General features: G+C 36.5%; 57 protein-coding genes (2 of these 57 cut by a window edge). 18 read left to right on the top strand and 39 right to left on the bottom strand.

Going from position 1 to position 57671, the window contains the following annotated elements:
* From fabF to FSZ17_RS08150, 6 genes are all read right to left on the bottom strand, one after another.
* Positions 1-914, bottom strand: partial view of a beta-ketoacyl-ACP synthase II gene (gene fabF, locus FSZ17_RS08175; protein ID WP_057774226.1) — the 5' portion only. Its footprint begins 325 nt before the window's first position; 914 of the gene's 1239 nt are visible here — the first part of the coding sequence; the start codon lies at positions 912-914; its stop codon lies off the left edge, out of view.
* 61 nt (positions 915-975) lie between these two features.
* On the bottom strand, positions 976-1908 hold the full coding sequence (locus FSZ17_RS08170; protein WP_057774229.1) for a beta-ketoacyl-ACP synthase III: 933 nt from the start codon (positions 1906-1908) through the stop codon (positions 976-978).
* Positions 1909-2092: 184 nt separating this feature from the next.
* On the bottom strand, positions 2093-2287 hold the full coding sequence (locus tag FSZ17_RS08165) for a ComZ family protein (RefSeq protein ID WP_057774231.1): 195 nt from the start codon (positions 2285-2287) through the stop codon (positions 2093-2095).
* A 26-nt stretch (positions 2288-2313) separates the two neighbouring features.
* Positions 2314-3273 carry a BMP family ABC transporter substrate-binding protein gene (locus FSZ17_RS08160; RefSeq protein WP_057774232.1) on the bottom strand — a complete coding sequence of 320 codons (960 nt, stop codon included), beginning with the start codon at positions 3271-3273 and terminating at the stop codon, positions 2314-2316.
* Between the two features lie 119 nt (positions 3274-3392).
* Positions 3393-4217: a Rossmann-fold NAD(P)-binding domain-containing protein gene (locus tag FSZ17_RS08155; RefSeq protein WP_057774235.1), complete on the bottom strand. Its 825-nt coding sequence runs from the start codon at positions 4215-4217 to the stop codon at positions 3393-3395.
* An 88-nt stretch (positions 4218-4305) separates the two neighbouring features.
* Positions 4306-5046: a hypothetical protein gene (locus FSZ17_RS08150; RefSeq protein ID WP_057774238.1), complete on the bottom strand. Its 741-nt coding sequence runs from the start codon at positions 5044-5046 to the stop codon at positions 4306-4308.
* A gap of 175 nt (positions 5047-5221) precedes the next feature.
* Here FSZ17_RS08150 and FSZ17_RS08145 point away from each other — a divergent pair, with 175 nt between their 5' ends.
* Entirely contained in the window at positions 5222-5413 is a 192-nt protein-coding gene (locus FSZ17_RS08145) for a DUF2929 family protein (RefSeq protein ID WP_057774241.1), read from the top strand.
* Positions 5414-5917: 504 nt separating this feature from the next.
* Here FSZ17_RS08145 and clpB read toward each other — a convergent pair.
* The 9 genes from clpB to argC form a co-directional block, all read right to left on the bottom strand.
* The gene (clpB, locus tag FSZ17_RS08140) at positions 5918-8515 is read right to left on the bottom strand and encodes an ATP-dependent chaperone ClpB (RefSeq protein ID WP_057774244.1); all 2598 of its coding nucleotides are present in this window, start codon (positions 8513-8515) and stop codon (positions 5918-5920) included.
* Between the two features lie 375 nt (positions 8516-8890).
* Complete coding sequence (locus FSZ17_RS08135) at positions 8891-9070, bottom strand: YjzC family protein (RefSeq protein WP_057774248.1); 180 nt, start codon at positions 9068-9070, stop codon at positions 8891-8893.
* A gap of 104 nt (positions 9071-9174) precedes the next feature.
* A complete protein-coding gene (gene argF, locus FSZ17_RS08130; protein WP_057774252.1) occupies positions 9175-10131 on the bottom strand; it encodes an ornithine carbamoyltransferase in 957 nt (318 codons plus the stop codon).
* A gap of 16 nt (positions 10132-10147) precedes the next feature.
* The gene (locus FSZ17_RS08125) at positions 10148-13255 is read right to left on the bottom strand and encodes a carbamoyl-phosphate synthase (glutamine-hydrolyzing) large subunit (RefSeq protein WP_057774255.1); all 3108 of its coding nucleotides are present in this window, start codon (positions 13253-13255) and stop codon (positions 10148-10150) included.
* The gene (locus tag FSZ17_RS08120; RefSeq protein WP_057774258.1) at positions 13248-13697 is read right to left on the bottom strand and encodes a carbamoyl-phosphate synthase domain-containing protein; all 450 of its coding nucleotides are present in this window, start codon (positions 13695-13697) and stop codon (positions 13248-13250) included. The genes FSZ17_RS08125 and FSZ17_RS08120 overlap by 8 nt, the downstream gene beginning before the upstream one ends.
* A 72-nt stretch (positions 13698-13769) precedes the next feature.
* Positions 13770-14927 carry an acetylornithine transaminase gene (locus tag FSZ17_RS08115; RefSeq protein WP_057774261.1) on the bottom strand — a complete coding sequence of 386 codons (1158 nt, stop codon included), beginning with the start codon at positions 14925-14927 and terminating at the stop codon, positions 13770-13772.
* On the bottom strand, positions 14924-15697 hold the full coding sequence (gene argB, locus FSZ17_RS08110) for an acetylglutamate kinase (protein WP_057774265.1): 774 nt from the start codon (positions 15695-15697) through the stop codon (positions 14924-14926). The genes FSZ17_RS08115 and argB overlap by 4 nt, the downstream gene beginning before the upstream one ends.
* A gap of 12 nt (positions 15698-15709) precedes the next feature.
* Positions 15710-16942 (bottom strand): bifunctional ornithine acetyltransferase/N-acetylglutamate synthase, encoded by a 1233-nt coding sequence (gene argJ / locus FSZ17_RS08105; RefSeq protein ID WP_057774269.1) that lies wholly within the window; start codon positions 16940-16942, stop codon positions 15710-15712.
* Positions 16943-16955: 13 nt separating this feature from the next.
* Positions 16956-17987 carry an N-acetyl-gamma-glutamyl-phosphate reductase gene (gene argC / locus FSZ17_RS08100; RefSeq protein WP_057774841.1) on the bottom strand — a complete coding sequence of 344 codons (1032 nt, stop codon included), beginning with the start codon at positions 17985-17987 and terminating at the stop codon, positions 16956-16958.
* 239 nt (positions 17988-18226) lie between these two features.
* On the opposite strand from argC, the gene FSZ17_RS08095 reads away from it, so the two are divergent.
* On the top strand, positions 18227-18919 hold the full coding sequence (locus FSZ17_RS08095) for a Crp/Fnr family transcriptional regulator (protein ID WP_082625322.1): 693 nt from the start codon (positions 18227-18229) through the stop codon (positions 18917-18919).
* Between the two features lie 184 nt (positions 18920-19103).
* Here the strand turns inward: FSZ17_RS08095 and FSZ17_RS08090 are convergent, their stop codons facing one another.
* The 3 genes from FSZ17_RS08090 to FSZ17_RS08080 form a co-directional block, all read right to left on the bottom strand.
* Complete coding sequence (locus tag FSZ17_RS08090; RefSeq protein WP_057774272.1) at positions 19104-19820, bottom strand: YwiC-like family protein; 717 nt, start codon at positions 19818-19820, stop codon at positions 19104-19106.
* 118 nt (positions 19821-19938) lie between these two features.
* Positions 19939-20469: a molybdopterin-guanine dinucleotide biosynthesis protein B gene (gene mobB, locus FSZ17_RS08085; protein WP_057774278.1), complete on the bottom strand. Its 531-nt coding sequence runs from the start codon at positions 20467-20469 to the stop codon at positions 19939-19941.
* Positions 20463-21728 (bottom strand): molybdopterin molybdotransferase MoeA, encoded by a 1266-nt coding sequence (locus tag FSZ17_RS08080; RefSeq protein ID WP_057774281.1) that lies wholly within the window; start codon positions 21726-21728, stop codon positions 20463-20465. The genes mobB and FSZ17_RS08080 overlap by 7 nt, the downstream gene beginning before the upstream one ends.
* A 206-nt stretch (positions 21729-21934) precedes the next feature.
* Between FSZ17_RS08080 and ric the strand changes: the two genes are divergently transcribed.
* Entirely contained in the window at positions 21935-22630 is a 696-nt protein-coding gene (ric, locus tag FSZ17_RS08075) for an iron-sulfur cluster repair di-iron protein (RefSeq protein ID WP_057774284.1), read from the top strand.
* 165 nt (positions 22631-22795) lie between these two features.
* On the opposite strand, the gene moaA is transcribed toward ric, so the two are convergent.
* The 5 genes from moaA to FSZ17_RS08050 all read right to left on the bottom strand — a co-directional run bounded on the left by moaA (position 22796) and on the right by FSZ17_RS08050 (position 27038).
* Entirely contained in the window at positions 22796-23812 is a 1017-nt protein-coding gene (moaA, locus tag FSZ17_RS08070) for a GTP 3',8-cyclase MoaA (protein WP_057774286.1), read from the bottom strand.
* Positions 23813-23923: 111 nt separating this feature from the next.
* Positions 23924-25048 carry a TIGR04053 family radical SAM/SPASM domain-containing protein gene (locus tag FSZ17_RS08065; RefSeq protein WP_057774289.1) on the bottom strand — a complete coding sequence of 375 codons (1125 nt, stop codon included), beginning with the start codon at positions 25046-25048 and terminating at the stop codon, positions 23924-23926.
* A gap of 188 nt (positions 25049-25236) precedes the next feature.
* Positions 25237-25575, bottom strand: a complete 339-nt coding sequence (locus FSZ17_RS08060) for a DsrE family protein (protein ID WP_057774292.1) — start codon at positions 25573-25575, stop codon at positions 25237-25239.
* A gap of 13 nt (positions 25576-25588) precedes the next feature.
* Positions 25589-25897, bottom strand: a complete 309-nt coding sequence (locus FSZ17_RS08055; RefSeq protein ID WP_057774295.1) for a metal-sulfur cluster assembly factor — start codon at positions 25895-25897, stop codon at positions 25589-25591.
* Between the two features lie 373 nt (positions 25898-26270).
* Positions 26271-27038 carry an alpha/beta fold hydrolase gene (locus tag FSZ17_RS08050; RefSeq protein ID WP_057774298.1) on the bottom strand — a complete coding sequence of 256 codons (768 nt, stop codon included), beginning with the start codon at positions 27036-27038 and terminating at the stop codon, positions 26271-26273.
* Positions 27039-27282: 244 nt separating this feature from the next.
* Here FSZ17_RS08050 and FSZ17_RS08045 point away from each other — a divergent pair, with 244 nt between their 5' ends.
* From FSZ17_RS08045 to FSZ17_RS08040, 3 genes are all read left to right on the top strand, one after another.
* The gene (locus tag FSZ17_RS08045; protein WP_057774301.1) at positions 27283-28101 is read left to right on the top strand and encodes a Cof-type HAD-IIB family hydrolase; all 819 of its coding nucleotides are present in this window, start codon (positions 27283-27285) and stop codon (positions 28099-28101) included.
* Positions 28102-28219: 118 nt separating this feature from the next.
* The gene (locus FSZ17_RS23325) at positions 28220-28372 is read left to right on the top strand and encodes a hypothetical protein (protein WP_185150679.1); all 153 of its coding nucleotides are present in this window, start codon (positions 28220-28222) and stop codon (positions 28370-28372) included.
* A gap of 1 nt (position 28373) precedes the next feature.
* A complete protein-coding gene (locus FSZ17_RS08040; RefSeq protein ID WP_057774304.1) occupies positions 28374-28568 on the top strand; it encodes a DUF3813 domain-containing protein in 195 nt (64 codons plus the stop codon).
* Between the two features lie 40 nt (positions 28569-28608).
* On the opposite strand, the gene FSZ17_RS08035 is transcribed toward FSZ17_RS08040, so the two are convergent.
* Positions 28609-29010, bottom strand: coding sequence for a hypothetical protein (locus tag FSZ17_RS08035; RefSeq protein ID WP_057774307.1), 402 nt, complete (start codon positions 29008-29010; stop codon positions 28609-28611).
* Positions 29011-29029: 19 nt separating this feature from the next.
* A complete protein-coding gene (locus FSZ17_RS08030) occupies positions 29030-29860 on the bottom strand; it encodes a YitT family protein (RefSeq protein WP_057774310.1) in 831 nt (276 codons plus the stop codon).
* A gap of 116 nt (positions 29861-29976) precedes the next feature.
* Here FSZ17_RS08030 and FSZ17_RS08025 point away from each other — a divergent pair, with 116 nt between their 5' ends.
* Entirely contained in the window at positions 29977-30837 is an 861-nt protein-coding gene (locus FSZ17_RS08025) for a DegV family protein (RefSeq protein WP_057774312.1), read from the top strand.
* A 106-nt stretch (positions 30838-30943) separates the two neighbouring features.
* Entirely contained in the window at positions 30944-31075 is a 132-nt protein-coding gene (locus tag FSZ17_RS08020) for a DUF3941 domain-containing protein (RefSeq protein WP_082625323.1), read from the top strand.
* 256 nt (positions 31076-31331) lie between these two features.
* On the opposite strand, the gene FSZ17_RS08015 is transcribed toward FSZ17_RS08020, so the two are convergent.
* On the bottom strand, positions 31332-32189 hold the full coding sequence (locus FSZ17_RS08015; RefSeq protein ID WP_146846422.1) for a CvfB family protein: 858 nt from the start codon (positions 32187-32189) through the stop codon (positions 31332-31334).
* Positions 32190-32356: 167 nt separating this feature from the next.
* On the opposite strand from FSZ17_RS08015, the gene FSZ17_RS08010 reads away from it, so the two are divergent.
* The gene (locus FSZ17_RS08010; RefSeq protein ID WP_057774318.1) at positions 32357-32848 is read left to right on the top strand and encodes a YajQ family cyclic di-GMP-binding protein; all 492 of its coding nucleotides are present in this window, start codon (positions 32357-32359) and stop codon (positions 32846-32848) included.
* Between the two features lie 254 nt (positions 32849-33102).
* Here the strand turns inward: FSZ17_RS08010 and FSZ17_RS08005 are convergent, their stop codons facing one another.
* Positions 33103-34647 (bottom strand): alpha-amylase family glycosyl hydrolase, encoded by a 1545-nt coding sequence (locus tag FSZ17_RS08005; RefSeq protein ID WP_057774321.1) that lies wholly within the window; start codon positions 34645-34647, stop codon positions 33103-33105.
* Between the two features lie 325 nt (positions 34648-34972).
* Here FSZ17_RS08005 and FSZ17_RS08000 point away from each other — a divergent pair, with 325 nt between their 5' ends.
* Complete coding sequence (locus FSZ17_RS08000) at positions 34973-35536, top strand: DUF2777 domain-containing protein (protein ID WP_057774323.1); 564 nt, start codon at positions 34973-34975, stop codon at positions 35534-35536.
* 44 nt (positions 35537-35580) lie between these two features.
* Here FSZ17_RS08000 and FSZ17_RS07995 read toward each other — a convergent pair whose 3' ends face one another.
* The 4 genes from FSZ17_RS07995 to FSZ17_RS07980 form a co-directional block, all read right to left on the bottom strand.
* Entirely contained in the window at positions 35581-38499 is a 2919-nt protein-coding gene (locus FSZ17_RS07995; protein WP_057774325.1) for a bifunctional diguanylate cyclase/phosphodiesterase, read from the bottom strand.
* A gap of 138 nt (positions 38500-38637) precedes the next feature.
* Positions 38638-38994: a YisL family protein gene (locus FSZ17_RS07990; protein WP_057774328.1), complete on the bottom strand. Its 357-nt coding sequence runs from the start codon at positions 38992-38994 to the stop codon at positions 38638-38640.
* Between the two features lie 140 nt (positions 38995-39134).
* Positions 39135-40034, bottom strand: a complete 900-nt coding sequence (locus FSZ17_RS07985) for a fumarylacetoacetate hydrolase family protein (RefSeq protein ID WP_057774331.1) — start codon at positions 40032-40034, stop codon at positions 39135-39137.
* A 376-nt stretch (positions 40035-40410) separates the two neighbouring features.
* Positions 40411-42006 carry a long-chain-fatty-acid--CoA ligase gene (locus FSZ17_RS07980; protein WP_057774334.1) on the bottom strand — a complete coding sequence of 532 codons (1596 nt, stop codon included), beginning with the start codon at positions 42004-42006 and terminating at the stop codon, positions 40411-40413.
* 192 nt (positions 42007-42198) lie between these two features.
* Between FSZ17_RS07980 and FSZ17_RS07975 the strand changes: the two genes are divergently transcribed.
* The 6 genes from FSZ17_RS07975 to FSZ17_RS07950 all read left to right on the top strand — a co-directional run bounded on the left by FSZ17_RS07975 (position 42199) and on the right by FSZ17_RS07950 (position 44179).
* The gene (locus FSZ17_RS07975) at positions 42199-42420 is read left to right on the top strand and encodes a spore germination protein (RefSeq protein WP_057774337.1); all 222 of its coding nucleotides are present in this window, start codon (positions 42199-42201) and stop codon (positions 42418-42420) included.
* Between the two features lie 15 nt (positions 42421-42435).
* Entirely contained in the window at positions 42436-42630 is a 195-nt protein-coding gene (locus FSZ17_RS07970; RefSeq protein ID WP_057774340.1) for a spore germination protein GerPB, read from the top strand.
* Between the two features lie 63 nt (positions 42631-42693).
* Positions 42694-43317, top strand: a complete 624-nt coding sequence (gerPC, locus tag FSZ17_RS07965; RefSeq protein ID WP_057774344.1) for a spore germination protein GerPC — start codon at positions 42694-42696, stop codon at positions 43315-43317.
* Complete coding sequence (locus FSZ17_RS07960; protein WP_057774347.1) at positions 43314-43490, top strand: hypothetical protein; 177 nt, start codon at positions 43314-43316, stop codon at positions 43488-43490. The genes gerPC and FSZ17_RS07960 overlap by 4 nt, the downstream gene beginning before the upstream one ends.
* 2 nt (positions 43491-43492) lie before the next feature.
* A complete protein-coding gene (locus tag FSZ17_RS07955; RefSeq protein ID WP_057774349.1) occupies positions 43493-43885 on the top strand; it encodes a spore germination protein GerPE in 393 nt (130 codons plus the stop codon).
* 75 nt (positions 43886-43960) lie between these two features.
* Positions 43961-44179, top strand: coding sequence for a spore germination protein (locus FSZ17_RS07950; protein WP_057774352.1), 219 nt, complete (start codon positions 43961-43963; stop codon positions 44177-44179).
* A gap of 36 nt (positions 44180-44215) precedes the next feature.
* Here FSZ17_RS07950 and addA read toward each other — a convergent pair whose 3' ends face one another.
* Both addA and addB read right to left on the bottom strand, forming a co-directional pair.
* The gene (gene addA / locus FSZ17_RS07945; protein ID WP_057774355.1) at positions 44216-47974 is read right to left on the bottom strand and encodes a helicase-exonuclease AddAB subunit AddA; all 3759 of its coding nucleotides are present in this window, start codon (positions 47972-47974) and stop codon (positions 44216-44218) included.
* Positions 47952-51467, bottom strand: a complete 3516-nt coding sequence (addB, locus tag FSZ17_RS07940) for a helicase-exonuclease AddAB subunit AddB (RefSeq protein WP_057774358.1) — start codon at positions 51465-51467, stop codon at positions 47952-47954. The genes addA and addB overlap by 23 nt, the downstream gene beginning before the upstream one ends.
* A gap of 391 nt (positions 51468-51858) precedes the next feature.
* Here addB and FSZ17_RS07935 point away from each other — a divergent pair, with 391 nt between their 5' ends.
* A complete protein-coding gene (locus FSZ17_RS07935) occupies positions 51859-52290 on the top strand; it encodes a GNAT family N-acetyltransferase (RefSeq protein ID WP_057774362.1) in 432 nt (143 codons plus the stop codon).
* Positions 52291-52339: 49 nt separating this feature from the next.
* Positions 52340-52531 (top strand): hypothetical protein, encoded by a 192-nt coding sequence (locus FSZ17_RS07930; RefSeq protein ID WP_057774365.1) that lies wholly within the window; start codon positions 52340-52342, stop codon positions 52529-52531.
* Positions 52532-52559: 28 nt separating this feature from the next.
* On the opposite strand, the gene FSZ17_RS07925 is transcribed toward FSZ17_RS07930, so the two are convergent.
* The 6 genes from FSZ17_RS07925 to FSZ17_RS07905 form a co-directional block, all read right to left on the bottom strand.
* Positions 52560-54071 carry an acyl-CoA synthetase gene (locus tag FSZ17_RS07925; RefSeq protein ID WP_057774368.1) on the bottom strand — a complete coding sequence of 504 codons (1512 nt, stop codon included), beginning with the start codon at positions 54069-54071 and terminating at the stop codon, positions 52560-52562.
* 223 nt (positions 54072-54294) lie between these two features.
* Complete coding sequence (gene fabG, locus FSZ17_RS07920; protein WP_057774371.1) at positions 54295-55035, bottom strand: 3-oxoacyl-ACP reductase FabG; 741 nt, start codon at positions 55033-55035, stop codon at positions 54295-54297.
* A gap of 13 nt (positions 55036-55048) precedes the next feature.
* Complete coding sequence (gene phaZ, locus FSZ17_RS07915) at positions 55049-55945, bottom strand: intracellular short-chain-length polyhydroxyalkanoate depolymerase (RefSeq protein ID WP_057774374.1); 897 nt, start codon at positions 55943-55945, stop codon at positions 55049-55051.
* Positions 55942-56961: a 3-oxoacyl-ACP synthase gene (locus FSZ17_RS07910; RefSeq protein WP_057774848.1), complete on the bottom strand. Its 1020-nt coding sequence runs from the start codon at positions 56959-56961 to the stop codon at positions 55942-55944. The genes phaZ and FSZ17_RS07910 overlap by 4 nt, the downstream gene beginning before the upstream one ends.
* Before the next feature lie 245 nt (positions 56962-57206).
* Positions 57207-57383, bottom strand: a complete 177-nt coding sequence (locus FSZ17_RS23320; protein ID WP_156416255.1) for a hypothetical protein — start codon at positions 57381-57383, stop codon at positions 57207-57209.
* An 11-nt stretch (positions 57384-57394) separates the two neighbouring features.
* Positions 57395-57671, bottom strand: the 3' portion of a protein-coding gene (locus FSZ17_RS07905; protein WP_228460304.1) for a branched-chain amino acid ABC transporter permease. 710 nt of this gene lie beyond the right edge of the window; the window shows 277 of its 987 coding nt (coding positions 711-987); the start codon falls outside the window, past its right edge — the gene reads right to left on this strand; it ends in the stop codon at positions 57395-57397.

Below are 57671 nucleotides of genomic sequence, written 5' to 3'. Positions count from 1 at the left end.
GTTCCATGGGCATTCACATAGTCGATATCCTCTGGCTTTAGCCCACCATCGTGAATAGCCATTTTCATTGCTCTTGCACCGCCTTCTCCTGCAGGAGCTGGTGCAGTAATATGGTAGGCATCCCCTGTTGCACCGTAACCGACAATTTCAGCATAAATTTTTGCACCTCGTGCAAGAGCATGCTCTAGTTCTTCTAGAATCACGATTCCTGCACCTTCTCCAATGACAAATCCATCCCTATTTTTATCAAATGGACGGCTAGCCGTTTTCGGATCAGGATTTGTAGAAAGGGCTGTGTTTGCACAGAAACCTGCAACCGACATTTTCGTAATCGGTGCTTCGGCCCCTCCTGTAACCATCGCATCTGCATCCCCACGCTGGATTACCTTAAATGCATCGCCAATTGAATTTGTTCCTGTTGCACATGCAGTAACTGTACAAGAGTTAAATCCCTTAGCTCCTAACATAATAGACACTTGCCCTGTTGCCATATCAGGAATCATCATTGGAACAAAGAACGGACTCACCCTTCTATATCCTCGATTTAGAAATGTTTCATATTGATTTTCAAATGTTTCCATGCCACCGATCCCAGAACCAATCCATACCCCGATGCGATGTGCGTTTTCTTCATTAATCGATAAATTTGCATCTTTCACTGCCATTAATGATGCAGCAACTGCATAATGAGTAAAGCGGTCCATCTTTCTAGCATCTTTTTTATCGATAAATACTTCAGCATTAAAATCCTTTACCTCAGCAGCTACTTTAGCAGGATATTCATCTGCATTCAAACGTGTTAATGGACCGACTCCACTTACTCCACCTAAAGCATTTTTCCATGTTGTTTCAGCGTCATTTCCAAGTGGTGTTACAGCTCCAATACCTGTCACGACGACTCTTCTTTTATTCATGCTCATAATATCTCCTTTATTATCTTAGTTATTAATCGTTCATTTTTCATGAATAAGATGATTATCTTCCCCATCGTAAGGCAATAGCTCCCCATGTCAAACCGCCGCCGAAGCCTACCATTACGATTATATCATCATCCTTTACTTTACCAGCTTCCAACTCCTCAACGAGTGCAATTGGGATTGAAGCCGAGGAAGTATTTCCATACTTATGGACTGTCTTTGACATTTTCTCCACTGGCAACTCAAGCCGTTGTCTAGCTGCTTCCATAATGCGAATATTCGCCTGATGAGGGATGAGTAAATCAACATCCTCTTTTGAAAGGCCAGCTTTTTCTAAAACATGGATACAGCTTTCTCCCATTTGTCGGACTGCGAATTTAAAAACTTCACGACCATTCATGATGATGTATTCATCCTGATATAAATGCTTTGCTCCTGTTCCATCTGCACCAAGTTCAAAAGAAAGAATTCCTCTTCCTTCCGAAACAGGACCAATAACCGCTGCCCCTGCACCATCCCCAAATAAAACAGCTGTATTTCGGTCTTCCCAATCCGTAATTTTTGAAAGCTTTTCGACACCCACAACTAAGATATGTTTATAAGCTCCTGTTTCAATAAATTGTTTTGCTGTTATCATACCATACATGAAGCCTGCACATGCAGCACTAATGTCCATTGCTGCAGCATTAATTGCTCCTAACCTTTCCTGAAGGAAGCACGCTACGGATGGAAACGGATGATCTGGTGTTACAGTTGCAACCAAGATTAAATCAATATCTTCTGGAGAAATATTTGCGTTAGCTAAAGCGTTTTTTGCAGCTTCATATGCAAGATCAGATGTATCTGTGTCATCATCTGCAATTCGTCTTTCTTCGATACCTGTCCTCGTCTTAATCCATTCATCTGATGTTTCAACCATTTTTTCTAGATCTTCATTAGTGAGAATTTTCTCAGGCAAACATCTGCCCATCCCTATAATTCCTGCATTCATGGAGCCACTCCCTTTTCCTTATTCTCATTCCTGCTCTAGACAAGCTATTTTCATGAAATTTCATTAAGAATTTTACTTTTTATTTTTATTATCAATTATTATGACTTGGTACTAATTTTATCAAATTAATAGGTTAGTTCGCAACAATAAAAAACCGGCCTTCCTCGAAAAGACCGGTTCGTTTCTATTCCTTTTCGGCAAGAGCTTCTGCTTTGCCCATTTCATAGGCCTCGTTCATAACCTTAGTAAAAAGGTTCATGAAGGGCTGAATCATATCAAATGATAATTCGACACCTGCATTTTCTAATTGTTGTTTTGCTTCAGGTAAATATTTCATCGCAATTTGCATAAATTCCATTGTTTTATCTGTTGATTGCATAGTATTTTGCCTCCTCAAAAGTTGCATTATTCGTTAGGTAGTTTTCCCGTTTTTTTATAGTCTTCAATTGCTTTATTTATTTTATCAATAAACTCTTGATCCACGTCAGAACTAAATTTCCCTAAAGTGATGACATCATCTTGAAAATCGAATGAAAGATTTCCGGATTTTAGTTCCCCTTTATCAAACATATCTGCCACTAATTCATATAGAACATCCACATGCTGAACCGTACTTGTCAATACAGCAGATTCTCCAAGATCTGATTGGTCTGATATATACCCAATGGCATAGTGTCCTTCTTCTTTGACCTTTTCAATTACGGGAACATTATAGCCATCCCCTGCAGGGTAAACAACATCCACACCTTTTGCAAATACTTTATCCAAAAGTTCAATTGCCTTTTTATCATTATCCCAATTTCCGACATATTCAATTATGACATTAACGTCTTTGTTCTCAAAATTTGCCCCTTCATAAAAGCCTTCGATTTCTGGCTGCCACTCATAAGCAGCAATGATTCCAACGGTATCTGTTTTTGTCATATGTCCAGCGATCATTCCGCCAAAAAAGCCCATTGCATATGCTTCAAAATTTAAACTTGTTGTATTCGAGTTTTCAGCATTTCCGTTGAAGCTAACAAAATGAATATTTGGATACTTTGGAGATATTTCATTAAAATATTCCGCATATTCATTTCCATGACCGAAAATGATGTTAACACCCTTTTGGTCAAATTCTTTAACAGCACGTTCCACAACCAATTGTGAATTCATGCCCTCTTTATAATATACATCTATATTATGGTGGGATTGAATCTTTAACATTCCTTTATAGCCCTTCGTTCCCCACACTTGATCATTTATAGTATCAGGGATTAGTAAGCCTGCTTTCTTAAGATTACCTGAGGACATTGCTTGTCCACAGGAGGTCAATAAAAGAAGGCTTAAAAGAAGAATCCCAAATTGTGCAAATAATTTTTGCATCTCCCTTTGATCCGCCTCTCCGAAATAGCCGAATAATATTTTTTATTTCACCATATTCACCCAACTCTATTTATTCTACCCTTTATAAGCAAAATTTGAAAAGACTTTTTTCCTATCCCTCATATTCGTCCTTCTTGCAACAGCTTTAAATGCCGTTTTTGATTTTCTATTCCTTCTGAAAAAAGGAGATGACTTTTAACTATTATTATATTTATATGAGTGGTATTAAGTGTCCCCTGAAGATGATTAAGTTTATCTTCTTCAACGGGAATGGAAAGGTAATCCGCACATTTTCTCCAATGATTTGGATCCTCACTTTTCAAAATACTAGAAGCTGATTTTTTTTCAGCCAACATTAATATTGGATCTACAATATCTTCAATGTATAGTAAATCGTGAAACCATTCACGATCATTTATGGAAATCCTTGTTTCAGGACTCATGCTTTTTAATAGGTATTGCTGAAATAAAAATGCGCTTGATTGCCATGGACCATATATGGAAGGGAGATAGATACAGTGACTAATAGATGCTTTTTGAAGGATATGATCGATTTTGTCATTCTTTTGATGATGCCATTGAATAGGCAGAAGGGATACAACTCGAGAATTTGTTTCTTTAATATTTTTTTTGTTATTTATTAAATAGGCATCAAGTAAATGTAGTTTTTCGAAAAAATCAGTATGGTGATTGATGAAATAGTCGTAAAAATCTATAAGGACTAATGTTTGTTCACTTATGCTATCAGAGATTAGCCAGTCTGAAAATGATTCTTCTTTAAAATTTGCATTCCTTCCTATTTCCAAGCGCTTTTCTATTAAAATTGCATTATCTACATCATTATCTAAATGAACACCTTTTACTTCGTATCCTCTCTCTAATAAAGCATGACAAAAATGAAATCCTAAAAATTCGAAAGATCCAATGATCACTGCACTGTCCAAAATAAATCCCCCCAAAACCATTCTAAAGAGTATCCTATGTTTCATCACATACAATTATTTCTTTTTTGATTACAGCATATGAGAATGATTATAATGTCATTTCATTTTTTTTCATAAAATGAACGATTTGGGAACCTATGGATTGCTTTTTTTCAGGCAATAAAAAGCAAATTGATACAGGAGGCTCTTTTTCCTTCCATTTTTCTAAGAGACCCTTTATATGATTGGATTGGTTAAATGTCCTTGCATCTGACATAATATGAATAATTCTTACTGGTATGTTTCCTGTATCTTCAAAACCTTCCTTTTTGATTTTTATTTCATTTTCAACTTGCAGTAAATCGATTTGAAATGCGTTGGCAATTTCTTTTAATAATTTTTTATAGAAAAATTTATGCTCTTTTTCCATTTCCAAATGGTCCTTAAGAGATAAGATTGGGTTTATAAAAACACATGTACGAATAAGTCCAGGACCCATTTCACCCATTAATTTTAATGCAATTAGAGCCCCCATTCCTTCTGCAAGCAAATGAATTTTTCCATTTAATATTTCCGAGCGTATCACATGCTCATACAATCTTCTTGATAATCTTACTGCCTTCTCGTTTCCCCAATTCTTTCTATACAAATTGGAATAAAAGATCGTATAGCCCGATTCTTTAAATTTTTGTAAAAGCTCTAATTTCCCCTCATTCTGTGTCCAAAAACTCCCTTTATCCGTTACAAAGTGCTTTTCATCACCAATTATTAGGATACCGAAACCATTTGGCTTATTAGGATAATGGATCATATTCCACTCGGTATCCAATATAAAGTTCCGGCTTTCCATTTTTATTTACCCCTTTACGCCTTAGTTCATAATAATGTATGAAGGTTCACATAAAATGAACGGGGATTTGCCTAAATTTTCTTAGAAACTAAATATCAATTTCAGTATAGACGTTTATTAATTATGCACCATATGGTAATATGATAAGGGATTTTAAAATGTTGAGGTGAGAAAGATGAGATTCTTTTGGACATTTTTCTGGACTTTTCTACTTGTTCAAATGGTAACTTACGTTGTTAGTTCAATGATTGGTGTTTCTTATGATTTTAAAACTGGTTCCATACTAGGAGTAGCATTAACAATATTAATTTTTGTCGTATCTTCCATAATTCCTGCAGGACCAGCTGAAAAAGAGAGTTTACATTAAGAAATGCGAAATCACCTTTGCAACAATCAAATTACAGATTGTTCCGAAGGCGCTGGATTTAAACAATGAAAAGTGCTAGCTCCTTTTGAAGCTAGTTAGTCAAAAAAGTCATCCTGATTCTCAGGATGACTTTTTTTCAGCTAATCGGAAAGTTTAAGTCTATTAACGTACTAAAGTAATATGCGTCTTTAATAAAAGGTTGTTTTCGTAAAGTTTGTTGTTTTTATTGCAATTTTTATTTAACTATCTGAGTTGATTGGAGCGGAGGGCACTTGACTCCTGCGGGAATGGAGGGAAGCGTGAGACCCCACAGGCGCAAGCGCCGAGGAGGCTCACGTCTCTCCCCGCGGAAAGCAAGTGACCGCAGTGGAAATCAACGGGCAAAATTTGAAGGCATAAGCAACAATATATGCGAAAAGAGCCTAATAAAATAACTGCTAAGAAGATCGTCTAAGAAAAACTAAGGCCTTCACCAAACAAAGACTTGGTGAAGACCAAGTTATTCTAATGTATATTCAAAGCGATTTCACCGTTATCGATTGATATATTAACCTCAGAATAATCTTTAATTAGCCCTGCAATGATTTTTTTAGCCAAAATCGTTTCGACATTTCTTTGAATATAGCGTTTTAACGGTCTTGCACCATAGATTGGATCAAATCCATTTTCAGCCATAAAAACTTTAGCATCATCTGTAATATTTAATTGAATATGCTGATCAGATAATCGAGCTTGGAGCTGATCGATAAGCTTAGCAACAATCTCTTTAATATTATTTATTGAAAGAGGCTTGAATAAAATAATCTCATCTACTCTATTTAAAAACTCTGGACGGAAGTGACTTCTTAATTGCCCCATCACTTTATTCCGAGTTTCTTCATTTATATACACTTCCCCACTAACGCGTTCAAGCAGGAATTGCGACCCAATATTAGAGGTCATGATAATGACTGTATTTTTAAAATCTACGGTTCTTCCTTGTGAATCCGTAATTCTACCATCATCAAGCATTTGTAGGAGAATATTAAAAACCTCAGGATGAGCCTTTTCAATTTCATCCAGCAAAATAACCGAATATGGCTTCCTGCGTACTGCTTCAGTCAACTGTCCGCCCTCTTCGTATCCAACATATCCTGGGGGAGCACCTATCAATCTTGAAACTGCATGCTTCTCCATGTATTCAGACATATCGATGCGAATCATTTGTTCTTCACTATCAAACAAGCTTTGTGCTAAAGCTTTTGCAAGCTCCGTCTTCCCTACACCAGTTGGGCCAAGAAAAATGAATGAACCGATTGGACGGTTTGGATCTTTGATTCCCGCTCTTGCACGAAGGACAGCATCAGAAACAAGCTGAACCGCTTCATCCTGCCCAATAACACGTTCATGCAAGATGCTTTCTAACCGTAGAAGCTTATCTCGTTCACCTTCCACAAGCTTAACAACGGGAATTCCTGTCCATCTTGCGACGATATTAGCAATTTCTTCTTCCGTTACTTCTTCTTTTAATAGTCTTTCCCCTTCATTCTCATTCACTTCTTGCTCAAGTTGTTTTAATTCCTTTTCTAGTGCAGGAATTTTTCCATGACGAAGCTCTGCAGCTTTGTTTAAATTATATTCATTTTCTGCTTCTTCCAGTTCTCGGCGCATTTTTTCAAGTACTTCTCTTTTTTCTTGTACCTTTTGAATACCTTCTTTTTCAAGCTGCCATTTCGCCTTCATTGTATAAGCTTTTTCCTTTTGTTCTGCCAATTCTTTTTGTAAGGATATCAGCCTTGATTTACTTGCCGCATCGCTTTCTTTTCTTAATGCAGCTTCTTCAATTTCAAGCTGCATAACTCTTCTCGTCACTTCATCAAGCTCTGAAGGCATTGAATCAATTTCCGTTCTGATCATTGCACATGCTTCGTCAACTAAATCAATGGCCTTATCTGGAAGAAATCGATCTGAAATGTATCTGTCAGATAATGTAACTGCGGCAACTAATGCCCGATCATGAATATTTACTCCATGATGGATTTCATATCTTTCTTTTAATCCTCTCAAAATAGAAATGGAATCCTCCACATTTGGCTCCTGAACGAGTACTTGCTGAAAACGCCTTTCTAACGCAGGATCCTTTTCAATGTATTTTCTATGCTCGTCTAGTGTAGTTGCACCGATACAATGTAATTCACCGCGAGCAAGCATAGGTTTCAGCATATTACCCGCATCCATAGCTCCTTCTGTTTTCCCAGCTCCAACAATAGTATGAATCTCATCGATAAAAAGAAGAATTTGTCCTTCACTTTTTCTAATTTCATTTAAAACAGCTTTAAGCCGCTCTTCAAATTCCCCTCTAAATTTCGCTCCAGCTATTAAGGCGCTCATATCAAGTGAGAAGATTGTTTTATCCTTTAATCCTTCAGGCACATCTCTACGTACAATTCTTTGAGCCAGTCCTTCTACTATCGCCGTTTTACCAACACCAGGCTCTCCAATTAATACTGGATTATTTTTTGTTTTTCTTGAAAGAATTCTGATTACATTCCTGATTTCACTATCCCTTCCGATTACAGGATCAACCTTTCCAGCCTTTACCTCTGCGACTAAATCCCTGCCATATTTTTTTAATGCATCATATGTAGCTTCTGGATTTTGAGATGTCACTCTTTGATTCCCCCTTATATCTTTAATTGCCAGCCCCAGCGTTTCCCTATTCACATCTATTTGTTTTAAAATATCAGCAACGTCTGATTTTGATAAAATAGTCGCAAGTAAAATATGCTCAACTGAGAGATAGTCGTCACCAAAATTCTTCATGATTGAATCTGCTTCTGCTATTATCCGTTGTAGATTCCCTGTAATATACAGCTTTCCTTGCTCAATCCCAGTACCAGATACTTGAGGCTTTTTTCTTAAAAGCTGTTGCAGATTACTAATTAAGTCGTCAGTCGAAACATGCATTTTTTGCAGAATTGAGGTCATCAAACTATTTTCTTGTTCTAATAGTGCTAAAAATAAGTGGACGTCGTCTACCTCTTGTTGATGTTCTCGTATTGCAATATTTTGTGCAGTCATGAAACCATCCTGCATCCGTTCTGTCATTTTGTTTATATCCATGCTTATCCTCCTTTTTAAAAAGCGGAGAGCCAATCGCGCTCAGAGCTAGATATTAATTCTGACCTTTTTTGACCTTTGTGTATATTATAGCATATGTAAAGCCACCCATAAAAGGATGGCCAATGTAATTTCATTCATTTTTGTAAATACTTTCACTTTTCTATTTTATCCCGCATTAACGGGCAGTAATACTCCCACCTCAAAATTCAGCGAAAGCAAAGAAGTTAGGTGGGAGATAAACTGCCCGTAAAAGCCCGACGACGGACAGGATGTCCTAGTCAGGCGAAAGCCATAGGACGTGGCGTTTTGAGCGTGATTGGTTCAACTAATAATCAGTAGGGGATGAAGAAAACCCCCACTGATTAAAGTTTCACTTTATGGCTTTCTTTGATACGTCCAAACACGATTGTGATTTGAGTTTTCTGGAAACCGGTCCCCTGCTTTTAGCCTAATCATTTGTGGATTGTTCACATTGCTTCCTGTTTCCCCAACTTCAATATAAATTCCATTATTAGGCGCTTTATGTCCAGGTCTAAATTGTCGATTTTGTCCCATATTTTATTCCCCTCCTTCATTCCTAAAATCTTTAATATTATTTCCAATTTCAAAAATCATCATGAAAACATCTTTTTCCATTCTTTATTGACTTTTCAAGCATTCTACATTATTTCTGATAGAAGTGCTTTTTGCACATGTAGTCTATTTCCAGCCTGTTGAAAAACAGCTGAATTTGGTCCATCAATGACAGCTGTAGATACTTCTTCCCCTCTATGAGCAGGCAAACAATGAAGAAAAATGAAGTCATCTTTCGCTTTTTGAACAAGACTTTCATTTACTTGAAAGTTTGAAAACACCTTTAGTCTCTGTTCGTTTTCTGATTCCTGCCCCATACTCGTCCAGACATCCGTATAAATAGCGTCTGCATCATTCACAGCTTCGACAGCATTATTAGTAATGGTTACATTAGAACCACTTGCAGCAGCAAATTCCTTAGCCATCTTCACGATTTCTTTTTTAGGCTCATAACCAACAGGACAGGCAATCGTAATGTCCATGCCTATTTTGGAAGCTGCAATCATTAATGAATGAGCCACATTGTTTCCATCACCTACATATACAAGCTTTAATCCAGGAAGATCCCCTTTTTTCTCCTGAAGAGTTAATAAATCTGCAAGTGCCTGGCATGGGTGAAAAAGATCTGTTAATCCGTTAATGACAGGAACTGTTGCATGATAAGCAAGTTCTTCAATCGTATGATGGGAAAAGGTGCGAATCATAATCGCATCAACATAATGTGAGAGTACCTTAGCTGTATCAGCAATAGACTCACCTCTACCTAATTGCATGTCTTGACTGTTTAAATATAAGGCATTACCGCCTAATTGAAGCATACCTGCTTCAAATGATACTCTTGTTCGTGTCGAAGATTTCTCAAAAATCATTCCTAATATTTTCCCTTTCAGAGGTGAAGAATGATATCCAAGTAAAGACGCACTTTTTAGCTTTTTTGCTTTTAATAGTAAGCCATTAATAACCTCCGGGGAAAAATCGGCTAATGTTAAAAAATCCTTACCTTTTATATTTATTTTTTTTTCATCAGCTTGAATTGAAATCAAAATATATTCACTCCCTTTAAATTAAACTTTTACTTAATTGTTCTTGCCAATCATGAATGGAACGAACGTCCCAATCCTTTACTTTCACGGATTGCAAAAATGCAATAAATGTTTCCTTTTCAGTAAACGTAAGAAACCGATTCCTAACAGCAATCTCTCTCATTTTAATGTCTTCATCACTTTGATTTGGATTATAGAGGACAATCGTTTCATTTTCAGTTACAGTTTGATCCATCGTTTTTGTATGCACTGGGTTGATTCCAGATTGCATAGCAAGCGATGATAATTCATGCTTTTCTTCTCCATCAGCAATGATTACTTTCGTGATTTCTTTTTGGTTTATGCTAGTATGAAAGGATTTTCTCATTGCTTCGTTAAAGCCAGACGCTATAGATATTCCTTCCCCTGTTGATTTCATTTCTGGTCCTACTTTCGAATCAAGACCCTTCAATGCGTAATTAGAAAAAACAGGGTATTTAACACATGTAAATTCCCACTTCTTATCAAAAGGCAAAATATCTTTTGACAAATGATATTTCCCGAGCAATACCTTTGTCGCAATTTGAACAAGTGGGACATTACTTACTTTGCTAATAATGGGTGCAGTTCTACTTGCACGAGGATTTACTTCCAATAAATAAACATTATCACCCTGTATGATAAATTGGATATTCATAAGACCTTTGTATTGTAGCTTTCGAACAATATTTTTACCATAATTAACCATTTTTTCTTGAACTGATTTTGATAGACTATTCGGTGGCAAGACGGACATACTATCACCAGAATGTACGCCTGTTTTTTCAATATGCTCCATGATAGCTGGAACACAGATATTTTTTCCATCTGCTGCTAGGTCGAGCTCGGCTTCTAAAGCATGAAGGAATTTATCTACAAGAATTGGATATGAAATATTTCCTTTTTGAAGATATTGTTCGAACTCGTATTGGCTGTTCATTAACTCCATCCCTCTACCGCCAATAACATAGGAAGGGCGAACTAATATTGGAAACCCAATTTTTTGAACAGCCTTTGTCAGCTCATCTTTAGAAAAAGCAATTTCTCCATCAATATGTGGAATCTTAAGTTCATCAAGCAATTGGTAAAAGCATTTTCTATCTTCGAGTATATCAATCGTTTTTGAGTTCGTACCTAATAATGAAATTCCATATTCCTCAATCTCTGCAGCAAGATTCAATGCTGTTTGACCACCAAGCTGTACGATCACTTCTGTAATACCTTCCGCTTCGATCACATTTAATATCGCTTCAATTGTAAGAGGTTCAAAATAGAGGCGATCTGCTGTTGTATAATCCGTACTGACCGTTTCTGGATTATTATTGATCATGATTGTTTCTATACCTTCTTCTTTCAAAGCAAATACACCTTGAACAGAACAGTAGTCAAATTCAATTCCTTGGCCAATTCGTATTGGCCCGCTGCCAATAATAAGCACTTTCCTATTCTCACTTTTTACTTGTTCATTTTCTCCAAAATAGCTCGAATAAAAATAATTAGATTCAGCCTCATAAGCTCCTGCACATGAATCGACTGATTTATATACCGGAAGAACTCCATGAATTTTCCGCAAATTCCTTATATCCTTTTCCGTAACATTCCACTCATTTGCTAAATAGTTATCACTAAAGCCTTTTTCTTTGAAAAGCTGCAGCTCCTCTTTTATAACCTTTAACAAAGAAAGTGAGGAGATTTGATTTTCTAAATTTACTAATTGCCTAAAGGATTGGAGGAATAAATAATCGATTTTCGTTTTTTCATGTAAAGCCTGTAATGTATATCCACGTCTAATTAGCTCAAATATAATAAAAAATCTTTCATCTGTTTGCTGTGCAAGAAGTGATTCTAATTGATCATTTGTTTTATTGCTTATATCAGGCATTTTTAAGTCTATAGAATGAAGCTCAAGTGAATGAACAGCTTTTAATAAAGCCCTCTCAAAATTTCTGTCAATCCCCATTACTTCTCCAGTTGCCTTCATCTGTGTTCCAAGCTTGCGATCAGCATGAGGAAATTTATCAAATGTCCACCTTGGAAATTTCACAACAACATAATCAAGCTCTGGCTCGAAGTTCTCAAATGACTGACCTGTAAATGGATTGATTAATTCTGATAATGTGTATCCGACTGCTAGCTTCGTGGCTATGCGTGCAATTGGATATCCAGTTGCCTTTGAAGCAAGAGCTGAAGAGCGACTAACTCTTGGATTAACCTCAATTAAATAATATTTTTTACTAAATGGATCCAATGCGAATTGTATATTACATCCGCCAATAATCCCTAGAGCTGAGATAATTTTAATGGATGCAGATCTTAGCATGTGAACTTCTTCATGGGTTAGTGTTTGTGTGGGTGCTACTACAATGGAATCTCCAGTATGAACTCCTACTGGATCGATATTCTCCATATTACAGATTGTAATACAATGATTTTGTGAGTCCCTCATCGCTTCAAACTCTATTTCTTTAAATCCAGCGATGCTTTTCTCGATCAAGCATTGATGAATTGCACTTTCACTTAAGCCGCCTTGAACGAGGGAGATTAGCTCATGTTCGTTATTCGCAATGCCTCCTCCTGTTCCCCCTAATGTATAGGCAGGACGTACGATAATAGGAAAGCCTATTTCATTTGCAAAAGTTAGAGCATTTTCTATATCGTGAACGATTTCGCTTTCAGGCACTGGTTCCCCAAGTACCTTCATTAACTTTCGAAATGCCTCACGATCCTCTCCATTCTTAATTGATTCAATTGAACTTCCAAGAAGCTTTATTTGAAAGCGATCTAAAATTCCTTCTTTATTTAGCTGAAAAGCCAAATTTAAACCCGTTTGACCACCTAATGTTGCTAGAAGACCATCTGGCCTTTCTTTTTCAATAATTTTCTCCAAGCTATCAACCGTTAAGGGCTCAAAATATATTTGATCTGCAAATGTTTGATCAGTCATAATGGTTGCAGGGTTATTATTAACAAGAATAACTTTATAGCCCTCTTCCTTTAGAGCTGCACATGCCTGTGTCCCAGCATAATCAAATTCTGCTGCCTGGCCAATTACAATCGGACCTGATCCAATTACTAGAATCGAGTGAATACTGGGGTCTTTAGGCATATCCAACCACACTCCTTTTCTCCGATTTTTGATGTTCTGTACTGGAAATAATCGCAATAGCCGATACTTGATTCCGAATTTTTTTTGAAATTGCTCTCGTATCCATATGAACAAGCATAGGAATATTCCACTTCTGCAAATATTCATTAAGTGTATATTCAGACTCGTAATGCGAAGGAGATAAACACTCTTCATAAACAATCATGCCGGCCAAATGAGGTCTTTTATTAGAAAAATTATTATTCGTGATGCCACAGTTCCCTAAAATGGGGTAAGTAAAGACAACAATTTTATCTTTATAAGAAGGATCTGTCAGTACCTCTTCATAGCCAGTCATACCTGTAAATAATACGATTTCCCCCGTTACGTCCTTTTCAGGCGGTTGTGTAGCCCAGCGACCTTTGAAACTCTGTCCGCTATTTAAATGCAAATATCCTTCCATATTCCACCTCATATTTTTGTATATTTATTTGCATAATTACATTTTTATTCATAAATTCGAAAAAGAATCAGCCTAAACGGCTGTCTTTGAAAAATGAATAACGGCTTCTTGAATGATGTTTACTGCTTCATCTATTTCCTCAGTAACTACCGTCAATGGGGGCAGCAATCGAACAACATTATTCCCTGCTGGGAGTGCCAGCAACCCCATTTCCCTAAGCTTTTTTAATAGTGTCGGTAAATCAATAGAAGTTTCAATTCCAATCATCATACCAAGCTTCCTTATTTCCAATATTTCAGGAATTAAATGAAGACCATTTGACAGTTTATCAAACAGATATTGGCTTTTATGCTCCACTTGCTTCAAAAACTCTCCACAAAAAATGGATTCCATCGTTGCAATGGAAGCAGAAATGGATAATGGATTTCCGCCAAATGTTGATCCATGGCTTCCAGGACCAAATACAGATTCAAGTTCCTTCCTCCCAATCACTGCTCCAATTGGCAAACCATTTCCTAATCCTTTAGCAGAAGTAACGATATCCGGAGCTAATTGAAAATGTTGGAATGCAAAAGGTTTACCAGTCCTGCCAATTCCTGTTTGGATTTCATCAATGATAAAGAGAGCTCCGTAATCTTTACAAAGCTGCTCAACTTCACTTAAAAACTCTCTTTCTCCAATATGAATACCGCCTTCACCTTGAACAATCTCGATCATTATAGCAGCTGTTTCTGAATTCACTTCTTGTTTTAAGGCATCAATATTATTATAAGGAACATATATAAATGTTTCTAACATTGGTCCGTATCCTGTTTTGATCTTATCCTGACCAGTTGCAGACATAGCAGCAAAAGTACGGCCGTGAAAGGAGTTATGAAACGTAATAATTTTCGTTCGACCTGTCGCCTTTCGTGCTAATTTTATTGCTGCTTCATTTGCTTCTGCTCCACTATTAGCAAAGAAAACCAATTCCATTTCCGCGGCATCTGCTAATAGCTTTGCAGCCACTTCCTGCTCTTCTTGAATAAATAAGTTAGAGACATGCCAGAAACGATTAAGCTGCTTGATAATGGCATGATGAACTGCCTCTGGACGATGCCCAAGATTGCATACACCAATCCCTGATGTAAAGTCTAAATATCTTTTTCCATCTTTATCTATAATGATGCTACCTTCGGCGAAATCTGGCTCAATCTCCCAACGTGAATAAGTAGGAAATAAATGGCTCATTGTAAAACCCTCTCTTTTGCATGTATTTCTGTTCCGCTCCATTCCGAACCTTCAAAAAACTTTTTTTCTCCAGAAACGATCATCACACTATGAAGTCCTTTTTCAATCGCATCTATCGCAGATTTAACCTTAGGAATCATGCCGCCCGTTATTTTTTCTTCAGTAATATATCTTTGCACTTCAGCTATATCGGTTTGTTGAATAAGCTTGCCATCAATCATAATTCCATCTACATCTGTGACAAAAATGCATTTATCAACTTGAAGGGCGTTAGCAATTGCTGCAGCAGCAAAATCGGCATTTATATTAAGCTTGATTCCATTTTCAGTAATAGCAATAGGAGTAATAACTGGTATATATTTTTCTCGTAAAAGCAAAGACACTATACGAAGGTTGATTTTCACTACTTCACCAACAAAACCAAGCCTCTCCCGATCAATAAATCTCCCCTGTAAAAATTTGCTGTCACTGCCATTCAATCCGAAAGCCTTTAATCCCTTAGATTCTAGGTTTGATACAAGCTTCCTATTCGTGTGACCTGACAAAACCATTTCCACAATCTCCATTGCTTTTGCAGTTGTCTTACGTAAACCATCAACAAATTCATGAGGAACCTGGAATAAATCAAGCATCCTATTAATATCTGATCCTCCACCGTGCACAAATACAAGCTGATACCCGTTACTTTCTAATTCTTTAAGACTTTCAAAAAATGTTGGTGCTAGCTTATCCATCACACTTCCACCGCATTTTATTAAAATGGTTTTCATGCGATTTCCTCCTTAAGTTCGGTAACTTGCGTTAATTTTCACATAATCATACGATAGGTCACATCCCCATGCTTTCCCATTTCCCTTACCATTATTTAAGTCTACAAAAATATGAATTATTTTATTTTTTAAATACTCACTAGCCTGTTCCTCTGAAAAGGCTTGAGGTACACTATTTTTTAGCATCACAATAGGACCAATGGCAATATCTACAGAACTAGGATTAATATTGACACTCGATTGGCCTATTGCTCCAATGATTCTCCCCCAGTTGGCATCCTCACCATAAATTGCTGTTTTGACTAGGTTTGAACCCACAATTTGCTTAGCTACCTTTCTTGCATCTACAACAGTTTCAGCACCTATTACCTCAACCTCAATTAACTTCGTTGCACCTTCACCATCTTTCGCAATTTGCTTTGCTAGACTTTCACAGTTTTTTGCCAGCAATTGCAAGAACACATCCCAATCTGGATGATCAGGTGTAAGAGATGTATTTCCGCTTAAGCCATTAGCCATAACTAGAACCATATCATTCGTTGATGTATCGCCGTCCACTGTAATTTGATTAAATGTTGTATCTGTCACTTCCCTAAGCGCAGCCAAAAGGTGCTTGCTTTCAATATTTGCGTCAGTAGTGATAAATCCAAGCATAGTTGCCATGTTTGGGTGAATCATACCAGACCCTTTTGCCGCCCCGCCCATAACAACTGTTTTGCCGTCAATTTTTGCTGAATAACAGCAATTTTTCATCACTAAATCAGTTGTTAAAATAGCAGTTTGAAAAGCATCCGAATGAGCAGGCTCAATACCAGGCTGAAAATTCTGAATTCCTGTATCAACCTTATCCATTGCCAAATATTCTCCTATGACACCAGTAGATGCAACAGCTACGTAATGTTCAGGCAAATCAAATTTCTTCGCCGTCCATTTTCTCATTTGGAATGCATCTCTTATGCCGCGCTCTCCCGTACATGCATTTGCACAAGCACTATTCACTACTACTGCCTGGATTGTTTCCTCAAATGCAATGCTTTCCTGTGTCACTATTAATGGCGCTGCTTGAAATTGACTCGTAGTATAAACTGCACCACAATTTGCTGGAACATCACTAATAATAATTCCTAAATCTTTTTTCGAATATCTTAAACCTGCATGAACGCCATCAGTTTTATAACCTTTTGGGGTAATGATACTTCCTCCGGTAATTTCTTTGATTAACCCAGTTTGGGATACTGCTTGCATTTTTTATTCCTCCTTATGGATACATTGGGACAAAATCTAGTCCTGCTTCATCATCAAAGCCACACATAATGTTTGCATTTTGTACAGCCTGGCCTGCTGCACCCTTCATTAAATTATCAATGACTGATATTATTGTTAGCCTGCCTGTTCTCGGATCAGCATGAAGACCAATATCACAATAATTTGAACCAGCAACCTCTTTTACAGATGGAAAGCTGTTTTCAGGGCGTATTCTGACAAATGGATGTCCTTTATAAATTTCTTTATATAGCTCAAGCAACTGATGAGTAGTGTAAGCTGTTAATAGGTGAGAATAGCTAGTAGTCATTATTCCTCTCGTAATAGGCAATAGATGTGTTGTAAATGTTATTGGTTTTATTTCTTTATTCCATAACAGAAGCTGCTTCTCAATTTCCGGTGTATGCTGATGTTCATTCACTTTATAGGCTCTGAAGTTCTCATTTGCCTCTGAAAAACTAGTATTTCTTGATAAAGATCTTCCAGCACCAGAAACACCTGATTTCGCATCAATTATTATGCTTGATGGATCAATCAAATTTTCTTTCACTACGGGTGCAAGACTTAATAGTGCTGATGTAGGATAACATCCTGGATTAGCAATCAAAGATGAACTTTTAATTTCTTCCTTATACCATTCTGATAGCCCATAAACTGCTTTGTCAGTCAAGCCTTCATTGACAGGTTCATGTTTGTACCATTGCAAATACGTCTCAGGTGGTAATCTTAAATCTCCTGATAAATCAATCACTTTTATATCTTTATTAGCGAAATCTGCTGCTAGCTTCCCGGAAATTCCCGATGGTGTTGCAAGAAAAACGATGTCCGATTGTTCCGCAATTTTTTCTGAGTTAATGCTTTGCAATTTTTCGTCCATTACATCATAGAGGTGAGGATATTCCTTCCAAATGGGAAGGTCTTCTTTCGTTGAATGAATAGACTGAATTTCAAATTCAGGATGTCTATATAAAATACGCAGTAATTCCGCTCCTCCATATCCAGTTGTTCCAATTATTGAAACTTTCATAGCTTTTCCCTTCATTTCCTCTTTGTATATTTAATCATTTTAATTTATATTTATAAATCGTATTTCCCTTATTATAGAAACTTGGAAAAATAAAATCAACTGTTTTTTCTTGATGTTTTACAACTTTACAATATAATAGTAGTATTATCTTAGGATTCATTTATTTACACTTATATAATTGAGTGATAGAAGTTCGTTTTCCCACGGACAGAAACTACGGGAAAAGGTGGTAATTTTCAATGCAGTCTTTTACTGAGCTTTCAGAAGAACTGAAAGAAATATTATTGATGGCTCATCATAAAAGAAAAATTATAAAAGGAACATTTCTCTATCAAGAGGGTATGCACGCAAATGAGCTTTTCATTGTGGAAAGTGGACTAATTCAGGTTAGTAAAATTGTCCCTGATGGCCGCGAGCTCACGTTAAGAATGTGCTCAAAAGGTGATTTAATTGGTGAATTATCGCTTTTTTGTCTTTCACCAAAATATATGATGAATGCTAAAGTAATTGAAAGTGGAGAAGTTTTAGTTATCTTTAAAGACGAACTTGAGGAAAAGCTTGAGCAAAACCATCAACTTGCACTTGAATTGATGAAATGGATCAGTCTTCAATACCGTAAAACACAAACAAAATTTAGAGATCTTGTTCTTCATGGAAAAAAAGGAGCTCTATACTCAACCTTAATACGACTTGCGAATAGCTATGGAGAATTATCGAGGGAAGGTATAACAATTAAAGTACCATTAACCAATCAAGAACTAGCCAATTTTTGCGGAACATCAAGAGAAGTAGTAAATCGAATGCTTGGTGAATTAAGGAAAATTGGAATCCTTTCTATTGATAAAGGAATTATTACAATCCATAGTCTTTCTTACTTAAAAAAAGAAATTGATTGTGAGAACTGTCCTCTAGATATTTGCAATATTGAATAGAAAAGAGTAAGTGCCTTCAACTAGTCATATCTCGAACTCTTAAAATGCTATACATATTTTAATAGGGGCTGTCCCAAAGCAAGGGGTCAGGCACCACGAACAATATCTAGAATCAATAAGTGAGTGGAATTCTAGATATTGTGTATTAAGTGGATGCCAGATACCTTATGGGACAGCCCCTTTTCTAGATAATAACGAAAAGAATAGCGATAAAGAAGAAAGCTGTATTAACAATTTCAAGAACTCCCAGTTTGTTCATAGACATTGGCTTCCCATAAAATACAAATGCCCTTATCATACTCGGTAGGAATGCAATGGCAATTTGCCACTCACCCAGTATGAGCCATGCAATGATCAAACCAATATGATAAACCCATGATATCCATTTATATGTTTGATTCTTTTTCTCTCTAATCATTGTTTTTACATAAAAAGTACAACCAGTAAAAAACAAAATTGAACTAAAAAAGACAATAATTGCCGATGAGTTGATTTCACCGTTTGGCAGAAAACTGCTTGCTAGTCCAGAAAGTGAGAAAGCAAAAATAGCACTTAAATCATTGCCAAATGCCCGATCTCTATTTTTCGATGAATAATAAGCATTAAGTATAAAAAAAGGGGTCATCAGCAAGCCAAATATTAAAATAGAGGGCCTTACCAATAATGGGATACTTAGCACAGCTAATGCAGGAACAAAATAAATAATCGTCCATTTTACATAAAAGGATGTTTTTTTCTTTTTAAATAATAAAAGCATTGGATATGTAGCTAAATATAATAATAACCACCCAATGAAAAAGGGAATATGAGCCCAGTGAAATTCAGATGCTGCAACACCGAGCCAAAAAGGGATAATTAACATTGCCCATGCACCATGCTGTTTCGGTAAAAATAGCTTCATTTTCATTACCTCCCTACTGAAGCTTTCTATACTATATACATAAATCCATACTTATAAAGTGAAAAGCATCACAGATAAAGAAAGAACCGTCAAAATTTGACGGTTCTTTGACAAAGCTCTATTTATTTAATTGTTTCATCAAGTACTGGCAAATCCATTCTAACCCTTTATTGTCATGAACATTGAAAAAGGAGATTGGAGAAAATGTATTTTGGATTTCTTCAGCTATATTGTTCCAAGAGATAACAGCTTTAATATTTTCCAAACTTGATAAAAGAGCATGGTCTTCTTTTTCCTTTATGATCACAACTTTAGGATACTCTTCATTTTTATGTCCTTCAATGATGATAAAGTCAGGCTTTAGAGACTCCAGAATTCTAATTTGTTCTTGTAAAGTCCAGGCCAATTTTTCGGCTTGCAACAGAAGCCTTCCACTTCCTTCTACGATAGAATATAGTGCACCTGAAGCTATATGCTGACCTGAGTCCTTACTATCAATAATGTCCGGTTTGCCTCCATGCCCATGATGCTTGATAGTAGCCACCGCAAATCCATTTTTAGATAAACATTCAATCACTTTTTTCACAAGCGTTGTTTTTCCGCTATTCTGGTAACCAACTATTTGAAAAATTATTGGTGCTTTTACCATGGCCACTCATTTCCAGTAAAATCTTCTAGCAATAATACATCTACTTCTGTACCTGCCTCGAAGCCTCTTGTTCCTCCTGGTAAAATAATAAAGGAGTTAGCCCCAGCAAGACTCATCACAATATTAGATTTATCTAATCCGCTTGGAGAAACTGCCAATTTACCTTCTTTAAAAGTTAAGTCACTTCTTACAAAGCGAGTAAAAGGATTTGCCTTTAAAAAGTCTTCTTCAAGAATTGCTTTTTCTTTACGTAGATGTGGCTTCTCAGTAAACAGCATTTTCCTTATAATTGGCCGTGCATAAAGTTCAAAACCAACATAACATGCGGATGGGTTTCCAGATAATCCAAATAAAAGCTTTCCCTCAAATTGAGCTACAGTTGTTACACTGCCAGGACGCATAGCCACCTTATTAAATAGAACCGCGGCCTTCATTTTTTCATAAATGGCAGGTAAGTAATCAAAATCGCCTACAGAAACTCCACCTGTTGTAATTAGCATATCAACTTTATCAAGTGCCTGTTTGACCGCTTCATAGCAGGTTTCAAATTCATCAGGAAGCTTGCCAAAATAAAGGACTTCTGCACCTGTTCTTTCAATTTGAGCCGCAATCATATGTGAATTGCTGTTCCTGATTTTTCCTGGCTCTAATGGATCATCAACATCCAATAGCTCCGTACCTGTTGCAAAAAGACCTACTAATGGTTTCCTTGCCACTGGAACTTTTGCGTAGCCGAATGTAGCAAGAATCGCTTGTGTTCCAGGATTAATCTTTGTCCCTTTTCTAATGAGGACATCGCCTTCCTTAGCATCTTCCCCTCGATATGAAACATTATCACCTGAATTATATGGACGTTTAATTGACATAAAGCTTTTTCCGTCCTTTTCATATACCTTTGCTAACTCAAGCATAACAACTGCATCACATTCAGAAGGCATTTGAGCACCAGTCATAATACGAACAGCTTGAAAAGCTTCTACACTCTTTGTTGTGATTAATCCTGCTCCAATATGGTCGACAACCTCGAATTCCACTGGATTTGTTTGTGCCGCTAATTTTGTATCAATCGCTCTAACAGCAAAACCATCATAGGGGGCACGATCAAAGTGTGGAACGTCATTTGTCGCAGTAATATCTTCAGACAAATATCTGCCAAAACTTTTATTTATTGAAATAAATTCTGTTTGTCCCTGTATTGAAAAGTCCATCACACGTTTGACTGCTTCTCCTACAGGTATTGGAGTTCTTCTTTCAACCAATAGTATCAGCTCCTAAGCCTTGATCTTCTACTTTATTATATATGTAATTCATTTGATTCTACATGACAAACCTCACATCCTCTCTCTCTTTAATAGTTTTTTTCAAAAAAATAAGAAAGTGTGATTGAGGTCACCAGCTTCATATTATTTATCCTTTATGCTAAGCATGTATACAATAGAATTTTTATAAGGAGGGTATTCAAAGAATGAACATGCCTTTTACAGAAACATCATTAGTTAAAGATATTGTCAATGCACTACCGAAAACAAGTGATGTGTTTAAACGCTATCGAATAGATTTCTGCTGCGGTGGAAATACTCCATTAATTACAGCTGCAACTGAGCTCTCCATTAATATGGAGCAACTAATGAATGATTTAAATGAAATATACACGAAGGAAAATAATCATAACGATGATATGGAGGTTTGGACTAACAGCAGTTCAGAAGACATTATCAATCATATCAATGTCCATTATCATACCCCTCTTCTAGATGAGCTTGCCCAATTAAGCCCGTATGTGACGAAGGTATCTAAAGTTCACGGTTCTAATCACCCAGAGTTAGTAAAAGTTTATGAATTATTTAGTGTGTTTAAAAAAGAAATGATTGAGCATACAGCTAAAGAAGAGGAAACTGTTTTCCCTTTGTTGAAAGAATTAGACAATCCAGCATTAGAAAATCGCGAAGAAATAGTAAATTATATAAAAGAGCTCGAAAAAGAGCATGACCAAGTTGGTGAAATTTTAAGAGAGCTTAGAGAGGTAACATATGATTATAAGCTTCCTCTAAATGCTTGTGGTACATATACACTTGTATATAAGCGCCTTGAAATGCTAGAAGAACAAACATTTATGCATGTACATTTGGAGAACAATATTTTATTCCCAAGATATATGTAAATACTAAAATTGTTCCATTTCCAAAATTAGCGATAAAGACAGAATGGGAGAAATCGGCGAGTTTGCCGATTTCTTTTTTGCGAAATGAATTTATAAAATATAATTCTGTTCATTTCATTATTAAAAAAAACACCCTGCCTAGGCATTCTGCTAGACAGGGTTATACTAACCACCAATATAGGACATTTCTATTTTTTTCCGATTTCTTGCTGTTTCTTCTGTTCTTTCATCAGAGTAGCGGTCTTTCCTGTCACTCCATATGTCTTTAATGCGCTTACTTATTTCTTCGTCTGTTGTACCTTGTCTCATAAATTCTTTTATATCATGTCCATCTCCATTGAAGAGACATGTGAAAATTTGTCCATTTGCAGATAATCTAGAGCGGGTGCAGCTTGAGCAGAATGATTCCGATACAGAAGGGATAAATCCAACATCAATATTCGTTCCTTCATAGCGATAACGCTTTGCAACTTCCCCAAAGTAGTCTGGTTCAACTGGATCCAATAAATAATGTTTTTTAAGTAGCTCAAATATTTCTTTTTTGGTTATAACATCATCCATTTTCCAGCCATTGGTGCTGCCGACATCCATGAATTCTATAAATCGAAGCTGAATTCCTTTTTCCTTACAAAAGTTAGCCATTGGAACTATTTCAGAATCGTTTAAGCCTTTTTTTACAACCATATTGATTTTTACACCAAGGCCTGCTTCCTGAGCCGCTTGGATGCCATCTAGAACAGCTTGAACTCCCACATTTCTTCCGTTAATTTTGCCAAATAATTCACTATTTAAGGAATCCAGACTAACATTTACTCGTAATAAACCAGCTTCCTTCAATTCTTTAGCATACCTTGGCAGTAATACTCCATTGGTTGTTAGGCCGATATCTTGTAAGCCTTGAATATTAGAAAGCTTTTTGACTAAAATCGGCAAATCCTTCCTGAGCAAAGGCTCTCCGCCTGTAAGCCTAATCTTTTCTACGCCAAGATCTACAAATATTTTGGCAAGCCGTTCAATTTCCTCATAAGTTAATAATTCACTTTTCGGTAAGAAAGCAAAATCTGGTCCAAATTTATCTGCAGGCATACAATAGGTACAGCGAAAATTACAGCGATCAATAACAGAAATTCGTAAATCTCTTAGAGGTCTATTTAATTTGTCTTTGATGATTAATTTTTTCATAATATCAACTCCAATAAAGAGTGATCTCTTTTTCAATATTGTAGCATATGTTGCCATTAAAAATGGTATTATTCACATATTGTTCTTAATCGGTTCATCGTGGTACTGTTTTTACGATGTTGCTTTCTTTCTTAATGCTCTAGGAATATAGACACAGAATGGCTCACTTTCCATGTAATCCCCCGTCATAGCATAGGCACGAGAGCGTGAACCTCCACAAACATACCTAAATTCACAAACTCCACATTTCCCTTTATATTTATCCGGATTTCTTAAATCTCTAAAGATCGGGGAATCTCGATAGATTTCAGCTAATGATTGTTCTCTTATATTGCCTGCTTTTACAGGAAGTAAGCCGCTCGGATATACGTCGCCAATATGGGAGATAAAGACGAAGCCATTGCCATCATTAACCCCTTTTGGTGCTCTTCCAAGCCCATCAATCGATCCTGTCAAGCCTTGTTGAGTTAATGCATCCAAATATTGAATATCTTCGTTATTGCCCTTTGCTTCTTTCATTTTGTGCTGAATAACTACACGGCGATAATGCTGTGCAGCTGTTGTTTTAATATCAAAGGAAACTCTTTTGCTTAAATCATACAGCCATGTGAAGACTCTTTCATGTTCAACTGGTGTAATCATATCACTTTCTTGTCCTCTGCCTGTAGGTACTAGAAAAAAGACACTCCACAGAACACACTTTAAATCTTCAACAACCTTCGCCATTTCATCAAGACAATCAATATTATAACGGGAAATGACCGTATTAATCTGGATTGGAATTTCTAGTTCATGCAAATATTTAATTCTTTCCATTGTTAAATCAAAGGAACCCGCAGTCCCCCGAAAATGGTCGTGAATTTCAGCAGTAGGCCCATCAAGACTAAAAGCCCAGCGGGAAAGCCCCACTTCCTTCGCTTTTTCAATCGCTCCCTTCGTTACATTAGGTGTTGCACTCGGGGTCATTGATACACGAACACCCTTTTCAACGGCATATTTGGCTATGTCGAAAACATCCTCACGCATTAAAGGATCACCACCGGTAAAAACAAGCATAGGGCTATTCATTTCATAAATTTGATCAATTAATGACTTCCCTTCGTCAAATGATAGTTCTCGTGGATCTCTTTTATATTGAGCTTCTGCACGGCAATGCAAGCATTTCAATTGGCATGCTCTTGTTAATTCCCAAATTACTATAAAAGGGTCTTTATTAAAATCACGATTAAAGGGCATTATATATCCTCCTTTTGATTCCTCCGATACCATTCAAAAAACGAAAAGCGAATATAACAATCATCTTTGCTGCAATTGTATTATATGGGAAATGACAAATGAAATAAGTGAAGAATCTCACATGTATGATAGATGATATTGCTAGGGGGAAAAAGAAAAAAATAGCAGGAGCATATTGCTCCTACTATTTATGATATCGTTATTATCTCGTATTTAGATGCTAAATCAATAAAATGCGGCATTCCACTAATTTTTCCTGCGACTAATTTGTCTTCAATTTCATAATAATCAACACAAGTTTTGCAGGCAAACACTTCAACACCTTTTTCTTCAAGCTCTTTAAGGTGAAGCGAAACAAAAGAATCCTCAGTTAAGGTAAATACTCCTCTATTCATGCAAAAAATAGCGGCAGGAAGCTCTTCCCTTTGTTTTAACAATGTAAAAAAGGTTTCAAGGACTCCTTCTCCAAGCTCCTTTTCTCCTTTGCCGAGTTGATCAGAGCTGACTAAAATCACTTTATTTTTCATTAAATTTCACCTCTTAACGAATTCCTAAAGCAATTTTTGCATAACGAGACATTCTTTCTTTCGACCATGGAGGATTCCAAACAATATTTACTTCTGTTTCCTTTACTTCCGGTATATCTGAAAGAGCAGTTTTTACATTATCCACAATCGTCCCTGCTAGCGGGCAGCCCATTGAAGTTAAAGTCATATCAACTGTTGTCTTCCCATCATCATCCATTTTAACATCGTATACTAATCCAAGATTTACGATATCTATACCTAATTCAGGGTCAACAACAAGCTCAAGAGCACCCATAATATTATCTTTTACTTCTTGATCCATGCTTTCAACACTCCTTTTTCTACATAATGTTATCATATCAAATTTGTATAGGATTATGAATGATAGAAACCGTATAAAGTGAAACTTCCATCAGTGGGGGTTTTTCGACGCACAGGACGTGCTAGTGCCGACGTTGTCACAGGACGTGGCGTTCTTAGTCGGCCTTCATCCCCCACTGATGGTTAGTTGCGGCCCACAGGTAGTGGGTCACGCAGACGTTGCCACACGATGTGGCGCTTTTAGTCTGTGTTCATTTTACGGGCATTTACGGGCAGTTGATCCCCCACTTACTCTTCTTTGCATACGCGAATCCTTGAAGTGGGGGTCTTACTGCCCGTTAATCTGCGATAAACTTATGACAATATCATAAAGCTTATAAGTATGTTTCAAACCATTCAATTGTCCTCATTACCCCCTCTGTACTGACTTTATGACCGGCGTTTTCTTCAGAAATAAAATTTAGACGTTCAGGCTGCTCTTGATATAAAGGTCTTATGGACTCATAAAAATGATAGGTAGGAGAATATGGTACGACTGAATCCTGCTTACCATGCCAAAAAAGCAAAGGCCTATTTCCAAGCTTTTGAGGCTGCAAGCTTAAATCAAGCTCCCTAAGCTTACTCATTAATTGAGACATTTCCACTTCTGAGACTGGAATTTTAATCCCTTTCTTTTTCATTTCATTTATTTGAAGGTCAGCAAATTTTTCATAGTACGGCATCGCCATTAAGCTTGTAGCAGCTTTAATCCAAGGGTATTTTGTCAATGCACCTAATGTAATAATTCCTCCCATTGAAGTTCCTACAACCCCTATCCTAGAAGGATCTATTAATTTTTGCTCTTCAAATTTTTGCTTTAAAATTTCTAGTTCATCAATGGTTCGAAGTACAATTTCCCAAAAGTGGAAATTCAACTCATTACTAGAAAGTCCAGAGCTTCTTTCTCCATGGTAAAGTGCTTCTGGAAGTATCACCCTAAATCCTTTTTCTGCTAGTAAATAAGCATAGTGTAAATTAAATTCCTTTCTGCTTGTATAGCCATGTATAAAAATAATGAATGGCAGCTTTTCTTCCCATCTATTTTTATCCGCTATATGCAAAACAGGTATTTCTTTTATTTTTTCATGTTCAACAGTGATCACTTTAAAGCCTCCTAATATTAAGCAAATCTATAAATTATGTTAAAATTGAATAACATAGTAAGTTTTTTTACAAAACGAATGTATATTTGTTAACATAGTGGTAATGATACAATCTCTTGTTTCGCCAAATTCCTTTGGGTATGCGATAATGACTCATTCAATTTTAGTGTATCATGTGAACTTTTATTTTCCTAAAACTTTACACTCTAATATAGAAAAAAATGTATAAAGTAGGTGTTGGATTATGGCAGAAAAGCATTTAATTGCACTAGATCTTGACGGAACATTGTTAAGAGACGATAAAACTATATCAATAAAAACCAAAAAAGTTATACAGAAAGCAAGAGATGAAGGCCATATCGTCATGATCGCAACCGGAAGGCCTTTTCGCTCAAGTGAAATGTATTATAAGGAAATGAACCTTGATACTCCCATTGTAAATTTCAACGGAGCGTTCATTCATCATCCTAAAGATAAAAATTGGGGTGTCTATCATACTCCCCTTGAGGTTAATGTAGCTAAGGAAATCGTAGAAGATTGCAGCTCATTCCATTTTCATAATATTATTGCGGAAGTAATAGATGATGTATACTTCCATTTTCAAGATAAAAAGCTATTAGAAATTTTCGGATTTGGTGATCCAAATGTAACGACTGGTGATTTACGCAATTTCTTAAATGCCTCTCCAACAAGTATGTTAATTCATACGGATGAAGAGCATATTAAATCCATTCGTGATCATCTCTCAAACATTCATGCAGAAGTAATTGATCATCGAAGCTGGGCTGCCCCTTGGCATGTTATTGAAATTGTAAAGGCTGGTTTAAATAAAGCTGTAGGTCTTAAAAAGGCTTCCGATTATTTTAATATTCCACCTGAAAGAATCATTGCTTTCGGAGATGAAGACAATGACCTAGAAATGCTTGAATATGCTGGATTAGGGATTGCCATGGGAAATGGAATTGATCAAGTCAAAACAGTTGCTAATGAAGTAACACTAACTAATGAAGAAGATGGGGTTGCCGTTTATTTAAACGAATTATTAAATTTGAAAGTACAATAGTGCCTTATGTTTGGAATCATCCCAGAAAATTCCCCTTTTTAAAAAAGTTGATTGGAGCATACTAACAAACGAGGCAGCAAGAATGCTGTTTCAACTTTCTTCTTTGGAGGGGATTCGATTGGGTAGAAGTAATAAATCGAAACGTTTTGTGCAACAAGGTGTAGATTCAGTTACCAAGCATGCGGAACGTATCCCTTTTCATATGACATACGCTGAAGCCGAAGCACAAAAGCTGGCTAATGTGAAAAATTCTTCTATTGGAGGAGCCTAGAATGGGAAACAGACTGTTTCAAGAAGCGAGACGATCTGTTGACCTAGCTAAGACAGCTGAAGCTTCTCAACTTGAAACGATGATGCTGCAAGCAAAAAATGCATTAAGTTCAGCATACGCCAATTCTACCAGAGCTGAACAAGAACAGCTGGCTGATATGCAACGAGAGCTTGATCAACTCAAAAATATTCAATAATTATGAAACTAAACAGCTGACATAAAAATGGGTCAGCTGTTTAGCTTCTCTCTAAAATTATGGGTAAGGTATGAAACCTCTGATTCTCATTATTCACTTCAAAAAAGTATAGGATAACTGTACCATTATTAGGAAGTTTTTTATTTGGGATATGAACTTCCATCTCAAATTTTGACCAATTAGGGAAACTTGGTTCTACCTTTTTCTTTGTTGCTGGAATTAACTCATCATGGCCATCTTCAACGACATAAAAAAATTCTCCTTTTCTAAGACGGACTTCCCCTGTAATTTTGTACTTCATATTTTCTTTCCTTACCTTTACCATTCGAAACACTTCATTGTCCTGAAGCCTTTCATCCGATTCAGTTGGGCTCGTCAAGATCCCAGTGTAATAATGGGATGCACTTGATACTAATATTAACGCCATTAAGATTTGAAGCATGAATATCCCTCCAAGATCATTAATCCTTACGGAATAAACCGAAAACCCCGACTGTTTGCACTATATTAGTAAAAGCATTTGGATCTATTTCTTTAATTATTCTTTCTAAATCAAATAATTCATACCGAGTAATAACGATCATCAACATTTCCTTATTCTCATTTGTAAAAGAGCCTTTTGCAGGCATAATAGTAATCCCTCTTATTAGCTTTTCATGGATTGCCTTTTTCATTTCTTCTGTTTTTTTCGTAACGATCATTGCTGTCAGTTTCACATGCCTTGTATGAATCGTATCAATGACCCTTGTAGAGGCGTATAACGTAACAATTGTATACAATGCCTTTTCCCATCCAAATAATGCTCCAGCAGTAATAATAATGATGGAATTGAGTGTAAAAAAATATGTACCAATTGGCTTATCAGTCATTCGAGATAAAACCATGGCAATAATGTCCATTCCACCGGTGGAAGCTCCCCATTTTAAAGTTAAGCCAACACCAACTGCAGCAATCACTCCCCCAAAAACTGCATTTAGTAAAATATCATTTGAGAAATGCTTAATTGGGATTACTTCTAAAAAGAATGATGTTGATAACACACTAATAAAGCTAAAAAGAGTAAAAGATTTTCCGACTTTTTTCCAGCCTAAAATTGTAACAGGGATATTCAATATTAAAAGTAAAACCCCTGTAGATACATGCCCACCAAATATACTTGAAAGCAATTGTGCAACTCCAGTGAATCCACTTGCATAAACATTTGCTGGGATTAAGAAAAAATTCATTGAAATTGCACCTAATAGTGCACCAATTAATACGATCCCTAATTTTTTAGTACCTAACCAATACATGTTAATCACCTATCTGAACTTAATAGTATTTACCCAAATTTGGAATTTTCATTGTCTTTTCTACCTATTTTCTATAAACTTAAAGAATATATAGTTTTGAAAGCAGGTGAATATGTATGTCAGTTAAAATATTGACAGACAGTGCATGTGATTTACCATTACATTTTTTTAAGGAAAATGATGTCACATTATTTCCGTTAAAGGTCCACTTAGATGATACAGAATATGAAGATTTAGTAACGATAGATCCCAAAAAAGTGTATCAGGCAATTCGAGAGGGAAAAGTTCCGAAAACTTCTCAAGCCTCACCACTCGCCTTTGAAGAAACTTTTACGAATATGGCAAAAAATAATGAAGATGGAATTTATATTGCGTTTTCCTCTGAATTGTCAGGAACCTATCAAACAGCTGTTATGATGCTTGATCAAGTAAAAGAAAAATATCCAAACTTCAATCTAACTATTATTGATACAAAATGTGCCTCACTTGGATTTGGCTTAATTGTCCAAGAAGCGGCTAAATTAGCTAAAGAAGGTACTTCCAAAGAGGACATATTAACTGATATTAAATTCCGCTGTGAGCATATGGAACATTTATTCACTGTCCATGATCTTGATTACCTTGCTAAAGGCGGACGTGTTTCCAAAGCATCTGCATTTTTGGGCGGACTGTTAAACATTAAGCCTCTCTTAAATGTTGAGGATGGAAAGCTTGTTCCTATTGAAAAACATCGAGGCAAAAAGAAACTCCTTCGACGAATTATTGAAATCATGAAAGAAAGAGGAGATTCCTTTGAAAGTCAAATCATTGGAATCAGCCATGCTGATGATGAAGAAACAGCGCTAGAAATGAAAGAACTAATCATTCAGGAATTAAACGCCAAAAATGTCTATATTTCTTCCATTGGTGCTTCCATTGGTTCACACACAGGCTCTGGAACGATAGCCATTTTCTTTTTAAATAAAGTAAAACCATAAAAACATAAACCGCATACTCCTTTTCATTTTGACAGACAATAACATAGGCCAAGCTCATTAAGTTGAGGTTGAAACGACTATAGAATTGGAAAGGAGTCATTATATTATGTCCAAAACTACTGATAATGATAAAAAAGCAAAAGATAATAATGCCTTTCGTCATGAAAAAAACATGATGCGCGAAAAAAACAGGAAGGCAGGAAAAAACCAGTATTCAAAAACGACAGATCATATATAGAAATAGAAAAACGAGCAAGCGGGTGCTTGCTCGTTTATTTATCGTCTTTTATCGCAGATTAACGGGCTGTAAGACCCCCACTTCAAGAAGTTGAGTTAAGAATAAATTTCTAAGTGGGGGATCAACAGCCCGTAAAAGCCCGATTGGTTCAACTAACAATCAGTGAGGGATGAAGGCCGACTAAGAACGCCACGTCCTGTGGCAACGTCGGCACTAGCACGTCCTGTGCGTCGAAAAACCCCCACTGATTGAAGTTTCACTTTATATAAGTCCATCCCTCTTCTTGATAAATTTTTCCATCCTTCATTAATCGGCCTAGTGCACGTTTGAATGATGCCTTACTTAGTTGAAAACGATCCATTATATCTTCTGGCGTACTTTTATCTCCATAAGGCATAGCCCCGTTACGTGAAGCCAAATAGGATAGTATAACTTCCGAATCCTGATCAAGTGCTTCATGTTTTCTAGGTGACATTGAAACATTGATGGTTCCATCTTCTTTAATATCAATGATTCTGCCTTCTACTTTTTCACCGAGACGTGGTTCAGTTTTCCTCTGAGATTCATGAATAAATCCCTTATAACCTTCTGCTGAATATAACCAGCTTCCGACCTTAGCAGTTCGATATATGTAACCATGAATATTTTTATTAAAATCTTTTCTTGTTGCTTTTTCAGAAATTTCTTCAATAATAGGATCAGTAGCTAATTTAACATATATTCGATTGTTTTTATTTACTCTTAGGGTAATGTAAAGCATATCTCCCTCGATTGGCCAGACAGAACGATGTACAGGGAGATCTTCTTCTCCTAGCAGCATGTCCTTATTAATACCAATATTCAAAAATACACCTATTCCAGGCTTCACATCACTAACCTTTGCCCATCCATAGGAGTCCGTTGTTATTTCGGGAATTTGAGTTGTGGCGGCTACTCGCCCCTTCGAATCCGTATAAAGAAATACCTCAACTTCCTGCCCTTCCTCTAAATGCATATCTGTATCGTTTTTGTGCAATAAAACATCCTCATTGCCGTCAGTCAAAAAATAGCCAAAATCTGCAAGTCTTTCAGTCTTTAATTGAACTGAACGGCCAATAAATTCATTTAAAGCCATATTAGCTCCTCCTTCATATTCACCCAATTATATTTAATTTCACTATTATCCTTAATGTTGTTTAGACTGCTATATTTTACTATAATTAATGTAAAAGTAAAACTTCTAATCAAAAAGTCCGAATCTATTCGAACCTTTTGATTAGAAGGATGTCTAAGGAGGCAGTCATGTCTAAAGAAAGCTCATTTGATATTGTATCCAAAGTTGATTTTTCTGAGGTTACAAATGCAATTAACATAGCAATGAAGGAGATTCAAACTCGCTATGATTTCAAAGGAAGCAAGAGCAATGCTTCTCTTGATAAAGAGGAACTCGTGCTTATATCTGATGATGAGTATAAGCTCGGCCAGCTTAAAGATGTCCTAATTAGCAAAATGATTAGAAGGGGCATTCCAATAAAGAATCTGGACTATGGTAAAATCGAAGGAGCATCTGGTGGAACAGTTCGCCAAAGAGCAAAAATTGCACAAGGAATCGATAAAGAAGATGCAAAAAAAATCAATACCCTTATTAAAAACAGCGGTTTAAAGGTTAAAAGCCAGGTTCAGGATGACCAAATTCGTGTCACTGGCAAAAACCGTGATGATCTTCAAAAAATCATTGCAGCCGTAAAAGAAGCAGACCTCAACGTTGAAGTGCAATTTGTAAATTATCGATAGAAAAGCGGAGAGCGCCCTCTCTAAGGAACGTAGACAAAGAATGCCACGTCCTGTGGCAACGTCTGCATGACCCGCATCCTGCGGGACTCAAGCATTAGACGAGCCGGCGAGAAGGATGTTCTTTAACCTTCTTGACGGATTGGCTTATGGCCTCGAACCGATGGCGCTCGGAGCTAGACAATTCTCTAACTAGAGAAAAGTAATAAATATTATTTAATAAAGCCAAAGGATCTTGATCCTTTGGCTTTATCTTCTTATTCTTCCTGCGCTCTCTTCCTTTTTGATCTTCTCCAAACCATGAAAATAAACACAATAAAGGCTCCATAAACGATAATTGTAGCAGTAACATATGGGATATTGATACCTGATTTTTGAGATAAAACATAAACCTCAGCTTCTTCCCTGTCAAGAATAAGATCATAATGACCATCTTTGCTTTTGACAAGGTCATTCGTTAATAATCCCCGAAGCTCTTTATCATCTTCTAATTGATCAGCATTGATTGAAATATTTTGCGACTCAGACGTATTATTAATTGCAATCACAGTGGTTTCATTTTCAAATGTTCTTTTATAAACAGTTACACCGTCTTCATTAGCTAGCCACTTCATTTCTCCCCTAGTTAAGCTTGGGAAATTATTCCGCAGTTCACCAAGTTTGGTAATATAGTCAATGAGGTCCTTATCCGTTCTGAAATCCATCTGTCGATGATTATCTGCTCCCACACCGCCTTCTAATGCAATTTCACTGCCATAGTATACAACTGGAATTCCCGGTGTCGTATACAAATAAGTTAAGGCTAGCTTCCACCTTGGCCCTGGATGTTGATTCTTCTCAACTGTATCATGTGTAAAGCGGACTGTATTGAGATTATCCATGGATGATCCCATTAAATATGGATTTTTATATGTAGATAGCAAGTCTTCTTTTTGCTTATTCATCTCAACTAAAGATTTGTCTACTTGATCAAAAGCTGGTCTTAATGATGCTGTAAGAGGATAATCAATAAATCCATCCATTCCTGTTCCTTGATATTCTGCAATCCTCTGAGGATCATGAGAGCTTACTTCTCCTAGGAGATAGAAGTTATCCTTTGCAGCTTTTACCTCTTTGACAAAATCAGTCATAAAATTTTTGGATACTTGATCAACTGAATCTATATAATAACCATCAATATTTGTTTCGGAAATCCACCACTTTGCAGCATCAATTAAATAATTCTTAAGCTCCTGATTTTCTTGATTCAATTTAGGGAGACCTTCTAACCAATCCTTTACAATGGGCTGACCGCTATCTGTTAGTTGATTTCCCTCTTGATTATTGAACCAATCCTTCTTGTCAGCTTCCTTCATCCATGAATGATTTGGGCCAACATGACTAAGAGGAAAATTCAACATCACTTTCATATCTTTTTTATGGGCTTCCTGAACGAGCTTTTTAAAATCATCTATTGTTCCAAAATGTTCTTCCGTATTATAGAAGTCTTTAACCCAGTAGCCATGGTACCCTTTATCTTCATTATCAAATACAGGTGTCAGCAAAATGGTTGTAAAGCCCATATCCTTAATATAATCTAGTTTTTCGATAATCCCTTGAAAATCACCGCCGTGAAAGCTTTTCGGATCTTTTACATTAACATGAAAATCATTTTTGAAATCCCCATTATTAAAGCGATCCACCATTAAAAAATAGATGGATTCATCTTGCCATTTTCGATCTTCTTTTTCGACAGCACCTACAGGTAGGGCGTAAAAAAGAAGCAACGGGATTAAGATCAGAGTCCATACTCTTTTTTTCATCGTCGCTCCTCCTCCTTCAAAATCAAAACAATAAATAATTTCTATTTGCTAGTATAAAATACACAACTCTTTAAGAGTAGCCTTTTTCCCCCTGTTACGTCAAATTACGTACATTAGAATTGACCAATAATATTTTGTCATAATACAAATCTAATTTGGGTATTTAGCCATATCCATTTTGTACCCGAAAGACATTTATACGAATAACCTACTATAGGGAATTATATTGGAATGGTATAAAAATAGGTAAATATCACTCATTAAGTTATAAAAATTGAAGAATATGTCTAAAAAGATTGTTGAGGAAATCAAATGGAGGTTTTTTATGAATAGACAGCAGCGCACTAAACTTTTAGAATACCAAACCCGAGCATTCACTGAAGGGACCATTGAATACATTAATGATCAATGGGTATTTTTTGATAAAGATACCGAAGAAGCATCATTATTGGATGAATTCCTCCACCAGGAAATTGAATTATATCGTTTTAAGCGCTGGAAAAAGGGGTTATTACTTGAAGAAGGAAAAATTTCATTGGAAAATGAAGTATTTCCACTTAAGGATCAAGATACTATGAGAATACGTAAGCTTCTTATTTTTTCTTTAGAAAAATTGTTAGATGAAATGAATGATGATGCTTTTTTCCAATTTATCACCACATTAAACTCCTTGCAGTTCTCAGTTCATGATTGTATATATTGCTATAACCAATTATCCTATCTTGAAAATAGCGATAGGAAAAGTGGTGTTAATATTATTGTTTTCGATAATCAAGAGCATATTTGCAATGTACAGCATCATTTCAGTTACTTTGAGAAAACAAACGATCGCTTTGAATTTACCTTAAATAGCGGAAAAAGAATGGTTATTGAAAAAATATCTTTGTAAAAAAGGGTTCAGATTATTTTCTGAGCCCTTTTCCATAATATTCGCTAATGAATATTCACAGTCTGTTCTAATCCTTTTTCAAAATCAGTTGCTGGGAGTGGTTTATGGATATAGTAGCCTTGAGCATAGTGGCAATTTAATTCTTTTAAAAGCTCAATTTGTTCCTTTGTTTCTACCCCTTCAGCTACAACTTTAACTTCTAACCCATGCCCCATTGTTATGATTGCTTTAACAATTGCAATATCATATGTATCGACTCGTAGATTATTAATAAACGATCGATCAATTTTCAATGTATTAATTGGTAAGTCCTTTAAATAACTTAATGAAGAATAACCAGTACCAAAATCATCGATTGACACATTAACACCTAGATTTTGAAGAGACCTCATAACCCGAATGCTATAATCAATATTTGTGAGCATTGTACTCTCTGTAAGCTCTAATGTTAAATACTGTGGGTCTAGTTTTGATTCAGCTAATGCTTGTTTTACTTCTTTTAAGAAGCCTGGCTGCTGAAACTGATATGCCGATACATTGACAGCCACCGACAAATAATCATTTCCAAGCGATTGCCATTTCTTATTTTGTATACAAGCTGTTTTTAATACCCAGCGGCCAATTTCCTGGATGATTCCAGTTTCTTCAGCTAATGGAATAAAATCTGCTGGTGATACGAGCCCCAATTTCGGATGATTCCACCGAATCAATGCTTCACTTCCAAATATTTTTCCTGTTTCTAAATCGATCAATGGCTGAAACATTAAATAGAATTCGTTTTTCTTAAGGGCCTTACGCAAGTAGCTTTCTAATTCTAATCTTGTCATAGCCTGTTCATTCATTTCTGTAGAGAAAAAAGTAATTCGATTTCCTCCCTGATCTTTTGAACGATTCGTAGCAATATCAGCATTTTTCAATAGATCATGCTCATTTAGGCCATCTTCTGGAAAAAAGCTAACTCCAATGCTTGCAGTAACAAAAAATTCTTGATCCTCATAATGAACTGGATCAGCAATTTCTGCGAGAATAGATTTCGCTGTCTTCATGACCTCTTCAATTTGAACATCCTTTGACAGAATGACTGTAAACTTATCTCCGCTAAATCTTCCAATATACGATCCACTTGGAAGAACTTTTTCAATTCTATAGGCAAGCTCCTTTAAAATCATGTCTCCAGCATAATGTCCTAGGCTATCATTGATGAGTTTAAAACGATCAATATCAACAGAAAGGACGGCAAGCATTCTCTTTTTCTTCTTTGCTCGCTGCAGCATGATTTCTAACTGCTCAGTAAATTTCATACGATTTGGAAGACCGGTATCATGATCATAATTAGAAAGCTCAGTAATTTTTTCTTCAATTTTCTTCTGTTCTGTAATATTTCTTCCAATGCCATATATTCCAACACATTCTCCATCTACTGTAATCGGAATATTTTTAATCTGAAAAAGATTCATTTCCCCTGATTTAGTCATCAGTTTTACATTATAATACTGTTCTTTTCCTTTAAGTGCTTTGTAAAAATGCATCCTAACACGTGCAACGTCCTCACTTAAAACATACTTCATTGCTGATGTTCCAATTAATTCATTATTGCTGTCACCAAACATTTTCTCAAAAGCCGGATTAACACTAGTAATATGTCCTTGTAAATCAGCAGAATAAACAATATCTGTATTATTATTAAAAAGAGATTTATAATATTGCTCAGATATTTTTAAGCTCTCATTTAATTGGTAAAAATCATTCTGTGAAGCCTCCATTAAGTGAGTAAGCGATGCTAAGGTTTTTAATTGGTCAGGCATTGTATATTTAAATACAAGCCGTCGATCTTCTCCACGAAGGTTCTCTTGTTCGGATAAGGATAAATATGTAAGAGTTAACCCGACTAGCTGTGGTTCCCCTGCTTTCATGGAGGCTATTTCCCCTTGAGAGAAAAAACCATTTGCCGGAGCAATACTTTGCAGCATAGCCAATTCTTTCTCGGAAAAATCTCGCGCAAATTGTTTCCTTGACAAACAATTATAAACAAAAATGGATTCAACCTGTTTTTTCGCTAGCTGTTTAAAGCCTTGCAACGAACTATTAATAGTCCCTTCAATATTAGGATAAGCAAAGGTTAGCTGTTCCCCTTCAGTCACTTTCCTATTTACTTTTATAGCTCCATTTTTCAATATCTCTAAAATAAATAAAGTAACTTTTTCACCTTTATGATCATTAATGAATGGAAACTCTAACCCTGAATTTGGAATGCCTTTAATAAAGCCCTCACCTAAATAATGTCTTAAAAGTTGAAGAGGTTTTTTCTTGTCTAAGGAATAAATAATGTCTCCAGTTGCCTTCGTAATGGTAAAAGCCTTCCCAATTTCCTGCCACTCGAAATGACTGTTAGACTGAACAATAAGCTGTTTGCTTTGAAGCGAAACCGCCACTACACCTTGATTTGTTAATTCGTCTTTCGAAATTGCATAAGATTCATTCGTGGATTTATTAATACTCGCTACCCCACCTGCGACAATTAATTGTGAGTTAACATGATAAACCCCATTTATAAGCGATTGCGCATCTATTTTATTTCCTACAGGAAATAATAATAGTGCCTTAGTGTCAAAATCCGAAAGCTGCTCTGCCAGACTTATCCCCATATCAAAACTATTTTCAAAAGAATCTTGACGAAGCAAAATCGATTTTAATTCAGTCTTTTCAAAGATGGTGAAGGAAAGAATTACCTCATTCTCAATCATTCTACCCTCAATAATTTCACCTGATGACGTGCAGCCTATGACAGTTGCATAAGGAAGATATTCTTTTATTGTGCTTTGTAGCTGCAGAATAAAAGATCTATCTGTTTTTCCAGAGAAAACTTGTATAAGCAGATTAGGATATTCATTCAGTTCATGAATTTCAATAAAACTATTTAATTGAGTATTATTTTCAAATATACATGTGATTGTTTTAGCCATAAGAATCACCATAAATTCTGAGACGTTTTTATAAGATAAAAATACCATAAAAAATGATTTCATGATATGTCAAAATAACAAAAAGCTACCTTTTTCGGCAGCTTTTTTCAAAAATTGAAGATTTTTATCAAATTTTGTTTAAGAAAGAAAGGTTAAAGGCAGTTTCATAAATCCTAAATAAAGTACAAGAATAAGAGAAATGATGAACAGAAGCCAGAAGATTGTTGTGCTTTTTCCCTTAACTAAACGGACAAGGATCATTTCAATACTTGCAATAACGGCAAGACCGATTAATGACTTTATAACATAAAGCATACTAATACTGTTGAGAGAACTCAAAATCCATATTCCCGTTCCAATGATTAGAAGATAAAATAATCTTAAAATCATATGAACTACCTTTAATCCTCTAGCTTTCCCACTTTTATGTAATCCAAGCGCAACGAAAAAGAATACAAGTGCTAAAACCCATGTTGTTATGTGTGCATGTATCATAGATTAGCCTCCTTAACTAAAATCGATTACATCATATCATATTTTAAACATAAAACCTAAGGTTAAGTTTAATGTTTTTATCTTTAACCACATGTTTATATAAGTTATTGTAAGTATGTGTTCACATAGAACTGAAATAATCAATCTTGTATTTGATTAGATAAAGTTCCGATATTTTCTACTGTAATGTCGATGACATCCCCTTTTTTTAGGAAACGAGGTGGCTTGAAGCCTTTTCCAACTCCTGCAGGTGTTCCTGTAGCAATGATATCTCCCGGTTCAAGAGTCATTCCTTCAGAAAGAACTGAGATTATTTCTTCAATAGGAAAAATAAAGTTTTCAGTATTTGAACTTTGTCTAATTTCTCCGTTAATGCTTGTTTGGATATTCAGCTTATTTGGGTTTTCAACAGCTGATGAGTGTAATATCCATGGGCCCATTGGGCAAGTGGTATCAAGGCTTTTCCCAATAAAAAATTGCTTATGACGAGCCTGAAGATCTCTAGCTGTAATATCGTTAATGATTGTATAACCAAAAATATAATCAAGGGCTTCTTCTCTCTTAATCCCTTTTCCTTTTTTGCCGATAATGACTGCGAGCTCTCCCTCATAATCCAGCTCTTCAGTTAAACCATGATGACTTAGAACCGTTTCCTTATGACCGATAACAGTTGTTGGCGCTTTAGTAAAAACCATTATATGCTCTGGAATGTCTTCTTTGCTCCCCATCTCAATTGCATGATCTGCATAGTTTTTGCCGACACAGAAAATATTTTTGCTTGGGCGCGGAATAGGTGCCAATAGTTTTATAGATTCAATCGGGAGAAATACATCCTCATCGCTATCTGCCCAATCCAATAAATCATTTACCTTTTGAATAAATATATTCCCCAATGCAATGCATTCTAGCATCGTTTCTGGAAATTCTTTGCTGCCTGATTTCTTTTCAGAGGCTTTATTTAGCGGCAGGATTTTTGTTTTTGCTTCATTAACTAGTCCTACAAAGATTTCACTGCTCTTTTCTGCTGTCACAAACTTCATTTGAACACCTCATTTTTAATTTCACGTTTCTATAATGGAATACTGAAATAACTAAACTTCTCTTTTACTATTTTAACAGGACTATAATAATGTTGGCTAATCCAAAGTCGTCTGAAATTAATTTGGGAGGAAAAAATCATCAATGCAATCACTTTTCCAGTAAAAACTGAAACCTTTCCATTAGAAAAACTTGACGTTCGCCAAGTCCTTTTTGGCGAATGCCTTAGTTTTACTTATGCGATCTTATTAGCACATACTTAATTGAAAACACACTTTACTTTATTACGTTAATAAACTTAAACTTTCCTACTAGCTAAAATTCAAAAAGCTGCAACACTATGCTGCAGCTTTTCTTTTGAGATTATTAGATCAAAGACTAATTTACAAACCTCCCAGCTGTTTTCCCCTTTACTTCCCAATAGTCATTTCTAAGGTGGATCTTTTGGATTTTTCCAGATGCCGTTTTTGGCAATGCTTCAACAAATGTGACGCCGGTAACTGCCTTAAAATGTGCTAGTTTTTCCCTTGTAAATGTAATAATATCCTGCTCAGTCACCTCTTGATTTTCTTTAAGAACAATAAAAGCATGAGGTGTCTCTCCCCATTTTTCATGAGGAACAGCAATGACAGCTGCTTCTATTACTGATGGATGTTCATATAGAGCACCTTCAATTTCAATTGACGAAATATTTTCTCCTCCGCTAATAATAATATCCTTCTTACGATCAACAATATCAATATTTCCATACATATCGACAGTTGCCATATCCCCGGTGTGCAGCCAGCCGTCCCGGATGGCCTCCATTGTCGCCTCTTTATTTTTCCAGTAGCCCTTCATAACGCCATTACTTCTCGTAATGACTTCTCCTATTTCCTTTCCGTTATGAGCAACTTCCTCCCCAAACTCATTTACTACCTTAACTTCACAGCTGATCATTTGGTAACCAGCTTTAGCTTTCATTCGATATTGTTCCTCAATCGGCAAAGATTTTAAATGAGAGCGAATAACTGAGAATGTGCTTAATGGAGATGACTCTGTCATTCCATAAACTTGGATAAATTCCCAACCGATCTCCCTTTCTACCTTTGAAACAAACGCAGGTGGTGGAGCTGAGCCGGCAATAACCACTCTTAATTCCTGTGTAATATCCGGCCTGTTCTTTTCAAAATATTGGATGAGAGAGTTAAGAACGGTCGGCGCCATATGCATAATCGATACTTTATGGTTTTGGATAGCTTGAAAGATTAACTCAGGCGAAGCTTTTCTTAAGCAAACCTGTGAAGCACCATTAGCAGTGTAATAAAAAGGAGACCCCCACCCATTCACATGAAACATTGGCAATACATGCAGCAGTACATCTTGATCTTGAACTCGAAGATGATGCATCGTGGTTAGTGCATGCAAATAATTATTACGATGAGTCAGCATAACTCCCTTTGGATTCCCAGTTGTTCCACTCGTATACAAGAGGCTACAGACATCGTTCTCGTCAATAGATTCTCTTTTGAATGGAAGATCTGATTGGCTCGAAAGCCATTGATCGTAATCCGTTTCTTCAGAATGTTCTTCTTTATAATGGATAATAATTTTTTCAACCGTTTTTAACTGACTCTTTACAGGTTCAATAAGATTGTATAAATCTTGATCAACAAACAGCACCTTTGTTTCACTGTGGTTCAAAATGAAAACATAATCATCTGGCTTAAGGCGAATATTTAACGGAACCATGACAGCCCCCAGCTGAAAAACTCCATAAAACCCTTCCAGCATCTCTACAGTATTGGGTGCCAAATAAGCTACACGATCTCCTTTCTTTACGCCAAGGCCTTTTAAACCATGGGATAGACGATTTACCCTGTTGTTGAGCTCATTATATGTAAAAACTCTTGTATCACAAAAAATGGCTTCTTTGGATCCATATAAAGAAACAGCGCGATCTAAAAACTGATTTAAAATTAAAGGGACATACATAATCGGACACCTCACTGAATATTTATTAAATTCTAATAATATTTTACCATATTCTTTCAAACAGTTAAGAACTTTTTCATCTGTTATATTACAATGTGTAGGAATCGAGTTTTAAAAGATTGTTAGGCTTTTTAATCACAATCCTTTTCTAGGCACATACGATATAAAAGAAAAACAAAAAGGATGTCGTATATGCCAGCAATTGTAGGAGTCGCCCAAGTTATGGCTATTGGAACCGGTTCTGTATTTAACATTGGGGATGTTTATAAAATAATGCCTATATCAAATGCAAAAACCTATTCAGGGGCAGGTTCTTTTAATACTGGTGATGGATTAAATGTTTATAATCACCAAAGCAGTACGAACACATATGATTCAGACGGAACAGATCAAGGGATTTTTCTAAATGCATAGTTAAAGGTGATAATTGTGAATTTTTATATTCAACAATCCATTCAAATAAATTTCATTAAGATTGGAGGAATATCTAACTCATCCGTATTTCAGATCGGCAGTGCGGGTATGATTATTCCATCTTCTCATTTATACAATACGGGAGGTTTTACTCAACCTGCACCAACGGCAGCAGCTACTGCACCTTTAGTACCATTATCAGCACAATAATTAAACTGTTATGGATATGCACTCTTTTTCTTGATTCTTGAAAGTCAAAAATGAGGTGGGAAAATGACTTCAGACTTATATTCTTATCTGCAAAAATTACATGTATTTATCGATTATCAGGAGAAGAGAATCCTTAGCTTAGAGAGAAAGGTTTCTAAACTAACAGAGGAAACAAAAACACTAAAAGAACGTCCTGCGGTTAATGTTGACAAAATTGAGTATAAATTTGATCAGCTAAAGGTAGAAACCTTAGAGGGAACATTAAACATTGGACTAAATCCATCAGATTTAAATAATATTGATGATTTTACCATTGAAAATAAAGGCATTCATACCCCATACTCACCAAATAATCAAATGTATAGGACAATTGATATTGAAAATGCCATTTTTCATTATTTAGATAATGAACTAACCGAATTCATCACTGAAATTGGAAAGAGTCAGAATATTGATATTGGTGAACCACAAATATCCTTTATTAAAGAGGATATTAAAAAACAATTACCTAGCAGAATTGACTTTTATCTTAAAAAATATCAATCTCCTGAACATGAAAACAATGCTGATCGAACTAATAATTTGAATGATGAAATCATAAACCAGCTGAAAATGGAAATACAAAAAGGAGTTCAAACCTTTTTAAACCATTTGCCTGATAATGTGAAAGGATTGAAGAATGAATGAACTTCCATGTTTACAATCGGGAGCTTTCTGTAGGAAGTATACGAATTATTGGGGTATCCAGCTCCTCCATATTAATGATTGGAGATACACAAACCATTCAGATGGCATCCGCTTTTGATACACCTCCAGAGTCTTTAATAATCGGACCTTTTGTTCCACTGACACGGGAGTAACTATGTTTCGAAGAACATCGATTGTTGATGAGATAAAAATAGATACCTTTTTCTATTCTTCTATATTTCAAATTGGAGACTCCTCCATCATACAAGGCTTTTCACGGGCGCTAGCAGTTCAAAGGGAACAGGAAATTTTTTATGGAAACGAAGGAAACTTTAATGTCTATCCAGTGTTTACTAAACCCATACCATTCCAGCCAGTTGAAATAAGTATCCCTATGTATACAGAAAATCTGAATCCGATTATTAAAGTTCACCATTTAGATATTGTTGGTGTATCCGTATCTTCCATCATCCATATTGGAAGCAGCAATCATGTCTCAATGGAGACAAGAATTAAACATATTCGCCAGCTGCTACCGAAAAATAAAACTCAATCTGAAAGCAGATAAAAACTTACACAGCACGTTAACCTTTGATAAATGACCCCACTAAAAAAATCGTCAAAATAGAAAAGGATGTTTCGTATGCCAGCAATTATTGGCCCCGTTCAAATTATTCATGTTTCAGGCGGAGTTGTTCAATTCGGTGATACGGTAATTATCTCTCCAAAAACCGCTTCAAAATCAACTTCAGGGCAAGGAGCAATCAATACTGGTGGATTCATTGTTACAAATAATGGACTGAGTGCAAGCAATGTTCTGGATACAAACCTAATTGACCAGCCAATTGTTGGAAACAATTAAAACAGGCTAGGGAAATGGATTCCCATGCCTGTTTTATTAAAGCTTGATTATATGAGCTCCATCAAAAAAGAATAAATACCTCTCACTAATTTCCCTTTTTAAAATTTGCTCCAACGCCTTCGAATACATTTCTATTTGCACTCGGTATCGTTCCTCTAGGACTTTCCTTGCTTCAGTAAAGCCTCCCTTAAAACGATTGGTAATTCCATCCGTTTTATAATCTAGAAGCACTAGACCATGTTCATCTTCAAACAGACAGTCTATAATTCCTTGGATCAAAACATGCTCATCTTCCCCTTCCCACTCATGGTAGATATCACTAGTAGGAAATGAAACACTAAAAGGGATTTCACGCTTAATTCCTTTAGCTTGAATCATCCTTTTTCCAAGGTCTGTATGGAAGAATTGTACAATTAAATCCGGATCTATTGCCTCGAACTGATCTGCAGTCAGAAGTTCCTTCTGAACCATTTCTTCCATTTTTACTGCAATTGACAATTCCGTTGGCTCCTTACTGAAATCAATATGCTGCATCACCGTATGCATAGCAGTCCCTTTTTCCGCGGGAGATAATGACTTCTCCTGCATAAATTGAGGACGGTTCAATAAAGGCTTTTTTAATTTTTGAATGTATTCAATTCCAGCATCTTCATGAGAGAATATTTCCTTCTGCCTCTTCACTTCAGATACAGACTGTTTTGAACGATGATTAGAAGCTTTCAAATTCTTGTATTTCCATGATAGCTGAGCTTCAACCAAATCTTTAAATGGAGATTCCACAGGGATAGCCTCCCCGCTCAATACCCTATCCAGTAAGTCTTCTCTTTGTATATCCATCTCTTCTGTAATGCTCGCAGCCTCATTGCCGTTTAATATTTGGACATTCCAGCATGAAGGGTGAGTAATAATTTCTTCTGAGATTAGCGGATTTATTCCTGACCCCTTTCCTCTCAATGGTTCACAGTCTTTATGCCTCACAAGCGAAGGCCCTATCCAGTCCAGATAAGTATTTGCCGATGCACGATCAAATTCATTAAGGAGCCAGTCTTGAGCTTCGGCGAATTTGCCCCATTGACTCAGCTTTTTCTCTGCGCTTTTTACAGAGGCAACTAAATATAGCTTCTCTTTTGCCCTTGTTAAAGCCACATACAGAACACGCAGCTCCTCTGCCAGCATTTCCATTTTCTTTTTCCTTTTAAAAGCAAGCTGAGGAAGGGACGGATACGAAATTCTTTTTTCAGCGTTAACGTATTTTGCTGCAAAGCCGTATTCCTTATCAAGCATATAGTTTTTTTTCAAATCCATCGTATTAAAATTTCGTCCAAGCCCTGCTATAAAAACAATTGGAAATTCAAGCCCTTTACTGCTATGAATCGTCATCAGGCGTACAACATCCTCCTGTTCCCCTAATGCACGGGCTGCACCTAGATCATCTCCGCGGTCACGCATCCTTTCGATAAATCTTAAGAAGCGGAATAATCCCCGAAAAGATGTAGCTTCATATTGGCGGGCACGATCATAAAGAGCACGAAGATTGGCTTGTCTCTGTTTTCCTCCTGGCATTCCGCCTACAAAATCATAAAACTTTGTTTCTCGGTATAAGTGCCAGATTAACTCAGATAGTGAACCCTTCCTTGCCATCACACGCCATTCCTTTAAATCTTCAAAGAATGGTAATAGTTTTTCATACAATTCCTCTGTTTGAATTGAAGGCTTTTCCAAACAAAAGGCTGATATAGCTTCATAAAATACGCCTTTTTTATGATGAATCCTAATCTGTGCCAGTTCTTCCTCTGTTAAACCGACAATTGGCGATCTAAGAACAGATGCAAGAGGAATATCCTGATACGGATTATCAATAATTTTCAAAAGTGACATCATAATGGCTACCTCAGTTGCTTCGAAATAACCCGAGGACAAATTAGCATATACTGGAATACCCTGTTGTTTAAATTCCTCCATGATTTGCGGTGCCCAAGTCATGGAACGGAGTAAAATAACGATGTCACGGTACATCGCAGGTCTTCCAGTTTTTGTTTTTGGATTATATACTTCCTTCCGTTCAGCGATGATTTCTTTTATTTTTGAAGCCATATATCTAGCTTCAAGCTGAGACTGAGCTAAATCAGCACTATCAAAGACTTCCTCTTCTGCCTCTTGAGGCTCTTCCTCTTCCTTACCTTCTAAATCGATTACAGTCAATTCAATTGGATAGGTTTCATCCACTGGGTATGGGGCTCCATTGATCAATTCTGCTGCTTCATCATATTCAATTTCCCCAACAGAAACATCCATCAGCTGCTTAAAAAGATAGTTTGTTCCATGAAGCACTTCTTTACGGCTTCTGAAATTTTTAGCGAGGTCTATTCGTAAGCCAGCTTCTTCACCACCTTTTGTAAACCGGTTATACTTACCTAAGAATAAGTTCGGTTCTGCAAGCCTAAAGCGGTAAATGGACTGCTTCACATCACCAACCATGAAAAGATTGCCCATTAGCTCTGAATCATTTGTAACAAGCTTCAAAATGGTTTCTTGAACCATATTGGTATCTTGATATTCATCAACAAGGACTTCTTTAAACTGTCTTTTGCAAGCGAAGGCAGCTGCTGATGGTAATAATGCTCCATCTTCTTGAATCGTTGAGAGTATAGTTAGGCAATAATGTTCAAGATCGGCAAAATCGACAATTCCTTTTTCAGCTTTAACTTGCTCAAATCGGTGTGAAAATGACTTTACACTTGAAACAAGTGATTCGATATGCCGCTTCATCTCACTCATATCTCGAATAAAGCTCTCAGGCTTACGCGAGAACAGCTCGTCTTGGATATCCTGAATGATTTTTTTCGCTTTATCTCTAAGCTTTTTTGCCTTTTCAATTAATTCGTTGTCATATTCCTCACCTTTGCAATTCTTTGCCCTTCCGAAGGACCATGATTGCAGTGCTTGATAAAGTGTTGCCCACGAATCGTTTTTAGCTTGAATAAGCGTATTAACAATTTGCAGGTCATCGATGAAATTTTCCGCTCTTGGTGCAGGACCTCCAGGAAGCTTTGTCAGCTCAAGTCCATATTCGAGTAATTGTTTTGCCCCATTTAATTGCAGATCAATGTCGTGCAAAAGAGATTGAACAAATGGAAGCTGCTCGATTTCTGTTTGTTTTTCTACATTGTACATCTCTATGATCGAGTCTAAATATTGATCTGGTGAAGGATTTGCCCGTGCAAAATCATACAAATTCCTAATCATTTCCTGTAGCGCAATATCACTGCGATCATTTGTGAACGTATCAACTAAGGCAAAGAAGTCCTCATTTCCTTCTTTCCCGTACTCCTCTTCAAAAAGCTCTTCAAGCACTTCATCCCTTAGAAGCTGAGCTTCTGTTTCATCAGCAATCCGAAAACCTGGATCAATATCGATCATATAATAATATTTCCTGATCATTTCCAGACAGAAGGAATGAAGGGTAGAGATCGACGCTTTATTTAATAAACTTAACTGTTTTCGTAAATGAATAGATTTCGGATTTTCGTTAATAGCTTTTTCTAAAGCCTCTCCAATTCTATGTCTCATTTCTGCAGCCGAAGCATTTGTGAAGGTTACAACAAGCAATTCGTCAACATTGATCGGATCTTCCTCAGATATAATTTTATTAATGATACGTTCAACAAGAACAGCCGTTTTTCCGGAGCCAGCCGCTGCAGCAACTAAAACATCCTGTCCTTTGGCCATAATGGCTTTCCATTGATCATCTGTCCAAGTAGCATTTGCTGGCTTAGATGGTATTCGTGTTTGCATTTTCCTCTACCTCCCTTCTCATACATTCAAGCACCTCATCCTTAGGTTGTGGAACAAGTAAACGATAATCATTGCCATCTAGAGATTCATCAAATTGGCAGACAGATTTAAAGGAACAAAATGTACAAGGGGTTTTCTCCTTCAGTTTATAAGGGGAAATATCCACGTTGCCGCCAATAATTTGATTTCCTGTTTTTGTATACATTCCTCGCACATATTTGCGTAAATGATCGAATTCCTCTTTACTTGCAATTTTTGAGCGTTTTGAAAGACTGCCATCCTTCTTTATTCCTGCAGAGATGATGGAGGAATCTCCTGTCACCAGTGTCTGATCCATGAGCTTAACAACATTTTCTTCACCGAGCAAAAGGCCATTCATTTTAAACTTTTTAAAGATTTCCTGTTCGATTTCTTCAAGTGTCAGCATTTTTGATGTATTAATGATTGGGTTTTGAACATGGAAATATAAGACACCAGCCGGATTAGCCTCTGTTCCAATAAGTGATTTTGAATGAGAAATGACTATGTCTAAATAAGTGAGCATTTGCAGTGCAAGACCATAATATACCTCGTTGATATTTAAATCCTTTGAACTGGATTTATAGTCTATCACCCGAAGGAACACATCATTTCCTTCCTGCGCCTTGTCGATACGGTCAATTCTTCCGACAAGCTCCATTTTAGTCCCATTTTTAAGTGGGAAGGAAAGTGGTGGAAGATCAGCTTTTGGCCCGGGCCCGAATCCAAGCTCTAGCCCAACCGGTGAAAAGCCGCTTGCCTTTGCATGTTCGCTTAATATAAATGATGCCCTGCTAATAATTTGCTCTAGCTTTCTTTTTATATAGTAATGGCGATTGGAGCTTAACAATATTTCATTTTGCAGTTTTGGTGCAAGCATTTCAATTGCTTCTTGTGCGAGAATTTCACATTGCTGCCTTGTTAATTCTGTCCATGACATCCTTTTATTCATAACAGTTTCTGCAATGTATTTAAGTGCAGCATGGAATAATTCACCGATATCAGGAGCTTCTAGACGGAAAATCTGCCGCTCCCTAAGTTTTAGTCCGTGCTGGACAAAATGTGAAAACGGACAACCATGGAATAATTCCATTCGAGAAACACTAGCATGAATGGTATCTCCATATAAATCTTGACTAATATGTTCATTTAATTTTCGTGTTTGATTCTCATAGTTAAGGCTAGAAAGAACCTTTTGGACATTTCTTTTCCAGCTCTCATTTTTAAGATAGAAATTATAAATATCCCACCAGAAATCATAAATTGGATAATTTCTCTTTTTAAGCTGCAGTTGTGATGTTAAATAGGCGAGCGTCGTATTTAAGCTGGATACATACTCCAGCTGTTCAACTTCAGGCAGTTCAGCGAGGTCTGCTAAATAATAATGCTGTTTACATTCCGGCAGTAAATCCTGTAATCTTTTTATATAGGATGAAGGCATTAATGCCTTTCCTTCCTCATTCGCAAGCGGATAGCTTATAAAAAGCCATTCCGATGGAGTTACAAATGCTTTATAAGCGATAAAATCTTCATCGAGAAGACGAGTTCTGCCTGATGGAGCAATTTTCATTCCATTTGAAAGGAGCTTCTCTCTATCATCATCTGCAAATACTCCGTCCTCTGAAAACTTAGATGGAAGAATTCCTTCATTCATCCCAATAATAAATGCAGCCCTAATATCTGAAAGCCGAGAATTTACCATATCAGCTGCAACTACCTGATCTAAAGAAGGAGGGACAAGTGAAAAGCGAAGAGTCTCCATTCCAGCATCAAGGATTGAAGCAAACTGCTTTTGCGATACCTCATCTTCACCAAGCATTTCTACATATTGATCTAGAAGCTCCATGATGGCATTCCATACTTGTCCATGTTCTCTTGATTTTACTAGATTCCCTTTTTCCTCTTCCGAATTCTTCCATTGTTCTATTTTAGCCGGAACATCCAGTTCCTCAAGATATAAATAAACTGCTTCACAAAATTGACGGCCGAATTTCGCTTTGTTTAAGCGCCGTGACAATCTTAGAATTGGACCAGTAATCATATCCCTTAAATCATTAAGCTCCTGCTCAATTTCTTTTTCGACATCCGTTTGAACGAAGGAATCAAATTCTAATCCCATGATTCTCCGGTAAATCCACCTTTTCTTATTCGTCCATTTATCTCCTTGAATCCCCTTGGCCAAAACATAATTTTCGAGTCTATCCATTTGTTCTCGTATTAAAGTGTTATTTAATTTTACTGGAAAAATTAATTCTGTTTTTACCGCTCTAAAAATCGGCTCGTAGCGCCAGTTTCCGTTAATGACCTCGAGCGTGGAACGGATTAATTCAACTAGAGGATGATTCAGCATTGTCCTTTTTTGGTCAATAAAAACAGGGATTTGATAGTCTTGGAAAACCGTTTCGATTAGGTCATGATAGTCTTGTCCATTTCGTAAAAGGATGGCTATATTTCGATATCTCATGCCTTCTATACGGACAAGCTGATTAATTTTCCTTGCGATTCCCTCGATTTCTGCTCGACGATTAACAGCTTGACCAATGTGAACAGCTGTTTCTCCTTTGTAGCCAATAGCAGGCCGAGTATCAAAATTTGCTTCAAGATGCTGTAGGGACGGCTTTTCCCATCTTTTCTGATCGGAAAGCAATATTTCCTCCATTTGAAGTCCATTTGCTGTAGCTATTTCATAGATTGTCTGACAATTCTCACCAGACATTCTAAATAAGTGCAGCTCATCAGGTGAATTTTGCTTAAATGGCCGATCAAGCGTCAGGGTAATGGTTACTTTTTTGCATAGCTTCATTAACTGCTCAACAATCATATATTCCTGAGGGGTAAAGCTATAAAATCCATCAATATATACTTCTGCGTTTTTTAAATAAGCTGATTCTAACGCTTTTTCAGACAGAAGACGAAAATAATCCTCAGAATCTAAATATTTATTAATAATCGATTCTTCAAATGTTTTATAGATGAGTTCAAGATCGTGAAGCTTATCCTGAAGGGCATTATTTGATTGTTCCTCTGTTGATAATTGGTCGTGTCTTTCAGCCAGCTCTTCCGGTTTAACACAATACCTTTTGAATTCTGTAATAATTTGTTCAATCTGCTGGATAAAACCATTTTTATCTGCAGCACGTTGAAAAAGCTTTAGCTCTTCTTTTTTTTCATCGATAATTTTTCGAATTAGCATACTAATGCCAACGCTATTAATATGATAACGGTTCATGCCGCCGGTTTCCTGTAAAATTCTCCATGCTAGACGGGTGAATGAATAGACCTGGCAACGGATCATCCCGCCAAGGTCAGGTGTTGTAATCAGCTTATATTCTGATAAGAATGTCATTTGTTCTGGCACTAAATAAATGATGGGCGTGCTTCCATCTGGTTTTCTTTTTAGCTCATCACGAATTTCATTCAGACAGTACTCCGTTTTGCCGCTGCCCGAACGGCCGATCAATAATCGCACCGACATAATCAGTCTCTCATCCTTTCTTAGAAAAACTTGGCGTTCGCCAAGTCCTTATTGGCGAATGCCTTAGTTTTTCTTATGCGATCTTATTAGCAGATATTTAATTGAACACACACGTTACTTTAGTACGTTAATAAACTTAAACTTTCCTATTAGCTAAAAAAACGAACTTATTCTATGAATATATTATCACAGAAGCCGTACAGTATATTAAATTGAGTTCTGTAAGATTAATGGAAACAATTTATTTACATATATTCCTATATTCTAAGAGTGAATAAGAAGGGAAATGGATTTTCCACAAAGAAATAGATAGTGTGAACTGTTTCAACAAGAGATAGCAACGAAGTGGTTTCAGCCCGTTATTCTGAGATAAATAGTTCGAGGTGAGTAGATGGAGATTAGAAAAGCTTGTTCTAGTGATTGGTCAGAGTTATGGTACCTTCTGTTTTCAATGGGAAAAACAGATAGTGAACACAATACGAAACAAAGATTTTTAAATATGTTGGACAATCCCCAGCATTACATACCTGTAGCAATTATAGAAAAAAGAATTGTCGGTTATGGATGGTTACAAGACTATGGCTTTCACTTAAGAATGGGAAAAAAAACAAGTAGAATGAATGATTTATTTGTTCTCCCTGAATATCGAAAAATAGGAATTGCTTCAAATATATTTAAAGCTATTCAAGAATGGGCAATCGAAAATGAAACATCTTGGTTGCAATGGAACTCAAGTCCAAATGCCGTTCAATTTTATCAGAAATTAGGATTGTCACCCCTTATAGAAGAAGATGATTATCCTTTTTTTGAGATTGAATTCTAAGATTAATATTTAATAAATTTAATTATTAATAAAAGAAAGGATATTTATTATGAATCGGACGTTAATTGGTTATTGTGTAAGTTGTGTAGGTTTAGGGATTTTATTTAGTGCCATTGTCTATCCATTAGGATATTTAGAATCAACTGCAGTTTTTTACACAATGACAACAGTTGGTGCGGGACTAGTAGTAATTGGAAGTTTTATTAGACCTACACGTAATAAAGAAAAACACGAAGAATAAAAAACAAATTTCTTCGTGCTTTTCTTATCTATTTTTCTATTTGAAATTGAATACCAATCCTTTTTAATTCTTTTTTATCCACCTTGCCTACATGAGTCTTAGGAAGTTCATCTAGAATCACTATAGTTCTTGGAATCTTATAGCTTCCTAGTTTAGAACGGCAATACATTTGAACTTCCTCTACTGTCAAAGCTCCATCCACTTTTAAACTAATGAAAGCTGAAACCCGTTCTCCCCATTTTTCGTCTGGAAGGCCAATAACCGCAGCTTCATTTATGTCCGGGTGTGCTGACAACCATTGCTCTATTTCTAATGGATACACATTTTCCCCACCGGTAATGATAATCTCTTTTTTTCTTCCTACGATGTAATAATAGCCCTCTGAATCCTTTCTAGCTAAATCTCCAGTATGAAGCCAATCATTTTTTTTCGCATCCTTCGTAGCTTCTTCATTATTCCAATAATGGCTGAATGTATGTTTCCCTTTAATCAGCAGCTCACCTGTTTCATTTTCTCTTGCCTCTGTTCCATCTTCTTTAACAATCTTTACTTCATTAATAATCATCGGCTTGCCAACAGACCCTCTTTTCCTATCTGCATCCTCTAAACCTATAAAAAAGTTATTCGGTCCTGCCTCTGTTAGTCCGTATCCTTCTTTAAACTGGAGCCCCTTGTTTTTAAATTTTGCATAGATTTCTAGAGGACATGGTGCTCCCCCAGATAAAAAAGTTTTAGTAAAAGGGAAGGAAGCATAGCTAAATTCTGGCTTTTCGCTGATCATATGGTACATAGTAGGAACGAATAAGACAATTGTACATTTATAAGAATTTAAATAATCCATTGCTTGGACGGGATCAAATTGATCTGCAATAACTACTTTTCCCCCACTCATGAGTAGTGGAATAGAAAGCGCATTTAATCCACCTGTATGGAATAATGGCAAATAAGTTAATGTTACATCCTTTTCATTTAATCCCCAGCTAATGATTGTATTTATTGCATTCCAAATAATGGATTGGTGTGAAAGGACGACTCCTTTTGGTTTACCAGTTGTACCTCCAGTGTAAATGATAATAAGAGGATCTGTTTCCAGGAATGCTGTTTTTTCCATTCCTTCTATTTTGTTTTTTACTATTTGCTCATATCGATCACTATTTGTTTGAATCATTTTAGAATGCTTATTGGTGACTTTCATAACAATATTAGAAAAATTTGAATGGCATCCTATTATTTTAGGTGTGCAATCTTGAAGAATATATTTAATTTCCTCACTAGATAAGCGCCAATTTACTGGTACAAAAATCGCACCTAGCTTTCCGCAAGCAAATAACAAATCAAAATAACTTATATGATTTGGTGATAGTAAGGCCACACGGTCTCCTTTTCCTATCCCTTGATCGGCTAACCAACCTGCTAATCCATTTGCCCGGTTATTAATTTCTTTATATGTAAGCATTTGATTTTTTTCGGCTTCAATAAGTGCAATAGAATCCGGTGTTAATCTCGCTCTATTCTCCAGCCAATCAAGTTCCCACCCCACAACAATCTCTCCTTCTTCCAAGATAATTTTATTGTAGGATAGAAGAGTTACATCTTAGTTACATAGAAGATCGGAAGCGCCTCGTAAAGGAACGAAAAAGAGCACCAATTGATGCTCTTTACTAAAATAAATATTTTTAAATCTAATGTCTATTTCACGGTAAATCTTATTACTAAAACTCTATTCCCCTAATGGAAACCATATATTTTGGAGCCTCATTTTTTCACATCATAATCCCGCCATCGACATGCAAGACGGTGCCATTGACATAATCTGATTCGTTTGAAGCGAGGAAAAGGTAGGCATTGGCAATATCCTCCGGGTTACCTAGTCGTCCTAAAGGGATCATCATTTGCATTTGCCCAATTACCTTTTCGGGAACTTTAGCTGTCATTCCCGTATAAATAAACCCTGGAGCAACTGCATTCACATTAATTCCTTTACGACCCAATTCCTTTGCCCAAGTCTTGGTCATCCCAACTACTCCTGCTTTCGTTGCAGCATAATTCGTTTGCCCAATATTGCCATACACTCCTGAAACAGATGAGGTGTTTATAATTTTTCCTTTTCCCTGTTCGAGCATGGCAGGCAGTACCGCTTGGGTGCAATGGAAAACTCCAGTTAGATTCACATCAAGCACGGACTGAAAATCTTCACTTGATAATTTCGAGAGCATTCCATCTCTTGTAATCCCTGCATTATTAACTAAAATATCAATTTTTCCAAATGAATCTTTTACAGCCGTAACCATCTGATCAATACTTTCTCTTTCAGCAACATTTACCTGGAAGAACTCCACACTAAACCCCTTGTCTTGCAGCTCCCCAGCTCTTGCCTTACCTAATTCTGCATCATAATCAGCCAGTGCTACAGACGCTCCTTCGCGAGCAAACGTCTCTGCTGCTGCAAAACCAATCCCATTCGCAGCACCTGTAATAATAGCTACTTTATCTTTAAGTCTCATGTAATGTCCTCCATTATTTATCCAAAAATTCCGACATTGCTTGAAGCAGCTGCTCCAAATCATCGATGAGTGGTGAATGTCCGCAATCTTTTAATTCGACAAAGAAAGCATTCTCTCCTATGTCATCCACAATCTCTTCATTCATTTCCTTCGTAATCACCAAATCACGATCTCCATACAGTACGAGTGTCGGAATTTTAATTTTTTCTGCTTCACCTGTTCCTTCTGTTAGTCCATTGAATTCCTTACTAATGTTAAATGTATTTAATGCATGCAGGATTTCAGCATAATTCCTTTGTGTGAGCATGTCATCAATATATTCTTCATATCTCTCTGGATCTGGTTTGTTTTTTGTATAAATGACGGCATCGTAAACCATTCTTAAAAATTCACGATTTCTCGTTGCATACGCATGCTCAGTTGTCACGACCTTGGTTTTCTCGCGTTTTGTTTGATCATACGATTGGACACGCTTCGTTAAATCCGGAAAGCCATTTTCATTTGATTCAAAGAGAGGATATCCCCTTGTAGATCCAGATGCAAGCAAAATCATTTTATCGCAAACATCGGGATTATCAGCTACATACTGCATACAAACAGCTCCACCTAAAGACCACCCAACAATTGTAAAGTCTTTAAGTCCAATTGCTTCTATAAAATACTTAAGATCTTCAGCAAGCTCTTTAATTGAATGGAATGGTTTATGATAGCTTGAAAGGCCAAAACCCCTCTGATCCAAAGCATAAAGTTTATATTTTGGGTCCATTTTTTCTAGAACAACATCCCAATGCATAGAGGAATTCATATTTCCATGAACGAGCAGAATGTTTTGACTCCCCCCTAATCTTTCCCGATAGCTAATCGTTTCCCCATTAGGCAGTTCAACTTCTTTTATCATGATTTCATTCATTCTACTATCTCCTCTCCCCATTTTATTGTGGAAGCACCCCAGGCATAACCTATGCCTGCACTTACTAGAACTGCAACATCACCGTTATTTAATTTTCCCGATTTTTCAGCTAGTTCCAGCGACAAGATTTGATCAATTTGACCAATATGGCCATAATCTTCTAAATAAATTGAAGCATCTTCAGAAAGACCTAACTCCTTTAATACATATTCATGTGCTGACTTTTTCATATGAAGCATCCCAACATAGGAAATATCTTTTTCGGAATATCCGCTTTTGTGGACAGATTTACGAATAACATTCAAAAAATTGCTCATAGACTTTTGCTCTAAACGCGCCTTCATACCTGCAGGATCAAGAACATCCAATTGATAGCGACCTTCCTCCAACGCAGTACTAGTTAAAGGATATTTCGTTCCACCTGCTACAACGACAACATCCTCGGAAAAAGAACCATCTGTCATGATCTCAGTTTCTAAGAGACAATTTTTTTTAAGTCCTTTTTGTAAAATAATCGCGCCCCCGCCAGCACCAAGATTATACATAAATCTTGTCCTTGGATTTTTGTAATCTATAAAATCACCATTCCTGTATCCGCCAGCAAGAAGTACTGTGTTAATCTCCGGGTCTGCAATCATTAGGTTTTTTGCTACCTTTAAAGCCATGACAGTCGTTCCACAGCGAAGGGCTGTATCAAAAGCCCATGCATTATGAGCTCCTAATTCCTCCTGAAGCTTAATACCAGCTGTCCAAAGTGGATATTCTTTATGTTCTTCTCCAATATAAATGACCACGTCAATATTTAGTGGATCTATATTAGCTTTCTTGATTGCCTTCTTTGCAGCTCTTATACCCATTTCACATGTGTGATCCTCTATACCTGGAACAGTCTTCCTTTTTATACCCATTTTACCTTCCACAATTTCTTTTGGAATTCCTGCCTTAATAGCAATTTCTTCGCCGGTAATGTACTGATCAGGTAAATAGATTCCTGTACTTAAAATACCAATGTCCAACACTCCACCGCCTTTCTTTTCTGACCATCTTTTGCTGTTTTTCCATATCCAGTGGTCTATTTGAATAGTTTTCTGACCATCTTTTGCCTGTTTTCCAGGGGCAAGGCGCCTCCGCTTTTCTACCTGTCTAGCTGCGGCGCCTAGGGGCTCGAGGTCATAAGCCATTCCGACATTAAGGTTAAAGTACAACCTTCCTGCCGGACTGTCTTTTGCTTGTCGCCCCTGGACAAGGCGCCTCCGCTTTTCTATGAATCTCCAATAATATTTTTCATGTAGGACGTGGCTTCATCTATGGTTTCAAATAATATTTCTATATCTTCCTGAACATGGGTTACCTTTATTCGCCATTTTTTCTTTCCTATTTCATCGATGTCTGCTAAATGAAATCGGATAACAAATGAGGCAATCTGTTTTTGCTCCATCCTTTTCCCCCCTAACTGGCGATTTTCTCCTCAGCTTTTTGCTCCTCTTTTTTCGAACGATTCAGTTTTAGCTTTTTCAATGTACCGACAATTCCCATTGGAAAGAACATAACGGCTAAAATATATATGATTCCGAAGAAGATAATCCAGCGCTCAAAGATCCAATGGACCTTTGCCAATTCAGTTAGCCAGTGATGGGCAAATTCGATGAGACCGGCTCCAATAATCGCCCCAACTAAAGTACCGACTCCTCCGATGATTGTCATTAGCAGGGCATCTAATGTTATA

The organism is Cytobacillus dafuensis (assembly GCF_007995155.1).
GTDB lineage: Bacteria > Bacillota > Bacilli > Bacillales > Cytobacillaceae > Cytobacillus > Cytobacillus dafuensis.
Note: the sequence above shows the minus strand (reverse complement) of the source record. Positions and strands in the feature narration are given on the sequence as shown.

Coding starts and splice junctions, on each gene's coding strand:
- FSZ17_RS08170 (WP_057774229.1), bottom strand. CDS start 1,908: ATGAATGCAGGAATTATAGGGATGGGCAGATGTTTGCCTGAGAAAATT.
- FSZ17_RS08165 (WP_057774231.1), bottom strand. CDS start 2,287: ATGCAATCAACAGATAAAACAATGGAATTTATGCAAATTGCGATGAAA.
- FSZ17_RS08160 (WP_057774232.1), bottom strand. CDS start 3,273: ATGCAAAAATTATTTGCACAATTTGGGATTCTTCTTTTAAGCCTTCTT.
- FSZ17_RS08150 (WP_057774238.1), bottom strand. CDS start 5,046: ATGGAAAGCCGGAACTTTATATTGGATACCGAGTGGAATATGATCCAT.
- FSZ17_RS08145 (WP_057774241.1), top strand. CDS start 5,222: ATGAGATTCTTTTGGACATTTTTCTGGACTTTTCTACTTGTTCAAATG.
- clpB (WP_057774244.1), bottom strand. CDS start 8,515: ATGGATATAAACAAAATGACAGAACGGATGCAGGATGGTTTCATGACT.
- FSZ17_RS08135 (WP_057774248.1), bottom strand. CDS start 9,070: ATGGGACAAAATCGACAATTTAGACCTGGACATAAAGCGCCTAATAAT.
- FSZ17_RS08125 (WP_057774255.1), bottom strand. CDS start 13,255: ATGCCTAAAGACCCCAGTATTCACTCGATTCTAGTAATTGGATCAGGT.
- FSZ17_RS08120 (WP_057774258.1), bottom strand. CDS start 13,697: ATGGAAGGATATTTGCATTTAAATAGCGGACAGAGTTTCAAAGGTCGC.
- FSZ17_RS08115 (WP_057774261.1), bottom strand. CDS start 14,927: ATGAGCCATTTATTTCCTACTTATTCACGTTGGGAGATTGAGCCAGAT.
- argB (WP_057774265.1), bottom strand. CDS start 15,697: ATGAAAACCATTTTAATAAAATGCGGTGGAAGTGTGATGGATAAGCTA.
- argJ (WP_057774269.1), bottom strand. CDS start 16,942: ATGCAAGCAGTATCCCAAACTGGGTTAATCAAAGAAATTACCGGAGGA.
- argC (WP_057774841.1), bottom strand. CDS start 17,987: ATGAAAGTTTCAATAATTGGAACAACTGGATATGGAGGAGCGGAATTA.
- FSZ17_RS08095 (WP_082625322.1), top strand. CDS start 18,227: ATGCAGTCTTTTACTGAGCTTTCAGAAGAACTGAAAGAAATATTATTG.
- FSZ17_RS08090 (WP_057774272.1), bottom strand. CDS start 19,820: ATGAAGCTATTTTTACCGAAACAGCATGGTGCATGGGCAATGTTAATT.
- mobB (WP_057774278.1), bottom strand. CDS start 20,469: ATGGTAAAAGCACCAATAATTTTTCAAATAGTTGGTTACCAGAATAGC.
- ric (WP_057774284.1), top strand. CDS start 21,935: ATGAACATGCCTTTTACAGAAACATCATTAGTTAAAGATATTGTCAAT.
- moaA (WP_057774286.1), bottom strand. CDS start 23,812: ATGAAAAAATTAATCATCAAAGACAAATTAAATAGACCTCTAAGAGAT.
- FSZ17_RS08065 (WP_057774289.1), bottom strand. CDS start 25,048: ATGCCCTTTAATCGTGATTTTAATAAAGACCCTTTTATAGTAATTTGG.
- FSZ17_RS08060 (WP_057774292.1), bottom strand. CDS start 25,575: ATGAAAAATAAAGTGATTTTAGTCAGCTCTGATCAACTCGGCAAAGGA.
- FSZ17_RS08055 (WP_057774295.1), bottom strand. CDS start 25,897: ATGGATCAAGAAGTAAAAGATAATATTATGGGTGCTCTTGAGCTTGTT.
- FSZ17_RS08045 (WP_057774301.1), top strand. CDS start 27,283: ATGGCAGAAAAGCATTTAATTGCACTAGATCTTGACGGAACATTGTTA.
- FSZ17_RS08040 (WP_057774304.1), top strand. CDS start 28,374: ATGGGAAACAGACTGTTTCAAGAAGCGAGACGATCTGTTGACCTAGCT.
- FSZ17_RS08035 (WP_057774307.1), bottom strand. CDS start 29,010: ATGCTTCAAATCTTAATGGCGTTAATATTAGTATCAAGTGCATCCCAT.
- FSZ17_RS08030 (WP_057774310.1), bottom strand. CDS start 29,860: ATGTATTGGTTAGGTACTAAAAAATTAGGGATCGTATTAATTGGTGCA.
- FSZ17_RS08025 (WP_057774312.1), top strand. CDS start 29,977: ATGTCAGTTAAAATATTGACAGACAGTGCATGTGATTTACCATTACAT.
- FSZ17_RS08020 (WP_082625323.1), top strand. CDS start 30,944: ATGTCCAAAACTACTGATAATGATAAAAAAGCAAAAGATAATAATGCC.
- FSZ17_RS08015 (WP_146846422.1), bottom strand. CDS start 32,189: ATGGCTTTAAATGAATTTATTGGCCGTTCAGTTCAATTAAAGACTGAA.
- FSZ17_RS08010 (WP_057774318.1), top strand. CDS start 32,357: ATGTCTAAAGAAAGCTCATTTGATATTGTATCCAAAGTTGATTTTTCT.
- FSZ17_RS08005 (WP_057774321.1), bottom strand. CDS start 34,647: ATGAAAAAAAGAGTATGGACTCTGATCTTAATCCCGTTGCTTCTTTTT.
- FSZ17_RS08000 (WP_057774323.1), top strand. CDS start 34,973: ATGAATAGACAGCAGCGCACTAAACTTTTAGAATACCAAACCCGAGCA.
- FSZ17_RS07995 (WP_057774325.1), bottom strand. CDS start 38,499: ATGGCTAAAACAATCACATGTATATTTGAAAATAATACTCAATTAAAT.
- FSZ17_RS07990 (WP_057774328.1), bottom strand. CDS start 38,994: ATGATACATGCACACATAACAACATGGGTTTTAGCACTTGTATTCTTT.
- FSZ17_RS07985 (WP_057774331.1), bottom strand. CDS start 40,034: ATGAAGTTTGTGACAGCAGAAAAGAGCAGTGAAATCTTTGTAGGACTA.
- FSZ17_RS07980 (WP_057774334.1), bottom strand. CDS start 42,006: ATGTATGTCCCTTTAATTTTAAATCAGTTTTTAGATCGCGCTGTTTCT.
- FSZ17_RS07975 (WP_057774337.1), top strand. CDS start 42,199: ATGCCAGCAATTGTAGGAGTCGCCCAAGTTATGGCTATTGGAACCGGT.
- gerPC (WP_057774344.1), top strand. CDS start 42,694: ATGACTTCAGACTTATATTCTTATCTGCAAAAATTACATGTATTTATC.
- FSZ17_RS07960 (WP_057774347.1), top strand. CDS start 43,314: ATGAACTTCCATGTTTACAATCGGGAGCTTTCTGTAGGAAGTATACGA.
- FSZ17_RS07955 (WP_057774349.1), top strand. CDS start 43,493: ATGTTTCGAAGAACATCGATTGTTGATGAGATAAAAATAGATACCTTT.
- FSZ17_RS07950 (WP_057774352.1), top strand. CDS start 43,961: ATGCCAGCAATTATTGGCCCCGTTCAAATTATTCATGTTTCAGGCGGA.
- addA (WP_057774355.1), bottom strand. CDS start 47,974: ATGCAAACACGAATACCATCTAAGCCAGCAAATGCTACTTGGACAGAT.
- addB (WP_057774358.1), bottom strand. CDS start 51,467: ATGTCGGTGCGATTATTGATCGGCCGTTCGGGCAGCGGCAAAACGGAG.
- FSZ17_RS07935 (WP_057774362.1), top strand. CDS start 51,859: ATGGAGATTAGAAAAGCTTGTTCTAGTGATTGGTCAGAGTTATGGTAC.
- FSZ17_RS07930 (WP_057774365.1), top strand. CDS start 52,340: ATGAATCGGACGTTAATTGGTTATTGTGTAAGTTGTGTAGGTTTAGGG.
- fabG (WP_057774371.1), bottom strand. CDS start 55,035: ATGAGACTTAAAGATAAAGTAGCTATTATTACAGGTGCTGCGAATGGG.
- phaZ (WP_057774374.1), bottom strand. CDS start 55,945: ATGAATGAAATCATGATAAAAGAAGTTGAACTGCCTAATGGGGAAACG.
- FSZ17_RS23320 (WP_156416255.1), bottom strand. CDS start 57,383: ATGGAGCAAAAACAGATTGCCTCATTTGTTATCCGATTTCATTTAGCA.